Source organism: Carboxylicivirga caseinilyticus (genome assembly GCF_050589785.1).
Lineage (GTDB): Bacteria > Bacteroidota > Bacteroidia > Bacteroidales > Marinilabiliaceae > Carboxylicivirga > Carboxylicivirga caseinilyticus.
On the sequence record NZ_JBNGOX010000048.1, the window covers coordinates 1 to 46767 of the forward strand.

At 35.3% G+C, this 46767-nt stretch carries 45 protein-coding genes and 1 tRNA gene; 18 read left to right on the forward strand and 28 right to left on the reverse strand.

The genetic code is table 11. The features are described 5' to 3' along the window. Together ACRD62_RS19095 and ACRD62_RS19100 are read left to right on the forward strand one after the other, a co-directional pair. The coding region (locus ACRD62_RS19095; protein ID WP_430821716.1) for a hypothetical protein at window positions 1–187 on the forward strand (187 nt) is incomplete at its 5' end. Further along, window positions 180–1055: an Abi family protein gene (locus ACRD62_RS19100; protein ID WP_430821717.1), complete on the forward strand. Its 876-nt coding sequence runs from the start codon at window positions 180–182 to the stop codon at window positions 1053–1055. The genes ACRD62_RS19095 and ACRD62_RS19100, both read left to right, overlap by 8 nt. Before the next feature lie 529 nt (window positions 1056–1584). Here ACRD62_RS19100 and ACRD62_RS19105 read toward each other — a convergent pair. The 5 genes from ACRD62_RS19105 to ACRD62_RS19125 all read right to left on the reverse strand — a co-directional run bounded on the left by ACRD62_RS19105 (window position 1585) and on the right by ACRD62_RS19125 (window position 8866). Further along, entirely contained in the window at window positions 1585–4731 is a 3147-nt protein-coding gene (locus tag ACRD62_RS19105) for a type I restriction endonuclease subunit R (RefSeq protein WP_430821718.1), read from the reverse strand. A gap of 6 nt (window positions 4732–4737) precedes the next feature. Continuing rightward, window positions 4738–5748, reverse strand: a complete 1011-nt coding sequence (locus ACRD62_RS19110; protein WP_430821719.1) for a PIN domain-containing protein — start codon at window positions 5746–5748, stop codon at window positions 4738–4740. 3 nt (window positions 5749–5751) lie between these two features. Further along, window positions 5752–7011 carry a restriction endonuclease subunit S gene (locus ACRD62_RS19115; RefSeq protein WP_430821720.1) on the reverse strand — a complete coding sequence of 420 codons (1260 nt, stop codon included), beginning with the start codon at window positions 7009–7011 and terminating at the stop codon, window positions 5752–5754. After that, entirely contained in the window at window positions 7008–8561 is a 1554-nt protein-coding gene (locus tag ACRD62_RS19120) for a type I restriction-modification system subunit M (protein WP_430821721.1), read from the reverse strand. Before ACRD62_RS19120 ends, ACRD62_RS19115 begins: the two co-directional genes overlap by 4 nt. 231 nt (window positions 8562–8792) lie before the next feature. Continuing rightward, window positions 8793–8866: transfer RNA gene (locus ACRD62_RS19125), tRNA-Ala, on the reverse strand. Window positions 8867–9318: 452 nt separating this feature from the next. On the opposite strand from ACRD62_RS19125, the gene ACRD62_RS19130 reads away from it, so the two are divergent. The 3 genes from ACRD62_RS19130 to ACRD62_RS19140 all read left to right on the forward strand — a co-directional run bounded on the left by ACRD62_RS19130 (window position 9319) and on the right by ACRD62_RS19140 (window position 12540). After that, a complete protein-coding gene (locus tag ACRD62_RS19130) occupies window positions 9319–10002 on the forward strand; it encodes an energy transducer TonB (protein WP_321406231.1) in 684 nt (227 codons plus the stop codon). 96 nt (window positions 10003–10098) lie between these two features. Then, window positions 10099–11319 (forward strand): GTPase HflX, encoded by a 1221-nt coding sequence (hflX, locus tag ACRD62_RS19135; protein ID WP_430821722.1) that lies wholly within the window; start codon window positions 10099–10101, stop codon window positions 11317–11319. A gap of 111 nt (window positions 11320–11430) precedes the next feature. Next, on the forward strand, window positions 11431–12540 hold the full coding sequence (locus ACRD62_RS19140) for an adenylate/guanylate cyclase domain-containing protein (RefSeq protein ID WP_430821723.1): 1110 nt from the start codon (window positions 11431–11433) through the stop codon (window positions 12538–12540). A 46-nt stretch (window positions 12541–12586) separates the two neighbouring features. On the opposite strand, the gene ACRD62_RS19145 is transcribed toward ACRD62_RS19140, so the two are convergent. Then, window positions 12587–13597, reverse strand: coding sequence for an aspartate-semialdehyde dehydrogenase (locus ACRD62_RS19145; protein ID WP_430821724.1), 1011 nt, complete (start codon window positions 13595–13597; stop codon window positions 12587–12589). 126 nt (window positions 13598–13723) lie between these two features. Here ACRD62_RS19145 and ACRD62_RS19150 point away from each other — a divergent pair, with 126 nt between their 5' ends. Beyond that, window positions 13724–16561, forward strand: a complete 2838-nt coding sequence (locus ACRD62_RS19150; RefSeq protein WP_430821725.1) for a lamin tail domain-containing protein — start codon at window positions 13724–13726, stop codon at window positions 16559–16561. Window positions 16562–16836: 275 nt separating this feature from the next. Beyond that, window positions 16837–18738, forward strand: a complete 1902-nt coding sequence (locus ACRD62_RS19155; RefSeq protein ID WP_430821726.1) for a HAMP domain-containing methyl-accepting chemotaxis protein — start codon at window positions 16837–16839, stop codon at window positions 18736–18738. A gap of 60 nt (window positions 18739–18798) precedes the next feature. Here the strand turns inward: ACRD62_RS19155 and pyrH are convergent, their stop codons facing one another. From pyrH to rplM, 10 genes are all read right to left on the reverse strand, one after another. Continuing rightward, window positions 18799–19506 (reverse strand): UMP kinase, encoded by a 708-nt coding sequence (pyrH, locus tag ACRD62_RS19160; protein ID WP_430821727.1) that lies wholly within the window; start codon window positions 19504–19506, stop codon window positions 18799–18801. Between the two features lie 133 nt (window positions 19507–19639). Continuing rightward, window positions 19640–21820, reverse strand: a complete 2181-nt coding sequence (locus ACRD62_RS19165) for a peptidase domain-containing ABC transporter (protein ID WP_430821728.1) — start codon at window positions 21818–21820, stop codon at window positions 19640–19642. 18 nt (window positions 21821–21838) lie between these two features. Further along, the gene (locus ACRD62_RS19170) at window positions 21839–22354 is read right to left on the reverse strand and encodes a peroxiredoxin family protein (RefSeq protein WP_430821729.1); all 516 of its coding nucleotides are present in this window, start codon (window positions 22352–22354) and stop codon (window positions 21839–21841) included. Window position 22355: 1 nt separating this feature from the next. Next, window positions 22356–22853, reverse strand: a complete 498-nt coding sequence (locus ACRD62_RS19175; protein ID WP_430821730.1) for a hypothetical protein — start codon at window positions 22851–22853, stop codon at window positions 22356–22358. Window positions 22854–23077: 224 nt separating this feature from the next. Further along, window positions 23078–23437: a hypothetical protein gene (locus tag ACRD62_RS19180; protein ID WP_430821731.1), complete on the reverse strand. Its 360-nt coding sequence runs from the start codon at window positions 23435–23437 to the stop codon at window positions 23078–23080. A gap of 162 nt (window positions 23438–23599) precedes the next feature. Next, window positions 23600–23791 (reverse strand): hypothetical protein, encoded by a 192-nt coding sequence (locus tag ACRD62_RS19185; protein WP_430821732.1) that lies wholly within the window; start codon window positions 23789–23791, stop codon window positions 23600–23602. A gap of 249 nt (window positions 23792–24040) precedes the next feature. Beyond that, entirely contained in the window at window positions 24041–24868 is an 828-nt protein-coding gene (gene tsf / locus ACRD62_RS19190) for a translation elongation factor Ts (RefSeq protein ID WP_430821733.1), read from the reverse strand. 32 nt (window positions 24869–24900) lie between these two features. Beyond that, window positions 24901–25725: a 30S ribosomal protein S2 gene (gene rpsB, locus ACRD62_RS19195; protein WP_430821734.1), complete on the reverse strand. Its 825-nt coding sequence runs from the start codon at window positions 25723–25725 to the stop codon at window positions 24901–24903. Window positions 25726–25833: 108 nt separating this feature from the next. Then, entirely contained in the window at window positions 25834–26220 is a 387-nt protein-coding gene (rpsI, locus tag ACRD62_RS19200; protein ID WP_430821735.1) for a 30S ribosomal protein S9, read from the reverse strand. Window positions 26221–26225: 5 nt separating this feature from the next. Beyond that, window positions 26226–26681 (reverse strand): 50S ribosomal protein L13, encoded by a 456-nt coding sequence (rplM, locus tag ACRD62_RS19205; protein ID WP_430821736.1) that lies wholly within the window; start codon window positions 26679–26681, stop codon window positions 26226–26228. Between the two features lie 235 nt (window positions 26682–26916). Between rplM and ACRD62_RS19210 the strand changes: the two genes are divergently transcribed. Both ACRD62_RS19210 and ACRD62_RS19215 read left to right on the forward strand, forming a co-directional pair. Beyond that, complete coding sequence (locus tag ACRD62_RS19210; protein WP_430821737.1) at window positions 26917–27384, forward strand: nucleoside deaminase; 468 nt, start codon at window positions 26917–26919, stop codon at window positions 27382–27384. Window positions 27385–27468: 84 nt separating this feature from the next. Continuing rightward, window positions 27469–27978 (forward strand): DNA-3-methyladenine glycosylase, encoded by a 510-nt coding sequence (locus tag ACRD62_RS19215; protein WP_430821738.1) that lies wholly within the window; start codon window positions 27469–27471, stop codon window positions 27976–27978. 154 nt (window positions 27979–28132) lie between these two features. Here the strand turns inward: ACRD62_RS19215 and ACRD62_RS19220 are convergent, their stop codons facing one another. The 7 genes from ACRD62_RS19220 to ACRD62_RS19250 form a co-directional block, all read right to left on the reverse strand. Beyond that, complete coding sequence (locus ACRD62_RS19220; RefSeq protein WP_321406204.1) at window positions 28133–28501, reverse strand: YccF domain-containing protein; 369 nt, start codon at window positions 28499–28501, stop codon at window positions 28133–28135. A gap of 68 nt (window positions 28502–28569) precedes the next feature. After that, on the reverse strand, window positions 28570–29076 hold the full coding sequence (locus tag ACRD62_RS19225) for a DUF4252 domain-containing protein (RefSeq protein WP_430821739.1): 507 nt from the start codon (window positions 29074–29076) through the stop codon (window positions 28570–28572). A 23-nt stretch (window positions 29077–29099) separates the two neighbouring features. Beyond that, complete coding sequence (locus ACRD62_RS19230) at window positions 29100–30611, reverse strand: PspC domain-containing protein (protein WP_430821740.1); 1512 nt, start codon at window positions 30609–30611, stop codon at window positions 29100–29102. Window positions 30612–30639: 28 nt separating this feature from the next. Further along, complete coding sequence (locus ACRD62_RS19235) at window positions 30640–31146, reverse strand: hypothetical protein (RefSeq protein WP_430821741.1); 507 nt, start codon at window positions 31144–31146, stop codon at window positions 30640–30642. Between the two features lie 20 nt (window positions 31147–31166). Next, window positions 31167–32144 (reverse strand): PspC domain-containing protein, encoded by a 978-nt coding sequence (locus ACRD62_RS19240; protein ID WP_430821742.1) that lies wholly within the window; start codon window positions 32142–32144, stop codon window positions 31167–31169. A gap of 2 nt (window positions 32145–32146) precedes the next feature. Next, on the reverse strand, window positions 32147–32482 hold the full coding sequence (locus tag ACRD62_RS19245; protein ID WP_430821743.1) for a PadR family transcriptional regulator: 336 nt from the start codon (window positions 32480–32482) through the stop codon (window positions 32147–32149). Between the two features lie 24 nt (window positions 32483–32506). Next, window positions 32507–32779 carry a hypothetical protein gene (locus ACRD62_RS19250; protein ID WP_430821744.1) on the reverse strand — a complete coding sequence of 91 codons (273 nt, stop codon included), beginning with the start codon at window positions 32777–32779 and terminating at the stop codon, window positions 32507–32509. A 206-nt stretch (window positions 32780–32985) separates the two neighbouring features. Here ACRD62_RS19250 and ACRD62_RS19255 point away from each other — a divergent pair, with 206 nt between their 5' ends. The 9 genes from ACRD62_RS19255 to ACRD62_RS19295 all read left to right on the forward strand — a co-directional run bounded on the left by ACRD62_RS19255 (window position 32986) and on the right by ACRD62_RS19295 (window position 40815). After that, a complete protein-coding gene (locus tag ACRD62_RS19255) occupies window positions 32986–33426 on the forward strand; it encodes a YqaA family protein (RefSeq protein ID WP_430821745.1) in 441 nt (146 codons plus the stop codon). A 190-nt stretch (window positions 33427–33616) separates the two neighbouring features. Then, on the forward strand, window positions 33617–34702 hold the full coding sequence (gene trpS, locus ACRD62_RS19260; RefSeq protein WP_430821746.1) for a tryptophan--tRNA ligase: 1086 nt from the start codon (window positions 33617–33619) through the stop codon (window positions 34700–34702). A 147-nt stretch (window positions 34703–34849) separates the two neighbouring features. Further along, window positions 34850–35182, forward strand: coding sequence for an ArsR/SmtB family transcription factor (locus tag ACRD62_RS19265; RefSeq protein ID WP_430821747.1), 333 nt, complete (start codon window positions 34850–34852; stop codon window positions 35180–35182). A gap of 24 nt (window positions 35183–35206) precedes the next feature. Further along, window positions 35207–35629: an arsenate reductase ArsC gene (locus ACRD62_RS19270; protein WP_430821748.1), complete on the forward strand. Its 423-nt coding sequence runs from the start codon at window positions 35207–35209 to the stop codon at window positions 35627–35629. Window positions 35630–35643: 14 nt separating this feature from the next. After that, a complete protein-coding gene (locus ACRD62_RS19275; RefSeq protein ID WP_430821749.1) occupies window positions 35644–36447 on the forward strand; it encodes an arsenite methyltransferase in 804 nt (267 codons plus the stop codon). Between the two features lie 2 nt (window positions 36448–36449). Then, complete coding sequence (gene arsB, locus ACRD62_RS19280) at window positions 36450–37478, forward strand: ACR3 family arsenite efflux transporter (protein WP_430821750.1); 1029 nt, start codon at window positions 36450–36452, stop codon at window positions 37476–37478. Between the two features lie 198 nt (window positions 37479–37676). Further along, entirely contained in the window at window positions 37677–38063 is a 387-nt protein-coding gene (locus ACRD62_RS19285; RefSeq protein WP_430821751.1) for a hypothetical protein, read from the forward strand. A gap of 166 nt (window positions 38064–38229) precedes the next feature. Continuing rightward, window positions 38230–39624 carry an aminopeptidase P family protein gene (locus ACRD62_RS19290; protein ID WP_430821752.1) on the forward strand — a complete coding sequence of 465 codons (1395 nt, stop codon included), beginning with the start codon at window positions 38230–38232 and terminating at the stop codon, window positions 39622–39624. Between the two features lie 90 nt (window positions 39625–39714). Next, window positions 39715–40815, forward strand: coding sequence for a C1 family peptidase (locus tag ACRD62_RS19295; protein WP_430821753.1), 1101 nt, complete (start codon window positions 39715–39717; stop codon window positions 40813–40815). 64 nt (window positions 40816–40879) lie between these two features. Here ACRD62_RS19295 and ACRD62_RS19300 read toward each other — a convergent pair whose 3' ends face one another. Genes ACRD62_RS19300 through ACRD62_RS19320 form a run of 5 tightly spaced genes read right to left on the reverse strand, consistent with a single transcriptional unit; the run spans window position 40880 to window position 46580 of the window. Next, window positions 40880–42169, reverse strand: a complete 1290-nt coding sequence (locus ACRD62_RS19300) for a nucleotide sugar dehydrogenase (protein WP_430821754.1) — start codon at window positions 42167–42169, stop codon at window positions 40880–40882. A 3-nt stretch (window positions 42170–42172) separates the two neighbouring features. Continuing rightward, window positions 42173–43198, reverse strand: coding sequence for a Gfo/Idh/MocA family protein (locus ACRD62_RS19305; protein ID WP_430821755.1), 1026 nt, complete (start codon window positions 43196–43198; stop codon window positions 42173–42175). After that, a complete protein-coding gene (locus ACRD62_RS19310; RefSeq protein ID WP_430821756.1) occupies window positions 43199–43783 on the reverse strand; it encodes an acyltransferase in 585 nt (194 codons plus the stop codon). Next, on the reverse strand, window positions 43773–44906 hold the full coding sequence (locus tag ACRD62_RS19315; protein WP_430821757.1) for a DegT/DnrJ/EryC1/StrS family aminotransferase: 1134 nt from the start codon (window positions 44904–44906) through the stop codon (window positions 43773–43775). Before ACRD62_RS19315 ends, ACRD62_RS19310 begins: the two co-directional genes overlap by 11 nt. Window positions 44907–44939: 33 nt before the next feature. Then, window positions 44940–46580 carry a hypothetical protein gene (locus ACRD62_RS19320; RefSeq protein WP_430821758.1) on the reverse strand — a complete coding sequence of 547 codons (1641 nt, stop codon included), beginning with the start codon at window positions 46578–46580 and terminating at the stop codon, window positions 44940–44942. Window positions 46581–46767 lie beyond the last annotated feature (187 nt).

Genomic DNA, 46767 nt, shown 5'->3' on the forward strand with positions numbered 1-46767 from the left:
CAAAGGACTTTCAAATTACTCCGAATGTTTTCAAATTAATTTGAAAGTTTTGCTGGTTTTCATCAAACCAACATGGACTTTACCGGATGCTTACGATAAAATGCAATATGATTGCCACATTAAAATATTAACATATATCTTATCTTTGATGATTGGTATAATCAAGAACGCTTATTCTTATGGGTAAAATAGCAACGAACACAGATATTCAAATCAAAATCTTGACAAAAAGAGGAATGATTTTAGATTATGATGAATCGAAAATAAAAGAATTCCTATTAGATATTGGCTATTACAGGCTTGGTTTTTACTGGAATCCTTTTGAAAAAGATGGAAACCATAACTTTGTTGAAAACACTAAATTCTCGGATGTTATTAAGTTGTATTATTTAGATGTCGATTTGAGGAATATCCTAAGCAAGTACCTAAATAGAATCGAAGTTAACTTCAGGACTAAGGTTGTATATTATGCATCTAATAAACACAAGGACTCCCCGACTTGGTTTGCTGACCCAAGTATAGTAAATCGTGAGGTCATTGATAAAATTGGAGATTACTATCATGAGAATTTTATACGTAGTAATAAGCCAATAAAAAATCACCATAAGAAATATATAAACGATAAATATGCTCCTGCTTGGAAAACAATTGAGTTTTTTACTTTTGGAACAGTACTAAGTATTTTTCGCAATTTGAAAAACAATGAGATACAAGAGCGCATATCAAAAGAGTTTGGCATTTTAAACCTATCTAAATTTATTAACTTACTTGAGAAAGTAATTTTAGTTAGAAATATATGTGCTCATGGTGGAATTCTTTTTGATATGCGAACACCTAAAGGTCTTTCGGTTCTTCCTGATATAACCTATAACAATAAAGATAGAAGCTCTTTAGATTCTTGCATTAAAGTCATTTCATTTTTAATAAAGCAAATATCGGTTAATAGACATGAAGAATTAACAATGGAGATACGGGAACTATTTGAAAGTCACAAAGAAAACGACCTATTAAAATCTATAATCGAGAATAAAATCAATTACGTATATGAAAAATAAATTTGACAAATTAATTTAGGTTACATATATTTGTGGTCTCAGTGCACTGCTATTCGAAAGAATCAAAGACGTCGCTTTAGTTTCTGCACTTAAAAATATTAAAATAAAACCTGGACTTGCTCCAGGTTTTTTTGTTGCTATCAACATCCTTATGAAATACAATAGTGTAAGTTAAAATCAATGTTTATCCGTATAGCCTTATTCGGTTAATTTCAACGCCTAGTATACGTTTAAAAAAGAAAGCAAAAGCGCATTTTTGGCTATTTTATTTGCCAATTATTATCATTTTCGCAACAAAAGAACACTTTTAAGTAAGCATTTATGTGCTTTTTTACTGTAAAAACCTGCTTTTATGCGCTTTTTCACTATTAAAAGTAGGTTTTGCGCAAATTTAGATTTTTAAATCTATATAGGCACTGCATACTTTATAGTCCAATAGTTTAAAGGCAGGTTTTCAACTTAAGTATAGAACAGAATATACGTTTAACTTTTTGGTATCAATTATCACTTTGGATACAAAACAATATTCTTAAATATCGGTTGAGAACATTTCTGCTAATGATTCTCCCTGTGCCAAAACTCTATCTGCTTCTAACTTTGCTAAATCTGGTGGATAGCCGTATCGCATCAATATTTTCTTTACAGTCAGTCGTAATTTTGCTTTTACGTCATCTCGCTTACTCCAATCAACCGTTGCATTTTTTCTAATGACATCTACAATTGTATGAATCAATTCTTTCATTTTAGCATCGTCTAAAAAGCTTGTTGATTCATTTTCATTCAAAACGCTATAAAAAGCATATTCCTCTGGAGTTAATCCAAGTTCATCAGATTTATGGTCTTCTAAACGCATTTCTTTTGCTATCTCAGATAGTTCCTGCAGGACTTGTGCTGAATCAATTTGATTGTTATGGTAACGTTTCACAACTGATTCTAACATTTCGGAAAAGCGTTTCCCTTGTACTAAGTTTTTTGTTTTTCTAACTCTAACTTCATCACTTAATAGCTTTTTAAGAAGTTCAAAAGCAACATTTTTTTGTTGCATATTTTTTACTTCTAACAAAAACTCATCAGATAGAATACTTACCGATGGACTTTCAATGCCTGCTGCTTCAAATATATCTATAACGCCATCACTTGACAGAGCGTTATCTACAATTTGCTTAATTGCTGTTTCTACTTCGTAATCTGATTTCACGCCACTGCCCGAAAACTTATTGATTCGCGCCTTTACGGCTTGGAAAAATGCCACTTCATCTTTTATAGCTTCTGCGTCAGGACTTGGAATAGACATTGCAAAAAGCTTTGACAGCAATGTCACTTCTTTCAAATATCGTTCTTTCAGCTTAACGTCCGATAAAATAAAGTTTTGCGCACCTAATAAAACTTGCAGTTTTTCTGCTGTGCCAACTTTGAAATATGCTTTAAAATCAAAACCATTAAACATCTGTTCAATGATTTCAAACTTTTCATTCATGCCAGCAATAGCTTCTTTTATATCTACAATTGGTTCACCTTCGCCACCAGATTGTAAATATGTTGCCATTGCATTCCTTAAGTCTTGACCAATACCAAAGTAATCAACAACTAAACCTCCTGGCTTATCTTTGTAAACTCTGTTTACACGAGCAATTGCTTGCATTAGATTATGCCCTTGCATTTTTTTATCGACATACATTGTATGGGTGCTCGGAGCATCAAAACCCGTTAGCCACATATCACGAACAATAACTAATTTTAGTTCATCATTCGTATCTTTCATTCGAGTGGCTAAATCTTTTCTTTGCTGTTTGGTTGTTTTATGGGGTTGAAATAATTCAGGGTCATCGGATGAGCTTGTCATAACAACCTTAATCATTCCTTTATTTAAGTCATCATTGTGCCATTCTGGTCTTAAGTCTATAATTTCGTTATATAGTTTAACACAAATATTACGTGTCATTCCAACAACCATAGCCTTACCCTCAAAGACTTTTTGCCTTTCTTCAAAGTGCATCACAATATCTTTGGCTACGTCTTTTAATCTGTCTGGATGCCCAACCACAGCATCAATAGTTGCTGTTTTCTTCTTGGCTTTTTCTATTTGTTCTTCAGTTGCATCAGCAATGTCGTTTATTTCATCGTCTAATGCTTTTGCTGTTTGTTCGTCAAGTTTGATCTTTACAAGACGAGACTCATAACTAATTGGCACAGTTGCACCATCGTCAACGGCTTGTTTTATGTCGTACACATCAATATAATCACCAAAAACAGCAGGGGTTGATTTGTCTTCTTTTTCAATAGGTGTTCCCGTAAAACCTATGTAAGAGGCATTAGGTAAAGCATCACGTAAATATTTTGCATTACCATATTTTATTTCTGACCCTATTACATTATTATTCTCATCTTTGACTTCGGATTCACGAGCTTTAAAACCATACTGACTGCGATGTGCTTCATCAGCAACAACAACAATGTTGGTTCGTTCTGATAGCATTTGATAAACATTACCTTCGGCTGGAGCAAATTTTTGAATGGTTGAGAATATTACACCACCACCTGATACTTTCAAAAGTTCTTTGATATGTTCCCTATTATTTGCCTGAACAGGTTTTTGACGTAAAAGCCCAACACAGTTTCCAAAAGTCCCGAAAAGTTGGTCGTCCAAATCATTTCTATCTGTTAACATCACAATAGTTGGATTTTCCATTTTCGGGTGAGTAATAATCTGCCCACTATAAAAAACCATTGAAAGAGATTTACCTGAACCTTGCGTATGCCAAATCACGCCAATTTTACGATCTCCATCTTGTGTATGCGTTGCTCTTAAAGTCTGCTCAACTGCTTTTTGAATAGCGTAATATTGATGATAAGCTGCTACCTTTTTAATCTTAACCTGAGAAATAAGACCTGTTTTTTCATCTTTCTTTTCCTCTTGCTCAAATACGGTACAGTAGCGAATTAACTCAACCAATGTTTTTTTATTGAGCATATATTCTGTTAGAATTTGCAATTCGGTTCTAACATCATGTTTAATTTCTTTTGGTGCCTTCCATGAAAGGTAACGTGAAAAAGGAGCTGAAACACTCGATGTCGTTGCATCAATACCGTCTGAAATAATACAAATGGAATTGTAAAAGAAAATACTCGGAACAGCTTTTTTATAATTCTGAATTTGCGTGTATGCTTTGCGTAATGTAGCTTTCTCGTCTGTGGCTGATTTAAGTTCAATAAAAACTAGGGGCAAGCCATTAATGAAAATAACAACATCAAACCTCTTTTCGTTATTATTCTCTTTAACAACTAGTTGATTGACCACCCAAAAACTATTGTTTTCTGGATTTTCAACATCCAATAAGTTTACATTTATCCCTTTAGTTTTTCCGTCTTTTGTATATTCTACTGTTACTCCACTTGTAAGTAATATATGGAAACGCTCATTGTTTTCCATTATATCTTCTGTCCCAAGATTAATTACTTTTTGATAAGCTTCAACTCTTGCAGATTCAGGGAGAGAAGGATTAAGCTTCTTAAGCGATTGTTTAAAATGTGACTCTAATATTACAGAAGCAAAATTCTCTCGTTGCGGATTATCACTATTTGGAGAAATATCCGTGCCATTAAAATACGTATACCCTTGACTAACTAACTGGTCAATTAAGGATTGTTCAATGGTATTTTCGTTTATTGTATTCATAGGCATTTATTCAAAATTCTCCTTTAAAAATTCAGCAACGGCATTTTCAACTATTTCACTTTTGGCTTTATATAGTGTTCCAATAAATTCCTTTACATCAGCATCTTTAATAATCCATTTAATTTGCTCGTTTGAATAAGACGCGTTTAATATTTGATTAATTTCTTCGTTTGAAAGGTAGTTTATAAAAGGAGCTAGTTTTTCAATTGCATTATGAGTAATATAAAAGTTCTCTGAATTTATTAATTGTGTAATATAATCTATAAACTGCTCTCTTTCTGATGTACTAACAATCTCACCTGAATCGACTTCAATTATGTATTGCGTATTCTCAATTTCGATAAGAACATTTTGGTTGTCTTCAACATTATGCCAATACTCAATAATATTTTCTTTTGAAATAATCACATCAAGTTCTTCATTTACTCTTTCAATAAAGTAATCATCAAAAAACTGAGAAACACTTTTTTGTTTAAACTCTTTGTAGTTTTCTATAACTACAATATTATGATGTTTATTAAGAGCTTCTTTTAATCTCAAATCTTTCGCACAAACAAATACATTTTTATTAGGTATTTCTTGAAGATACTCTAACACTGAAAAGTAAATAAGGGCATCTTTAAATCCCTTGTCTGTATTTTCACCGCTTTCAAAAGGAGCTTGTTTATGGATTGCTAATTCTTTTATTTGAGGTAAGACATTATTATCCTTTAAGTCAATAATCTCAAAAGGTATGGATTCTTCATCCTGTAATTTTTGAATATAATTTTCAATTTCAAAGGATTTAGTATCTTCTTCGTTAACGCCTATGAGTTTATGAAAAGGATTATTCAAAAATTTATCTTTATTACTTTTTAAAGCACTTCTTTTTTGTCTTTTAATCTCCTGAACAACAACCTCTGGGATAACAACCTCTGCATCTTGTGTAAATTGTTCTAGCATTTCTCTGCTTCCGAGGAAGGTATTCACCCCTGTATTTCTAGCAATATTGGTATCAAAGATTACTTTTTCTTTCATACATTATTCTTTAAAATCATTAACTCTAATCTCTCCGTTCAATAACTTGGGTAATAAAGTGTCTCTTGTTTTAGAAAGATTAATGATAGCTTCATTATTTGCCGAGATTTTACTTGTTGTCGAATCTGCTAAATCAGAAAATTTTTTTATCAATTTAAAATCAGAGGGCAAAAATATCTGATATTCAGGGATTGCCTTTTTTGATAAGTGAAGAACTGTAGTTCCATTTGCATAACCTATACAATGTCCTTTAAAAGCTCTATTCTTCATTAGATAATAAAGGAATGAAGAAGTCATGTCTTTATGCTCAGATACAACTTTTACCAAATCCATTGTTATATACATTTTGTCAAAACCTGCATTATCAAAAATGAATGCTGGGTTTCCTAACACCTCTGCATCCTGTGTTAAATCAGTATGAGCAACAACTAAATCCCCTTTTTGTACTTCTTGTTCTGGTTTAGGGGTTCCTTTAAATGGCTTAAAACCTCTGGATTGAAAGTCTCCGTTTCTTCCAAAATTCTTAAGAGTTACTAATGCTTCATTGCTTTCATCAACTAGTTCCTTCCCTTTGTAAGAGTAGCCATTTACAGTCTTAACTAATTCATGCATTTTATAAACTCTCCAACCATCAGGCATTTTATCTCCAACTTGGAATTTTCCAAACCATTCTTTAAAAATAGTTTGAGCAGTCTGCTCTAAAGTGTTGTTTTGAGCCTGTAGATTTTCAATTTTATCATCTAAGGAGTTTATTATCTGCATTATAGATTCTTGCTCAGCTAAGGAAGGTAGGTTAATCATTAGTTTACGCACAGCCTCTTTGGTTATAGTTTTTGTAACTGAACCTAATGCAAAACTCTTTACATACTTTTCATTAGTCTTTAGGTAATAATAAACATATTTAGGGACTGCTTTTTCTTTATTAATTCTAAGTAAGAACAAATTCATAGCTAATGAAATAGGCTTTTCAATTTTTGGCGTATAATACACAGAACCTGCATTTGCTATTTTATTCATTATCAAATCATCTCTTTGAACTTTAGATTTTGAAAGAAAATTATAAGCCTCTTCTGTTATGTATTTATTATTATTTACAAAATCATTTTGCTCAAAATTTGTGGTTCTAATCATTAAAGCATATTCCTCAGAATCAAAAAGCTGAACATTCTCTTTTAGTTTCTTGTATGCTCCATTAGCATGATAGTCAGTAAGTAAAACCAATAATTCAGATAGGGCAACAGATTTCCAATTTAAATTATTCATAGTGTAATACCGATTTTATCTAATTGAGAAGTGATTTCCTTATTTAACTCTTCCTCTTTCTCCATTTGTTTTTTCAATGTAGATGTTAAGCTTTTAATTTTATCATTGAATGATATACCATCATCTTCTTCATCTGGCATTCCCACATATCTAACTGGTGTCAATATGTATGCATGTTTCTGCAATTCTTCTTGGGTTGTAGATTTGCAAAAACCTTTTATATCAGCATAGTTTTCATTTTTTCGCCAATTGTGGTAGGTTTCAGCAATTTTTTGAATATCTCCCCATCCATTTTCGTAAAAGTCTCCTTGCTTTTCTTCATCATCGGCATCTGACAACTTTCTGTGAACACGGTCTTCCATGTAACCCATTTCCGAAGCGTCAATAAATAAAACTTGTTTACTATGACTGTTCTTTTCTCTACGAAGTAACCATATACAAGCAGGAATGCCTGTATTATAGAATAACTGCTTAGGCAAAGCAACAATACATTCAACTAAATCATTTTCAACTAAGTTTCTTCTAATATCACTTTCTCCTGAAGCATTCGAGCTTAAAGAACCATTCGCTAAAACTGTTGCCATTACACCTCTTGGAGATAAATGATATAACATATGCTGAATCCATCCAAAATTAGCATTTCCATTTGGAGGAGTTCCATATTTCCATCGACCGTCATCCTGCAAAATATCAACACCCCATTCTTTTTGGTTAAAAGGTGGATTGGCCAAAATATAGTCGGCTTTTAGGTCAGGATGAGCATCTTTTAAGAAAGAACCTTCAGTGTTCCATGCGACAAATTTTGAGTTGATATTTCGAATAGCAAGGTTCATTTTAGAAAGTTTCCAAGTGGTTTGGTTACTTTCTTGTCCATACACAGTAATATCTTTAATGCTTCGTCCATGAGCAGTTACAAACTTTTCACTCATAACAAACATTCCTCCGCTACCACTTGCAGGGTCATAAACTCTACCTTTGTATGGCTCTATCATTTCCACCATTAGCTTTACTATAGCTTTTGGCGTATAGAACTGTCCTCCCTTTTTACCTTCCGCATTGGCAAATTCCCCTAAGAAATACTCGTAAACTCTCCCAAAGAGGTCTTTTGAGTTTTTATTCTCGACTTGCAACTCAGTATTTGAAATCAAATCAATGAGTTCACCCAAAGATGTTTTATCCAAGTTGGCTTTGCCATAAACCTGTGGAAGTACATTTTTAAGCTCTTTATTTTCCTTTTCTATGGCTTCCATTGCTTCATCAATGGATTGTCCAATCGTTGGCAGTTTTGCTTGAGAATGAATATGACTCCACCGGGCGCCTTTGGGTACAAAAAATACGTTTTCCGCTATGTATTCGTCTCTATCTTCTGGGTCACTCCATTCATCAGCTTCTAGTTTGTGGTATAACTCCGAGAAGGATTCTGAAATGTATTTAAGAAATACTAACCCTAAAACAACGTGTTTGTATTCCGCAGCGTCAATGTTCTTTCTGAGTTTATCGGCTGCTTTAAAAAGTTTCTGTTCGAAACTCCCATTATCTTTCTTTGCCATTTATATACTATATTTTTATAACTATTACACTTCAATAAAAGTGTCACAAGATAAGAAAATATAGTTTTTGAATATTATGTTGTCTGATATGAAAACACCTTAACTGATACCATATCTAGTATATGAGTGAATTGAAAAAGATATTTGAGGAGTTGTGATTTTGTATGCAAATAGTATGCAAATAAAAAAAGCGCCCGATGTGGAAGCCACCGAACGCCTTTATTTTCAACGTGGAGAATATCGGAATCGAACCGATGACCTTTTGACTGCCAGTCAAACGCTCTAGCCAACTGAGCTAATCCCCCAAAATGTATAAAGGGTATGAGTCAAAACTCTCTAGCCTCCCGATAGCTATCGGGATGAGCTAATCCCCCAAAAACATAAAAAAACAGTCTTTTCTGCTTTAGCGTTGCAAATATATATGTTTTTTCAATATCTCATGATTCATCATTAAAAAAGATCAATCAAAATTACATTTTGGTGTGTTTATTGTTGTCTTTTATATTAGGTTCTTATTTTGGTCGAGCATTAAAATTGTATGGTTCAATCTCGGTCAGCAAATGTTTACCTTAATCTAATCATGAAACAATAAAGTTGTTGGGTAAACAAATAAAAACTGATAGAAATAGGATGGAAATTGATTTTAAAATTCTATTTTTATGCACTCAAAATTTAGGGAATAGGGTAATGTGCCCTATATAACATGAATAAAACTATTATTTATAGCTATCTTTAGGCACCAAAACTTTGATCTATTATGGAAGTAAAAAAGTCGCCGAAGGCAGATCTTGAGAACAAGAAAAGTGTCTTTATGCAGATCGGTTTGGTGGTTGTTCTGGCAGTTGTTTTAATTGCTTTCGAATGGACAACAACCGATGTGGACGTCTCTCAATTTGAGATGGTTGAAGACCTTGAAGCCGAGGAGGAAATTATGCCTATTACAAGGCAAGAGGAAGTGAAACCACCACCACCACCACCACCACCAAAGGTTGCAGATGTATTGAACATCGTAGAGGATGATGTGGAGTTGGATGAGGAGTTGGACATCGAGGATACAGAAATGGAGGAAGATACAGAAGTTGATTTCTCTGATCTGGCAATGGACGAAGAGGAGGCTGAAGATGCACCCGTATTCTTTATTGTAGAAGAGATGCCTGAATTCCCGGGAGGTGAGGAAGCATTACGTAAGTTTATTGCTCAATCAGTTAAGTATCCTGTAATTGCTCAGGAGAATGGTATTCAGGGACGTGTTTATGTTTCTTTCGTTGTGAACACAAAAGGTGCTGTAACAGATGTTAAGATTGCACGTGGAGTGGATCCAAACTTGGATAAAGAAGCGATTCGCGTGGTTAACTCAATGCCAGCTTGGAAACCTGGTAAGCAAAGGGGTAAAGCAGTAAAAGTATCTTATACTGTACCTATTAACTTTGTATTGCAGTAGATTATTTTTAAGTCTATATAAAAAACCCTCGCTTTTGGCGAGGGTTTTTTGTTGCTTATAATTGAGTATATTTGTGGCCTTAAAACATTAGTGTTAATGATTGAAAATCTGTCGACTCAGCAGGAGTTAGAGAAGGTAGTGCTGGTTAGTGTAAAAACACCGGAGTTAACTGAGCAACAAGTTGAGGAATATCTGGATGAATTGGCGTTTTTGGCTGAAACAGCAGGTGCAGAACCTGTGAAACGTTTTACACAGAATCTTCCAATGCCTGATCCTAAAACATTTGTGGGAAGTGGAAAGCTTCAGGAGATAGTGGATTATATGAAAGTTCATGAGGTGAAGACAATTATCTTTGATGATGAATTAAGTCCTTCGCAGCTTCGTAACCTGGAGAATAATCTTAAAGTTTTGGTGCTTGATCGTACCAACCTGATATTGGATATTTTTGCACGGAGAGCCCGTACTGCCCACGCAAAAACGCAAGTTGAATTAGCTCAATATCAATATCTTTTACCCCGCTTAACACGTATGTGGACTCACCTTGAACGTCAGCGTGGAGGTATTGGTATGCGTGGTCCCGGAGAAAAGGAAATTGAAACAGACCGCCGTATTATTAGGGATAAGATTGCTAAACTAAAAGTTGATCTTAAAAAGATTGATCAGCAAATGTTCACTCAACGTCAGAACAGAGGTAAATTGGTTCGTGTTGCTTTAGTTGGTTATACAAATGTGGGTAAGAGTACCTTGATGAATGTGTTGAGTAAATCGGAAGTATTTGCTGAAAATAAATTATTTGCCACACTTGACACAACAGTTCGTAAGGTTGTGGTGGATAATATACCTTTTCTTTTGGCTGATACTGTAGGTTTTATCCGTAAGTTACCACATCATCTGGTCGAGTCGTTTAAGTCTACGTTGGATGAGGTGCGTGAGGCAGACGTATTAATGCACATTGTGGATGTTTCTCATCCGGGTTTTGAACAACAGATAGAAGTTGTAACTAAAACGCTGCATGAAATCGATGATAGAGAAAAACCAACTATTTTGGTTTTTAATAAGGTAGATGCTTATTCATATATTCCGAAAGACGAAGATGATCTTACGCCAAAAACAAGAGCTAATTTTACTCTTGATGAAATGAAGGAAACATGGATGGGACAACAGGATAACTGTATTTTTATTTCAGCTTTAAACAAGGTTAATTTTATTGAATTTAAAAAGGTACTTTACAATGCCGTTAAGGAAATTCATACGAAAAGATTTCCATTTAATGACTATCTGTATCAAACCTATGATGACGATAATAATGATGAATAACCAGTTATAAAGAAAGGACGTTTTTATCGTCCTTTTTTTGTTGTTATGCGTAACAATTCTGCCTCTAAACTGTAGAACATATCAATAAAATAACACCCGTATACGTCAAGTATGTTATCAATAGATAAGTTCAAGATTAAAATTCATCTGATATACAGAGGCTTCTTTTATCATTTCTTTTTTTGGTTGGTCTCTTTATCATTATTTGTTTTTATCTCAGGAGTTCAATCTATCTACATCAATTATTTTAACTTGCTGTTGAAAGATGATGTGTATGGGAATACAATACTTCTTAGTTTTCTATTAGCTCTATTATTTGCTACACTTGATGCCTTGTTCTCTGATAAAATAATGAGGCACTCTCCTATTCGTTTTTTGGTGTCATTACGGTTTTTATTGTATTTCTTACTTGGTTATATAATCATTTTCTTTTCTGAAAATAAAAATCTGAAATGGGCAGAATTTGTCAATTATAAGGACTTGATAAATAAAATACCTGAATTGTCAATGACTCATGTCCGGTTCCTGATTTGGTTTTATATTTCGTGTTTATTAAATAGTTTGTTGCGCGGAGTATTGCATAAAATTGGTATGGATAATTTTATGTATTGGATGCTGGGTATGTTAAATAAACCAAGGGCCGAAAAGCGGATTTTCATGTTTATCGATATGAAATCATCGGTGACCATTGCCGAGCAGTTGGGGCATAAAAACTTTAGTTTTCTGGTTCAGGATGTGTTTGGAGACCTGGCTATTGTTGAGAACTATCACGGAGAAATTTATCAGTATCTGGGAGATGGTGCAATTATTTCATGGGACTTAAAAAAGGGACTGAGAAAAAATAATTGCTTGAAGGCTTTTTATGCTTTTCAAAAGGTGATAAATAGAAAAAGTTTCTTCTATGATTTTAGATATGGCTTGGTGCCTGAGTTTAAAGCAGGAATTCATATTGGAGAAATAATGGTTCTTCAGGTTGGACGGTATAAGCGAGATATATCTTATAATGGTGATACTTTGAATACGACAGCACGTATTGAATCAATGTGTAACGTTTGTCGCGAAAATCTTCTGATATCAGGCGTTTTATATGAGTCATTAAAAGATAAAGAAGGCTTCAGCTTTAAAGAGATTGACGGCAAGAAGGTGAGTTTAAAAGGCAAACGTCAATCAGTTCAGATATATGGAGTAAAGCATAAGCAAAAGACAAAAAGGAAGAAATAAAAAGGCCTGACCTAAATCAGACCTTCAATATGCTTATTGTTTGAAATTACTTTATCAAACCTTCTTTAATCATATATTCTGCTATTTGAACAGCATTTAAAGCAGCTCCTTTTTTAATCTGGTCAGAAACACACCAGAATGCCAAACCGTTAGGATTAGCTAAATCAGCACGTACACGACCCACAAAGACTTCATCTTTACCAGCCAAAAATAATGGCATTGGGTATTCTTTGTTTGCAGGATCATCCATTAAAATTACTCCATCTGCTTTTCTAAAAGCCTCCTGAGCCTGTTCCGGAGCAATTGCATTTTCTGTTTCAAGCCAGATAGACTCTGAGTGTGCACGAAGAATTGGAACACGAACACAAGTTGCACTCACCCGAACATCGCTGTGCATAATCTTACGTGTTTCGTTAAACATCTTCATTTCCTCCTTGGTGTAGTTGTTATCAGTAAAAACATCAACCTGAGGAATCAGGTTCATTGCCAATTGGTATTGAAAAGCTGAAACTTCAATGTCTTTACCTTCAACAATTGCTTTAGTCTGATTCTCCAGCTCTGCCATACCACTTGCTCCGGCACCACTTGATGCCTGATAAGTTGAAACATGCACTTGTTTGATATGCGATATTTCATTGATCGGCTTAAGAGCAACTACCATTTGAATAGTTGTACAATTGGGATTGGCAATAATATTGCGAGGAGCATTCTTGCAATCCTCAGCATTTACTTCCGGAACCACCAAAGGTACATCATCATCCATACGGAAAGCACTTGAGTTATCAATCATGATAGCTCCATGCTTCGTAATCGTTTCAGCAAATTCCTTTGACGTTCCTCCACCAGCAGACGTCAGGGCAATATCAATATCTTTAAAGTCATCGTTGTGTTTCAGCTCTTTGACAGTAAGGGTCTTTCCCTTGAAAGTGTAGGTTTTACCTGCACTTCGTGAAGATCCAAAGAGAACCAACTCATCTAATGGAAAATTTCTTTCTTCCAATACTTTTAAAAATTCTTGTCCTACTGCGCCACTGGCACCAACGATTGCAACTTTCATTGTTGTAAAATTTTAATTATATTTAATTGGGTGAGCATCAGCTTTATTTTAAGTGTGTTGTTGGTGGTTGCTTCTTGCTTACCTAATAATGCAAAAATAGGAATATTTGTTTTAAACCGTCACCCTATGAAACCCTTTTTCTTGCTTTTTATCGTTTGGCCATCAGTTCTATGCGCACAATTAAACGAAACGTTTTCCGATGGTGAAATCTTTAACAATCCACAATGGTTTGGTCAAGTTGATAGCTTTATTGTCAATTCTGATTATCAGCTGCAGTTGAATGCAACAGCCGCTGGGTCCTCTTTTCTTTTTACAAGTTCTGATGTTATAGAACAGGCAAACTGGAGTTTTAAAGTTAAATACGAGTTTAGTCCTTCTGGTTCAAATTATGCAAGAGTTTTTCTGGCAATGGATAATTCCGATCCATCAAATATCACCAATGCCATATTTTGTGATATTGGAAAAAATAGCGATCGTCTTGAATTAGGAGTCATTACAAATGGAGAAGAAAGAATAATAATTCAAGGTGAGGATGGAATACTAAGCCCGAGTTCTAATGAATTGATTATTCGTGTTACAAGGGAGGGAAATACCTGGACTTTAGAATATGATTCAGGATTAGGTTTTATGAAGGTTGGTGAAATGGATAGAATCATTGAAATGCAATCTTCATGGTTTGGAATACTTTGCAATTATACTGTTACAAGGGCACAGAAATTCTTTTTTGATGATATTAATGTCGACGGTGAACCTTATACAGATGTGCATCCGCCAAAAGTAATCGATTATGAGGTGGTTAATGGAGGATTGATTCGTATTGTTTTTAATGAGGATCTTAATATTAATTCTTTTAATGCAGGTAGTTTTTATTTGACAAAGTTAGAAAGAAGTGCATCAGTATTATTATACAATGAAGCATCCAAAATGGTAGAGTTGTATTTTAATCCGGGTTTGGAAGATGTCGAAGATGACATTTTGGTCTTGTCTCATTTGGAAGATCTAGCGGGTAATGTTATGGCCACAGAACTTATTGTCAGTTATCATAGGGTGAGGATAAATGATGTTCAATTGTTAACCACAGATTTAATGCAGTTTGAATTTTCAAAAGCAATTAATGCTGATAGCTGGATACAGGCCAATCTTTTGTTGGATAACCAAAAGCTGGAAGATTTTGAAGTGTCTGTTTCAGTAGAAGGTGTGATTCATCAATTAAAACTAGTTGCTGCATTGGAAGAAGGTAGAAAATATCAGTTGAAATTAAATGGTTTAAAAGATATTACAGGGGATACTCTAAAAAGCTTTCAACAAGATATTTGGTATTATCATCCTGCCCGGTTTGATATAGTGATTAATGAAGTAATGGTTGATCCTTCACCAACAGTTGCTCTTCCCGAGAATGAATATATTGAGTTGTATAACCGTTCTGAATTTGATTTGTCATTAAAAGATTGGAAAGTAATGGTTAATGATAAATCTTTTGACTTACCCGATAGTCTTATTAAAGCAGGTACATATGTATTACTCGTACCTTCCGGTTCATTGGATTTTTGGCAAGGCTCATTAGTTGGGGTAGATAAGTGGCAAACATTAAACAATTCAGGATTTGATTTAGTGGTAAAAAATGAGCAATCAGAAGTTATTGATGCTTTTAAATACAATCCGACTCAAATATATGGTGAGGGATTTAAAGAAGAAGGAGGTTGGTCGGTTGAACGCTTGGATGTAAATAATATGTCGGGTAAGCCTGATAATTGGAAATGGAGTGTTGATTATACTGGCGGGACTCCATTAAATGAAAATTCTGTAATGGTTGATAATCCTGATTTTGAACCGCCATGGTTTGTTTATAGTGAATTTTTTAACGATTCAACTCTTAGAATTCATTTTAGTGAAGTAATGAATTTACTTAATAATGAATGGAGTTTTGAAATCTTCCCTGTATTGGAAGATTTTAATTCATCTATTGATTCCGTCTTTTTATCATATGTTGATATTACAATAAATCCCCAATTGGAAATCAATAAAGTATATTCAATTGGATTTAATAAGACTAACGATTGGGCAGGGAATGATTTTTCAATTGAATTTCCAATACGTTTTGCTAAACCTGATTCTTTGGTTTCTGGTGATATCATAATTAATGAAGTATTATTTAATCCCAGTCCTGATGGCGTGGATTTTATTGAGTTGGTGAATCGTTCAAACAAAGTTATTAATCTTAACGATGTATATCTTGGTGATTGGGATGAAGATAAAACGATTAATAAATTATATCCGATAACTGACAGAAACAGAATGATTTTTCCTGATGATTATCTTTTATTAAGTCAAGATAGCTTGATTGTGCTAAATCTATATCGTTCTGAAAATCATTCAACCTTTCTAAATACGAAACTTCCTTCATTACCGGATGACGAAGGTGTTGTGATAATATGTAATCAGTCTGGTAATATCATAGATTATCTGGAATATAAAGATGATATGCATTTTGATTTGATTCGGGATCCGGAAGGTGTTTCTTTAGAGAGATTGGCTATTGATCAACCAACCAATGATCATCAAAATTGGCATTCTGCAGCATCAGATGTATTAGCAACACCAGGTTATTCGAATTCTCAAACCATAAAAATGCATTTTGACGACAAATCAATTTATCTGGATTACGATGTTTTTACACCCAATAATGATGGACGGAATGATCAGTTAATCATCCGGTATAATAATACTGAGACAGATGTAACTATTAATATCAGGATTTTTGATAGTACGGGACGTGAAGTTAGATACCTTGCAAACAATGTGCTGCTACACGCAAAGGGTTATTTTTTATGGGATGGACTTGATGATGCAAATGAGTGTTTAAAGCCAGGTATTTACATTGTTTATTGCCAGTGTTTATACCCCAATGGTATGGTTAAAAACGATAAATTAGTTTGTGTAATTGGAGTCGAAAGTTCTAATTAATAAGTACATGATTACCGAATATTTAATCAAAAAATTCAATTGTTTGATGTAAGAATTTAAGTAGTTTAAAAGCTTAAATACTGTTAAGTGTCATGTATTCAGCTGTATGTAGCTTTATTAATAAATGTGTGATTAAAACACAAAGAACTATATTTGCTTCTGTTAATCTTAATCAAGAATAACACTCCGGCGCAATAATCTGTGAATATTTTATGGAATGAAAAAAGTCATATTACAAAATATGATTGTAGAAAGCACACACACATTTTTTTGTTATGAAATTAAGAAATTTATCTATTAGAACTCGTTTGGCATTAGCAGGTTCGGTGTTACTGTTTTTTGTTGCTTTAGTTGGTTTAATTAATCATTTTTCATTAAAGCAAACCAATGAAATAGTAAGTGAGGTTGGTGAGTTAAAATTAGTCGAGAAAAATCTACAGAGCATTCGATTAAAAGTAATGTATTATATAAAGTTTAATGATTCTCAAATTGCAGAAGAGTGTTCATTATTACTTCAAGGGGCAATGGATGAAGTTACCAATTTGCTAACTAATAATGAGGATGAGAAAGATGAATTAGGTGATTTAAGACTTAATGTTGAAGATTACAAAGAAGGTTTTAGTAATTTTTCTCAACTCGAAAATCAAAAAGAAAATACACGGTTAAAATGGTCAGAGGAAGGAGTGAAACTCGGAGAATTATTAACCAGTAATGGTAGCTTAAATAATTTAGGAAGTCTATCTATACAATTATTAAATGCTCATAGTCAGTTACGAATATATGCATGGCAGTTTCTTGCAAATGAATCAGATAGTACGGGTGAATTAAATATCGATGCTGTCAATCAGATTGAGAACGGCATTCAAAAATGTAATCAGGTTGTTGAAAGGGCCATTAAACAATATAGTGGAAATTCGAATACTGCATTATCACTTAATAAGTTAAAAGAGGGCTACCGTAAATACCAGTTATCATTTATAGAATATAAAGAAGCATTGTTAGAGCAGAAAAAAGAGATGAAAACAATGCAGGCGCGCGGTGCCAAAGTTGCAGAATTAATTGATAATCTTGTTAACAGCCATATTGAGGAGCAGGAATTGGTAATGGAAACATCTGAAGCAAGATCGTTAATCGTGCTAATTTTGGCAATTATCCTTGGTGCCTTTGTATCACGATACTCATCTATTAGTATTACACGACCTCTAAATGAAAGCCTAAATCTTGCCAATTATCTGTCAGAAGGAGAATTGTATCACGATGTAAATACAAAGGGTAAGGATGAGCTTGCTAAGCTTAATGGAGCCATGTTAACAATGAATAATAAACTACGTGAGGTGGTGGGCGAGATAAAAGGCGGTTCTGAGCAACTGTCTGTTGCAAGCGAACAGGTTAATACTGCATCACAGGAATTATCTCAGGGCTCTAGTGAGCAAGCTGCATCGTTGGAAGAAGTTTCAACTACCATGGAAGAAATGTTGGCTAATATTCAGCAAAGTAATAACAATGCAAAAGTAAGTGCTGAAAAATCTGAATTAGCTTATAGCAGTCTTGTTGATGCAGAAGAGAAATCAAAAACAGCAATGGAAGCCAATAAAATAATTGCCAATAAAGTTGCCGTTATTAATGAGATAGCAATGCAAACAAATATATTGGCGCTTAATGCTGCGGTTGTAGCTGCCAGAGCAGGAGACCAAGGACGTGGATTTAATGTAGTTGCCAGTGAAGTTCGTAAGCTAGCCGAAAGAAGTCAGCAGGCTGCTGTTGAAATTATTAAGTTGGTTGAAAGTAGTAGAGAATCTTCAGTTTTGGCAAGTGAGAAATTAAGCAGTGTATTACCCGTAATTGAAGAGTCGAATTCTTTGATGAAAGAAGTTGCTGCAGCTGCTATGGAGCAGCGTGAAGGTGCCAGCCAGATTAATAATGCTTTGCATCAATTGAATATTGTTACCCAACAAAATGCTGCGGGAAGTGAAGAATTAGCGGGAAGTGCTGAAGAGTTGAGTTCTCAGTCGTTACAATTAAAGAACTTAATTGATTTCTTTAAAGTTGAGAAATCTGAATCTGAAAGACCTGTTGCTTTTAATGTTGAAAATAAAAACACCAATCAAAAGAATAATAGGGTACAAAGGGTTACAGAAACAGTTGTAGAAGAAGAATACGAACCATACACGGTTTAAATAACCAAACAACAATATATCAAGAGGCTGTCCTTTCTTTATTTGGACAGCCTTTTGTTTTTAGTTTTTAACCAAAGTTCCAATATTTTCTCCCTTCAGAACCTTAATCAGGTTACCTTTGGTATCCATATCAAAAACAACAATGGCAAGGTTGTTTTCTTTGCACATTGTGGTGGCTGTTAAATCCATTATTTTCAGTCCACGATTATAGATTTCATCGAAAGTAATTTCATCAAATTTAGTGGCATTGGGATCTTTTTCCGGGTCAGCAGTGTAAATTCCATCAACTCGGGTGCCTTTTAACATTACATCGGCTTCAATTTCGATACCTCGAAGAGAGGATCCTGTGTCGGTAGTAAAATATGGATTACCGGTACCACCAACCAAAATAACCACCTCACCGTTCTCAAGTGCTGCAACGGCCTTTGGTTTATCGTAATATTCGCCAACCGGTTCCATACGAATGGCAGATAAAAGTCTTGCCTTAACACCCATTGCAATCAATGCTGACTGAAGAGCCAGCCCGTTAATTGCTGTTGCCAGCATACCCATTTGGTCGCCTTTATAACGATCAAAACCTTTGGAAGCCCCAGCTAATCCACGAAAGATATTTCCGCCACCAATTACGATGCCAACTTGCACACCCATATCGGTTGCTTCTTTAATTTGTTTAGCATAGTCGTTTAAACGCTCCGGATCAATTCCGTAACCTTGTTCGCCCATTAGGGATTCGCCACTGAGTTTAAGGAGGATTCTTTTGTATTTCATTTTTTAATAGTATCAAGTATCTAGACAAATGTATCAAGATAAAAATTTGATTACAAATGGAATTATTTTCTCGATCTAGCAGATATGAAACAGTTATTTGGTATAGTCATTGTTGAAGTTGTAGGTCAAGTGTTTATGTGAATTCAACCTTTATTTCTTCAAAAGCTTGCTTGTAGTATGTACTTGTGCCTAATAATTCCTCATGTGATCCTCTATTCGTGATAGTGTTATTTTCGATTATTATAATATTGTCAGAGTGTCTGGCTAATTGTGGACGATGCGTAACAAATAATATTATCATGTCTTGTTTGAGATTATTCAATAAATCGATAACAAATTGTTCAGCTTTCCGACCCATAGCTGCTGTTGCTTCATCCAATAATAGTACCTTTGGTTTGGAATAAAGGGCTCGGGCCAATGCAATTAATTGCCGCTGTCCACCTGATATATTTGTTGCGTTCTCATTAATAATGGTTGCATAGCCCTGTTGTAGATCATTAAAGAATTTATCAAATCCATGGTTATTACAGAAATGCTCCATCTGTTTATAATCTGGAGTTTCAGATAAAGTAATGTTTTCGAATAGCGTATTATTGAATAGCTTCACATGTTGTTCAACAACTGCGACATGTTTCCGCCAATGATTCGTTTTAAAACAGTTCCAATCTTCTCCGTTAACTAAAATATCTCCTGATTCAATTTTATGAAAGCGTTGAAGAATAGAAAGTAAGGTACTTTTACCACAACCAATTTCTCCCAAAAGACTAGTAAACTGTCCCTTTTTTAGCTTTAAGTCAATATTTTTTAGTAATAATGATTTACCAGGAAAACGAAAGTTAAGTTTATCAATACTAATTTTTTGTATGCTTATAGGATTATTTGCGATTTCTAAATCATCTTTTAGGTATTCAGGTTCTGTGTTTGCATACTCATACATACGTTCAAAAGCGATACGTGCTTCCTGTAGTTGTATATTGGCTAACGCAATTCTTATAACGGCGGCAGTCATACTTCCGCATAAACTGATAATGGCCATTAATTGTCCTACTAAAAGCTGTGTGCTTAATACCAAATGTGCCGCCCAAGCTATAACACCAACCATTAGTAAAGTGTTAATTGCTTCAACCCACCAGTTAAGTTTAGCACTTAATACTCCTAATTGATAAACACCTTCCATAAAAATTCGATAGATTGCATTTACCGACCTTCCTAATAGGCTTTCAAGGTTATTGGTTTTGATGGTGTCAATGTTATTAAATGTATCGATATATTTGCTTTCAGTTACAGCATAACTTTTCATAACAGCTTGTTGCCCTCTGATTACGTTTCTGTTAAATCGCCACGCAATTAAACCAAAAAGAGGAATGGTCAATAAACTAATAAAACCGGTAGAGGTTGAATATACAAAGATGTATGAAATCGAAGCAATTGCAACTAATATATCTATCAATAATTCACTACTTAAATAAATTACCACGCGCTGAATTCGGCGAGCATCGTTTAATCGTGCCACCATATCGCCAGTTGAGATGCTGTTAAAAAAGCTTTTAGGCAAGTACAGTAATTTGCCAAAAAAAGATGTTACCAAACGTGTATTCATATCACGCCCTTGTCGTTGTAGAAAAATATTACGGATGTAACCGATTGTTGCATGCGCAATTAGAATTAAGCCAAAAACAATTAAGCCAAAAATAAGACTACGGATATCTTTAGCTGGCAGAATCACATCAATCAGCTTTTGTGAAAAGATTGCGGTTGCCAAACCTAATATTGAGATTCCAATCCCTAAAAATGCAGCAATTGCCAATATGGGATAATCGTCTTTAAGTAGTTGTAAAAACCAGGTTCGTTGATGGATTTTGTTCTTTTTCTTAGTGATAAATCCTTCACCTGGCTTCATTTTTAATAATGCACCACTTTTCCATATTTCTTGTAACTCAATTTGAGAATATTCAAGTATACCCAGGCTAGGATCACCGATTATAAACTTATTATTGACATAGGTATAACAGACAACAAAATGCTGACGATTATTGTCCATAATAACATGTAAGATAACCGGTACTGTTTGCTCTTTTAATGCTGACATATCAGCATTAAAACCTTTGACTTCAAAATTTAGCTTTTGAGCTGACTGGTATAAACCAAGTAGCGAGGTGCCATTCAAAGTGGTTCCACTACTTTCTCGTAGTTTTTCTTGTGAGATATCACCACCATAATATTTGACAATGGAGGATAAACAGGCTAGACCACAATAATACTGACTATGCTGTTTTGTAAATGTACGTTTTATATGTTTGAAGTTGGGCTGCATTCGGGTTGGTTTAATTTATTAATGTAATGAAGATAAAATTGCTTCAGGTTTGGTTTCGCCCAGATATTTATTCTGCAGTTGCCGATTTCGATCGTAGATAAAAACTGATGGGAATATTGAGGTTCCGAAAAATTTATAAAACGCATCATTTTTATCCATCAATATGTCTATTGCTTCTAAATCCCATAACTGATATTGTTTTACAAATTGATTAAGCCTGGAGAGGGAGTCATCATTTGTAATCATAATTATTTGAGTATTGACAAATGCTTCTTTATTTAAACGTAATGCCTGTGCCTCGTACTGACAATGCTCACATTCAGGATGAAAGTATATGACTACCATCGGCAAACCGTTATAATCGTGTAAACATACATCCTCATTATTAAGATTAGTAAACTGTCCGTTAGGTAAGATCTGTATATGGGTTTCAATTTCTTTCTTAGCCATATAGCTAGCTGTTATCTGAAAAACTCCATAACTTATTACTAATATTAGGAAGAGGAATATAATTCGTTTAATAATGTACTTCATACTATGCCATATTTAAACTAACAAACATGACTAATAGTACCCAAATTATAAGTCCACTACCGTATGATGATACTACCAATTGTAGCGATTTACCATATTTTATTGGCTGCAGATGTTTTGATTCTTTAATCGCAATTACTAACAATGAAGCCAAAACTAAAAAGTAAACTAATTCAAATACATTGAGCAGGCTTAAGGGATAAATAAATACAGGATCTACAGTATTGTATTCAAATAAGGACATGATTGAAAGTGGGGTGTATTGTAAATCCTGGAGATTGGAAACATTTTTAAAAAGTACCAGTTTAGCAAGTTTCACTACTCCCGATATGATATAAATAAAATCGGCAATAAGGGCTACTTTAAAATGTTTGCTAAAGTCAATTTTTATTTCAGAAAAATAGGTGCCAATGTAAAGGAATATTGAAGTGAAGAATATCCTAAATAGAAGCAAGAGTGGAATTAATAAAAAACTAATCCAACCATACTTTTTATTCATTAAAAAAATTGATTCAATTCTTCCTGAAGATAACTGTTCTGAAAATGTATTGAAGTAAATCTGTTCATTAATTAATAAATAGTCAGTAGCCAGCTTTAGAGTAAATGTGAATAGGACAATAATAGAATAAATTATCCAAGAATTTAAGCTCCAAAATTCTTGAATGATCCTGTTATTACTCATTTTTGTAAAATCATTGATTCATAAATAATCTCTATTGGAATCTATAACTCTTTAGGCTGTATGTTTTTTCTATTCTTATATAGAAGTACAGTGCCTAAAATAATATTTAAAGAAATAACAGATATGATGACGGTTATTTGTGAATTAACAAAGAAAGCTATAAAAGATGAACCAATTAATGTGCAAGAAAATAATATAATAAGATCTGATTTAAATTTTTTTATATTAATAATCGTCATTTTTTCTCTAATGGCAGCACCTATTATCCATCCTATTGTACAACCAATCCATGCCATTGTTATTGATATATATGTTTTATTCCCATGAAGATAAGCCCCTATGAATAATGTTAAAAATATCAATAATAAGAAAATGGATTTTTGAATAAATTTAGTTTTCATGTCTTCAATTTTTTATTATTCACTTTCTCTTAATTTTATAAAATTCAAGAGAAATAATAAGTAATATTGCTAATTGTTGATACCATAATAATTAACGCGTAAGAAATGTTGATAACTTAATCGAGATATTGATTAATAATACCTCGATTAAGTTATTAGTTTTCATGCATCTTTGCATACATAGGCTGTTAAACCACTCCATGCAAAACCAACAACAGCAGCACCTATACCTCCTGTAGCTACTCCAGCCATAGCTGACCAGAAAATACCAACTGCTGCCATACCTAAATTACATGAATAATAACTTTCTCCACCATTCAGGTTTTCCATCTGTTCAAAATTTAGTTCTTTCATGATTAAAAGTATTTAGTTAATATTGTAATGACAGGATAAATTAACTACATACTTACTATAGTTTCAATTATTAGGAATGAAAAAAACGTGAGCGTTAAGGAATTGATATTGAGTGTAATGTATTGTACTCTGAGTGTATTGTAAAGTGTAGTTGAGGGGAATTTATATCATAGATAATACTTATTTACTCATTTAAGGGCACAAAAAAAGGGGCTCGAAAGCCCCCTTTTATATATGCGAATTTATTTCTTAAGCGTCTAATGAAAAACGTTTGAAATCAACTGCAGTCAAGCCTTTACTTGCTCCATCAAGATATTGCTTGATAGAAAGCTTGTTGTCTTTTACAAAAGCCTGGTTTAACAAAGTGCTTTCTTTGAAGAACTTTTGTAAACGACCCATTGCAATTTTTTCCAACATAGCTTCTGGCTTACCTTCATTACGAGCCATTTCCTTACCGATTTCCAATTCTTTTTCTTTTACCTCAGCAGGAACGCTGTTTTCATCCAATGCAACTGGAGCCATAGCAGCAGCTTGCATTGCAACGTCTTTACCTACCTGTATATCGAAACCAGCCTGATTAAAACCAACCAATGTAGCTAATTTATTACCAGGGTGGATGTAAGCAACTACAGATTCAGCAGAAACAGTGTCAAAAGCTGAAAGATCAATTTTTTCACCAATTACACCAGTTTGCTCAGTAATTAGCTCCTGAACAGGACGACCGTCTAAGTCTATAGCTTTAACAGCTTCGATGTCGTTAGCACCAGCAGCAATAGCAGCATCAAGGATTGAAGTAGCAAATGCAACAAAACTCTCGTTTTTAGCAACGAAGTCAGTTTCACAGTTCAATACAATGATTGCACCATTTTTACCATCTTCAGTTACTTTAGATAATACAACTCCTTCAGTTGCGTCTCTGTCGGCACGTTTGCTAGCAATAGCCTGACCTTTTTTACGGATGATTTCAACAGCTTTATCGAAATCTCCTTCGGCTTCAGTTAAAGCTTTTTTACAATCCATCATACCGGCTCCGGTAGCCTTTCTTAGTTTGCTTACGTCAGCAGCAGTGATAGCCATGATATTTTCTTTTTAAAAAGTTAAAAATCAAATTACTCTTTAGTAGTTCCTTCTTCTTCAGAAGCTTCTTCAACTACTTCATCTTCTTTTTTAGCTTTAGCCTTTGCAGGTTCAGCTTTTTTGCTGCGAGCAGCTCTTTTTTCTTTAGGACCATCGCTATCTTTCTCAGCCTTACGCTCATTCAATCCTTCCTGCATAGCTTTTACCATTACATCGGTAATCAATTCGATAGACTTTGTAGCATCGTCGTTAGCTGGGATAACAAAGTCAATGTTTGATGGATCCGAGTTGGTATCAACAATTCCGAAAACAGGGATGTTCAAGCGAATAGCTTCTTTTACTGCAATGTGTTCTTTCATTACATCGATAACGAACATAGCAGCTGGAAGACGAGTCAAATCAGCGATTGAACCTAAAGTTTTTTCCAACTTGGCACGCTGACGGGTAATTTGAAGTCTTTCACGTTTTGATAAGTTTTTCCATGACTGATCAACCATCAACTTATCAATAGAAGTCATTTTTTTCACTGCTTTACGGATAGTGGGGAAGTTGGTTAACATACCACCTGGCCATCTTTCAACCACATAAGGCATGTTTACACTTCCAACTTTATCAGCAATGATTTCTTTCGCTTGTTTCTTTGTTGCTACGAATAACACTTTCCGACCTGATTTTGCAATCTGTTTAAGTGCATCGGCAGCTTCATCGATTTTAACAGCTGTTTTGTGTAAGTCAAGAATGTGAATTCCATTACGCTCCATGAAAATGTAAGGAGCCATGGCTGGGTTCCACTTTCTCTTAAGGTGACCGAAGTGTACTCCGGCATTCAATAATTCCTCGAAATTAACTCTAGGCATTTTAATTTTTTTAAAGTTGTTTACTTTCTGTTTAAATCAATCCTTAAGTAGTTCCTCCAAAAAATGAGTAGTCTTAAAGATTTAGATACTAAACACACCTGATAAATATTAACGTTTAGAGAACTGGAATCTCTTACGTGCTTTTGGTTGACCTGGTTTCTTACGCTCAACAACACGAGAGTCGCGAGTCATGAAACCTTCAGCTTTCAAAGCAGGTTTATTTTCTGCGTCAATTTTCACAAGTGCGCGGGCAATAGCTAAACGCACTGCTTCCGCCTGACCTTTTACACCACCACCATAAAGGTTAATTTTGATGTCGTAGTTATCAGCAACACCGATAACATTCAAAGGTTGTTTTACAATGTATTGTAATGTAGCAGCTGGGAAGTAGTTAGACAAGTCACGCTTGTTAATGGTGATTTGACCTTTTCCTTCGCTCATGTAAATACGAGCAACTGCCTCTTTTCTTCTACCAATAGCATTAATCACTTCCATATTGCTTATTTAAGAGTGTTAATATCGATTACTTTAGGCTGCTGAGCTTCTTGCTTGTGCTCGTTGCCAGCATATACATACAGATTTCTGAAACACTGACGTCCAAGACGGTTTTTAGGAAGCATACCTTTAACCGCTCTTTCAACCAATCTTTCTGGTTTTTTAGCGAACAATTCCGCTGGAGTAACGTCTGTACGTCCACCTGGGTAACCACTGTGGTAATAGAAAAGGCGCTGGGTCCATTTGTTACCAGTCAATTTTACTTTGTCTGCATTTAAGATAATCACGTTATCTCCGCAGTCCATATGAGGAGTATAATTAGGCTTATACTTACCTCTTAATAATTTAGCCACTTTTGTAGCCAAACGACCAACCACCATATCAGTTGCATCAACAACTACCCACTCTTTGTTGATAGTAGCTTTAGTGGCTGAAAGCGTTTTGAAACTTAACGTATCCATTTCTTAACTTTATTATTTATAACAAATTGCAAAAGCGAAAGATTCCCCTAACCAACTCCGGATCCCACCCCGAAATCAGTAAAAAGAATAAATCAACTTTTCAGATCGGATAATAATCGGCCGCAAAAGTACTCTAATTATTTGTTATTTACTAATGTTATAATAAAAAAAATAGAGAAGATTTTGTTCGTTCATGAAAAAAGCGCCATCTTGTTTGGCCAAATTTTTATTTGATATGGAAAAGACGAAGTGGATGACTGAGGCAATTGAGCTTTCAAAAAATAATGTAAATAATGGGGGAGGCCCTTTTGGAGCTGTGATTGTAAGAAATAATGTCATTGTAGGGAGAGGCGTGAACAGGGTAACAGTAAATTGTGATCCTACTGCTCATGCAGAAGTTACTGCTATCAGAGAAGCTTCAAAAAATTTAGGCACCTTTGATTTGTCAGATTGTGAAATATATACTTCCTGTGAACCTTGTCCAATGTGCCTCGGAGCCATTTACTGGGCTCGCTTGAAGACTATCTATTATGGAAACACCAAGGTTGATGCTGCCAAGATTGGATTTGATGACCAGTTTATTTATGATGAGATTGACAGACCAATTAATGAAAGAAGTATTCCAACCAAGCAGATTTTGCCTGAAAAAGCCATCGAAGCTTTTAAGCTATGGGATGAAAAGGATGATAAAATTGAATATTAAAGTAGTCGGTTTGTTTTTAGTCAGTAGTCAAAAGTTGATAATTTTATTAATCCATTCATATTGAATCTTTTTTTAGTGTTTTATATGAAGTTAGATCAATCTTATTTTAGAAAAGATGTGTTGGAGGTAGCTCCTGATTTAATTGGAAAGGTTTTGGTACGTGTTTTTGATGATGGGACAACTGAAAAATGGCAAATCACCGAAACTGAAGCCTATAGGGGAGAGGAGGATGAAGCTTGTCATGCACGAAAAGGAAGAACTCCAAGAACAGAAGTGATGTATGCTGAAGGAGGTGCAGTTTATGTTTATTTAATTTACGGTATGTATTGGTTGTTAAATATCGTAACAGGTACTAAAGATGATCCGCAAGCTGTGTTAATTCGAGGTTTGAAAAATATTGATGGTCCTGGCAGAGTTGGTAAGGCTCTCCAACTTGATAAATCATTTTATGGTGAGAATATTATTACATCAACCAGAATGTGGATAGAAAACGGTTCAGAGAAGTTACAGCATAGTACTTCACCAAGGATTGGGATTGATTATGCACCGGATGAATGGAGGTTAAAACCATGGAGATACACGATTGCTGATTAGTCGATGTATCAATGTGTCAATTAATTTATTAGACAATGTTTAATTGTCGAGCTGCTGAGTTGTTGAATGGGATATGATACAACTAAACAACTCTACAAATCAACAGTTCAACTTTGTAATTGAAAATCGTCACATTGACACATCGAATAATTGATCAATTAATCGTTCTTCCAAAAGGGGTTAAGGCTACTCCGGCCAATTTAAAATGCTGACGGGCAAATGGTATTCCAATGATGGTAATGGCCAGTATTATTCCCCAAAAAACATGGGTTAGGGCAATGATGAAACCTCCGAATATTAACCAGATCACATTCATTATGGTATTTAAGCAGCCCGAAGCCTGAGGGTTATAACCTACTTTTGTGCCAAAAGGCCAAAGGGCAAGTATTCCCAATTTCATGGTTTGTAATCCAAATGGTATTCCAATAATAGTAAACATCATTACCAAACTACTGATAAAGTATTCGATGGCAATCATAAAACCACCAAAAAGAAGCCAGATAATATTTCCTAAGAATGACATTTTATTTTTTTTAGTAATGGAACGGCTCTTTATTTGCATTTATACAAATAGAGAACCGTTCCCTGTAATTATTTATAGTCATCAAGTTTTTCGGCCATTTCTTTTACATCTTCCACTTTAAAGTCACCGAAGAAAGAAAGTAATACGCCATTGGTTTCGCCTTGAAACAGAAGATGACATTCTTTGATTTTTCTGCCTGATCCGTTTACACGAATGTCAACGGTGCCGTTTTTATTGTCAATTTCGTACTCTTCTGCATCAATAACTCTGAATTTATTGAGTGGTAAATAGCGTAATGCTTCTCCTCTGAAATCTATACTTTCACCTGTTTCAGGTGCTTTGTAGATAACTACTTTTACTTCGTGTAAGTCACCTGTTACCTTGTTTTCTTTATCTCCTTTATCATTGTCAAAGTTCATGTTAACCGCGTCAAGCATCTCCTTCGAAAAAGAAAGCATGGTGATACCTTTTTGCAAAGCCAGTTTTTCAAATAAGCGGTCAGAAGGTCGGCTTTGCGCATTTACCGATAAATTGATAGTCAGTAAGGCAACTATTATAAATGATATTGTTTTCATCTTTTTTGATTTAAGTGTAGGTGTTAATAATTATTTGAATCGTCGTTGTAATTAATTAGTCTGTCGAGGTAGGGGCTGACTTCCAGTTTTTTGTTGTGAGGTATTTCAATATTTACAACTACTTCCTGCTTGCGTGCCAGAGCCTCGTCTCCCAGCATATAAGTGCGATCTAAATAAATGATTGAATCATTCTGAGCCCAATAGTATTCAGTTGAATTTGCATTGAATTCAGCCTCTTCTTCATTTATGCCTCTTGCTTTTTTGGTTATGGTAATCTCAAATTTATCACCTCTGGTAAGATTTATTCTTGGATCGCCTTCGATGATCAGCTTGCCATCCAATGAAGATAATTCAAGATTATTAATTTCAAGCAGATATTCTTTATTACCAAATGGTTTACTGTCGTTACCAACTTTCAGGTAAATTGCTTCAGCAGAAGTATCCATCAATTGATGAGTTTCGGACATGGTGCCTTCATCTTCAAATCCTTTTACCACCCTTAAAGCTGTAAAGAATAATAATACAAGGCCTGCAAGCCATAATCCAAGGGCGGTCATGCCAATAATCTTACCATTTGATTTAAACTGAAAGATCAATTTTAATCCCAGGTAAAGAATGATTAAAAATGGAATCCCGATTAATAAACCGGCAGCAATGTTAAACAGGGTAAGGTCGAGGTGCGATAAAAAATAGTCTGGAACATTGGTGATGTAAAAATTGCCTACTGAACTTGCCAAACCTGGCATTGAATCTTTTAGTACCAAAACTCCGGTTAATACCATTATGCTTAAAACGCTCCATAAAACGATCGCAATGCCCAGTATGGTGCCTAAAACCCGCAGAACAGCATTTAAACCATTTGCCATGGCATCTCCCGTTTTATTCATGCGATTTTGCATGTTTCTGTAATTTTGCGACTTGGTATATGTTTTAAACTTGTCGGATACAGAGTTATACTCATTTTTGATATTATCACTTACATCCTTAAAGGTTACTCCACCCCGCATTCTTAAACGTTGCTCAATGGTGCGTGCTTCTGGCATTGCAATCCACAATACAATATATACAATTGGCACTGCTCCAACCGAAAGTAAGGTAGTAACCACAGCAATGATACGGAACACAACAGGATCGATATCGAAATATGCTCCGAGTCCTCCACAAACACCTCCAAAAACTCTGTCTTCGCGACTTCGGTAAAGTCCTTTGCGCGTATAGTATGGAGGAGGTGCCGAATATTGTTGTTCCGATTCTTTCCGGGGTTCTTCAGCATCTTCTTCATCAACAATGTCGGACGGTTCACCAATGGTTTCGATTATTTCTTCAACCAGTGAAAGACGAATTATATCTTGTCCACTTTTGTAAATAAATAGTTCGGCAATACGGGCTTCAATATCATCTAATATCTCCTGAGCTTCTTCGTTTCTGCTTAATCTGGATTTAATAGTATCCAGGTATTTTTTTAGTTTCTCGTATGCATCTTCTTCAATTTGAAAAACACGTCCGTCGAGATTTATATTGATAGTTTTATTCATGATAGTTAAGTAAAAGAATTAGATAAATTCAACTTTTTATTTTATCAGTCACAACACGTTTAATATGCTTTTGAATGCTTGTATAGAGGTGTTCGTTTGCTTTTTGTCGAGCTTCCTTAACAGAGCATGATCCTAAAATATTTAGCTGCGCACTCATGTCAAAGTTCTCAGTGTGTATTGGTTTTTGACTTGATGGATTTTTCCAGCTGAAAACTCCTTCTGCCTCTATGCTGATTGGTTTATAAAAAGGCATATAAATTAGTTTACCAATGGAGCTTTTCTGTTCCACATAAACATGTATTAAATAGCAGTCAGGGTTTGTTCTCTCATTATCAATGGTGTCAAGTCCATGTAAAACAATTTCGTAAGGTTCATTAAATGAAATAATTGAATCTTCTGCTTCAGAATCAGCACTTGAATAGCTCGAAATTGATTCGTGGTATGAAGTCTTTTGATAGGATATGTTGGTGAACTTACCAATTAAGAGTAATCCGATGACTATTAGTAATCCTATTTTTATAGATTTTTTTCTCATAGTGGTTTGGTTTTTAGGGGTTAAGCCATAAGAAGAAATCCTCCGAACATCCAGAATATAACTTTAAGAACCAATGCTCCGAGTAACAGGAATGCTATTATATATATAATTACCTTGAATATTGTTTTGAAAATCAGTCCAATAATTAATAATACTAGGATTATTGGTAGAGCACCAGGGAAAAAAATATGATTAAACGTAGGAGCAATGCCGTGAGTCATCGACGAAAAAAATGCAAATGGTGCATGAATCACATGGGTACCCAGATCTATAAAATGACTAAAAGCAAAAAGACTTAGAATAACAGCAACTATTATTAACACTGTTTTATCTGATTTTGAAAATCTGCTGAAAAAATTCTCACCTTTTTTATAAGTCTCAGAATGCTTAAAGTTTTTAAAGTTCTTTTTAACCTCATCGTATTCATTCTTAATTGATTCTTCAATGGTGTTGATGGTAATGTGCTTTCCACGCATTTCCAATTTTTGAGCGGTTGTGATTGCCGGAGGAAGAGCCATCCATAAAACCAGATAGATTAAAATTATAGCACCCGATGTAAAAGGTATCAAGATCAATGCAATGATGCGAACAATGATACTGTCGATGTCGAAATAGGCTGCAATACCAGCGCAAACACCACCTAAGATTCGATTGTCGATGTCGCGATAAAACCGTTTGCTTGGTTTAACCAATGCTGTGGAGGTTGGACGGCTACTGGATTGTGATTTTTCTTCTTCGCCAGTCATATCTTCAGGTTGCCCCATAATCGAAATCATTTCCTCAACCATTTGCATGGTTACCACATCAGTCTCACGTTTGATTTTTTCTTCAAAAAGTTCAGCAATGCGCGATTCAATGTCTTTGATAATTTCGTCACCGCTTTCTTGTTTTTTAAAGCTTAGTTCAATTTTTTTCAAATAATCGCTTAATCGGGCATAAGCATCTTCGTCGATAAAAAACTGACTGCCGTTTATATTTATAGTTACTGTTTTGTTCATGGCTATAAATTATTGGGTTGGTGGATCAATTCAACTGCATTAACTAATTCTTTCCAGGACGCGTCCATTTCATTTAAAAAGGTTTTACCCTCTTCGGTCAATGCGTAATACTTTCTTGGCGGCCCCTGAGTTGATTCTTCCCAGCGATAACTTAAAAGTTTGTCATTTTTCAAGCGGGTTAGCAAAGGATACAGGGTTCCTTCAACAACAATCATCTTGGCCTCTTTTAATGTATTAATGATGTCGGAAGCGTAAGCATCGTTATTGGCCAGTATCGAAAGGATGCAATATTCGAGCACTCCTTTTCGCATTTGGGCTTTTATATTTTCTACATTCATATAAGCAGTATTAAAGGTTTGTTTCTAGATGTTCGAAAGTGGTTTTTGTTTAAATAAGAAACCATTTTCAAAACACCGGCTTATATCCAAACTGTCTTTCTTTGTTTTGATTGAGTCAGTTGGTTTATTTGAGTTCTCCTTTTTAGGTGTTGCCGTTTGGCAACCTTTTTTAGTCATCAGTTCAATTTTTTCAAGTGAATCTGTTTTTGAGATTTGGGCGTAATTCAATGGGACAAATGAAAGAATTGCCAGCGCTAACAAAACTCGTTTAAGTTTATTTCGTCTAAATGGTCTCATGACAGAATACTATTTTAAACAATGATATTGGTAATACAAATATATATACAAAAACAGGTACTATGCAATACAAAGTACCATATTTTTTTATCATTTTATTTTCATTTATGCTTGAATCTTAGCTATAGTAAGGGTTTTAGAAAGAAAAATTTTTTCAATCAGGGTGATTATTTTTTTTACTTTTGCTGCAAATTGAGTTCATTTAGATGTTTGAATCAGGATATTTAGCACTTTTTTTAGCTTCTTTTCTGGCTGCAACCGTGGTTCCTTTCAGTTCAGAAGCCATATTATCAGGAATGCTGGCAACGGGTTATGATTTATATTTGAGTCTGGCATTGGCAACATTGGGTAATTGGTTAGGAGGATTGAGTTCGTATTATATTGGATGGTTAGGTAAAACGGAGTGGATCGAAAAATATCTGAGAATTAAACACGAGCAGATTGTTAAAAATCAAAACAAGATTGCCGGTAAGGAATTGTGGATCTCTTTTTTTTGTTGGTTGCCGGGCGTTGGTGACGTGCTGGCTGTTCTTTTGGGCCTATTAAAAGTAAATGTGTGGAATGCTGCTATTGGCATGTTGCTCGGAAAGCTTGTGCGATATATAATATGGGCATTACTGACTCTTAAGGTAATTGAATTGTTTTGATTACTTATAAATCACATCAGTAATATAAATTCTTAGAAAGCTTTTGAGGAAGTCTTCTTAATTTTTATCATTTTTGTGCCTGTTTTAAAAATGATTAATAGTTTTTCGGACTTATTCGAAGCTTTAAAAGATACAGTCAGCCGAAGAAATTGTATGTTGTTTCTAAGTTGATTTTAATTGATTGAATGTTATGACAATAGAAAAAACTGAAGGAATCAGTAATTCATCGTTTGATATTGCTGTACAAAAAAGCCATGCGTTGGAAGCTGATTTGCAATTGAATCCTCAAAAACATCGTGTGCTAACAGGTGATCGCCCAACAGGAAATCTTCATATCGGCCATTATTTTGGATCATTGCAAAATCGTGTTCGTTTGCAAAATATGGGAGTTGAGACTTTTATTGTTATTGCAGATTATCAGGTTTTAACTGACCGGGATGTTTTTAAAGATATTTCGAAGTTTGTGTTGGAATTAACCATCGATTATCTGGCTTGTGGTTTGGATCCTCACAAATTTAAAACACATATTTTTCCGCATAGCCATATCCCTGAATTAAACCAGTTATTGGTACCTTTTCTTTCATTGGTTTCAAATGCAGAGTTGAGTAAGAACCCAACAATTAAGGAAGAAATTCAGGCATCAGGACAAAATGTGATTAATGCTGGTATGTATACTTATCCTGTTCATCAGGCAGCTGATATCCTTTTCTGTAAAAGTGATGTGGTTCCGGTAGGGAAAGATCAGTTACCACATATTGAATTGACTCGTAATATTGCCAAGCGATTCAATAAAAAATTCAAATCTCGCGTATTTCGTGAACCTACAGGTTTATTGAGTGAAACTCCAATGATTCTAGGTTTAGATGGTGGTCAGAAGATGAGTAAAAGTAGAAATAATACCATCATGATTAAGGCCACTGAAGATGAAACTTTGAAAGCGGTTAAATCAGCCAAAACGGATTCAGAAAGATTGATTACATATGATCCTGATAATCGTCCTGAAGTTGCCAATTTGTTGAGAATTGCAGCATTGGCATCAGGTGGTTCTCCTGAGCAACTGGCTGCTGAAATCGGAGATCAGGGAGCTGGTAAATTGAAGCAGGTGGTTACAGAATCTATTAACGAACATTTTCGTGAGATTCGTCAACGTCGCACACAGCTAGAGAGTAATCTTGATTTTGTAAAAGGGATATTAAGAGAAGGTATTTCGGAAGCACGAGGTGTTGCACAAGCTACTCTTGAAGAAGTAAGAGCCGCAATGAATATGGAAATTTAAAAGATTATTCTTGTATAGAATATAGAAAGAAGGGAGGCAGATGCTTCCCTTTTTTTATTGCGCTAAAATGGGATTTAATAAAAATTTAACCTGACGTATTTGTACGTCATAAATAATTGACGTATTTTTACGTCAAAATTAAGAATTATGGCAGAAGCAAAATTTCAGTTATTTGATGACGATTTGCAGGAGCTGGCTCAGCTTTTTAAAGCTTTGGGGCATCCGGCACGATTGCAGATTCTTAAATTTCTGGCATCAAAAAATGCCTGTTTCACTGGTGATATAACAGAGGAGTTGCCATTAGGGCGAACAACTGTCAATCAGCATCTGAATGAACTTAAGAAAGCAAATTTGATTCAGGGTTCTGTTCAGGGAGTAAAAACCAACTATTGTGTAAATGTCTCAGAGATAAGAAAATTGGAAGCCTTGGGAAAGGATTTTTTTGATGGTTTAAATACAATTGAATGTACAGATTGTTAATTGAAATAAAATAATCAGAATATTATGAAAGTATTGATTTTATGCACAGGTAACAGTTGTCGAAGCCAAATGGCTCATGGTTTTTTACAGTCGTTCGACAAGAATCTGCAGGTTTTCTCGGCCGGAACAGAAGCTTCTGGTAAACTTAATGCGAAAGCCGTTCAGGTAATGAGCGAAATAGGTATTGATATCAGTGGACATACCAGTGATTCTGTTTCAAAGTATCTGGATGAAGAATGGGATTTTGTGATAACAGTTTGTGGCGGAGCCAACGAAAGCTGTCCTGCATTTATCGGAAAGGTTAAAAACAGAGTGCACATTGGATTTGACGATCCATCTCATGCCGAAGGAACAGATGAATTTATCATGAGTGAGTTTCATCGTGTTCGAGATGAGATTAAAGAACAGTTTTATCAGTTCTACTTAGAAAATATGAAAGGTAAATAACTTAATTTCAAACGATGAAACCAGAGGATTTAAAGTTAATTGTTCAGGAAAAATACGGTGAAATTGCACATCAAAGCAGAGACTTTAATGCAGGTTCGTGTTGTGGAAGTACGGGATGTTGCGATACTGTTGATTATAGCATCTTTGCCGATAGTTACGACCAGCTTGACGGATATAATCCTGATGCTGACCTTGGTTTGGGTTGTGGTTTGCCAACTCAGTATGCCGGAATCAATCAGGGCGATTCAGTATTGGATTTAGGAAGCGGTGCTGGTAATGATTGTTTTGTTGCCCGTCAGTTGGTTGGCGAAGAAGGTATGGTAACAGGAATTGACTTTACCGATGAGATGCTGAAGAAAGCAAAAGCCAATGCCTCCAAGCTTAATTTTAACAATGTTGAGTTTGTAAAGGGTGATATTGAAGAGATGCCACTTCCGGATAATAACTTCAATGTGGTTATCAGTAATTGTGTTTTAAACCTGGTTCCTGATAAGAAAAAAGCCTTTTCTGAAATATATCGCGTACTGAAACCTGGAGGTCATTTTTCTATTTCGGATGTAGTGCTCGAAGGTGAATTACCTGCTGATTTGCAAAGTGCAGCAGAGATGTATGCAGGATGTGTGTCAGGAGCCATTCAAAAAGAGGATTATCTGCAGGTGATTAAGGATGTTGGTTTTAAATCAGTTCAAATCAAAAAGGAAAAAGTGATTACTGTACCGGATGAAATACTTTTAAAGTATATTTCTCAAAATGAAATTGAGAATTTGAAAGCAAAAGGGACCGGTATTTTTAGTATTACAGTTGTTGGCACCAAATAACTATGGGACAGAAAAAGCAAATTGGTTTCTTTGAGAAGTATCTTACTCTTTGGGTTGCTTTATGCATTGTAGCAGGTATTACTATTGGTCATTTTTTAGGTGATACAGTTAATGTGCTGAGCGGTTTTGAGATTTCCGGAGTAAATGTATTGGTGGCTGTTTTAGTTTGGCTGATGATTTACCCGATGATGCTTCAGGTGGATTTTAGCAGTATTAAAAATGTTGGAAAAAGACCTAAAGGTTTGATGCTAACTCTAGTGGTTAATTGGTTGATAAAGCCTTTTACCATGGCATTTTTTGCCTGGATATTCTTTGATAAGTTATATGCGGCTTATATCGATCCATCACAGGCAGGTGAATATATTGCGGGAGCCATTCTGTTAGGTGCTGCTCCTTGCACAGCAATGGTTTTTGTGTGGTCGTACCTCACCGATGGCGATCCGAACTATACGTTAGTTCAGGTATCTGTTAACGATCTTATTATTCTGGTGGCATTTGTTCCCATTGTCGGCTTATTGCTTGGGATCACCAATGTGAGTATACCATATGATACGCTGGTTGTAAGTGTTGTAGTTTTTGTGGTAGTGCCTTTATTGGCAGGCTCTATTACGAACAGAATGCTTATCAAAAGAAAAGGAAAAGAGTGGTTTACTGATACGTTTCTTCCGAAATTTAAACCGGTAAGTATTGTTGCACTTTTAGCTACGTTGGTTTTGCTCTTTGCTTTTCAGGGACATAACATTGTGAAGGAGCCTTTTATTATTCTTTTGGTTGCGATACCGTTGGTGCTTCAAACCTACTTTATCTTTTTTATAGCATGGTTTGGAGGACGAAAATTAAAATTACCTCATGCAATTTGTTCTCCAGCATCGATGATTGGAGCGAGTAACTTTTTTGAACTTGCAGTGGCAGTTGCAATTGCTTTGTTCGGATTACATTCACCAGCTGCATTGGTAACAGTTGTTGGGGTGTTGGTTGAGGTGCCTGTGATGTTATCTTTGGTAGCCTTGGCCAACCGTTGGAAATATTAAGAAGAAAAGATTGATAGTATTTAGTAAGTAGTTTAAATGTAGAGAACTACTGACTATGACTTCAAACAATTTGAGAGATTATTTTGTAACCATTGAATTATCTTCAACTCTCAAACTTCGGAGTGAAAGCTTAGGACATTGATGAACAATCTTTCGTTTTTTGTCTTTTATCTATTTCTGAATGATTATTTTTGCATCATGATTTATTTAGTATTAGGTATCGTCTTAGCCTTGGTTGTGGCGGTGGTTTTTTCACGTAAATCCAAACCGGGGGAGGAAGAGAAGAAAGTGGAGGTGCCCGATGATTGTTGTGGTGCCCATGAAGTTTGTGAAGCCGATAGTTTACTAAGTGCTGATGGTAAAGCCGAATACTTCGAAGATGAAGAATTAGACAACTACAAGAGTAAAGCAGCAGATAGTTATACCGACGAACAGATAGAGGAATTCAGAGATGTTCTTTTTACTTTGAAAGAACGGGAAGTAGCTGGCTGGTTAAAGAGTTTGCAGGCACGAAATATCAATCCTCCTGAGATAATCAGAGAAGAAGCCTTGATGATTGTAGCGGAAAGAAGATTTGTCAATTGATAAATTAACCAATTGTTTATTTGTGTAATTGCCTAATTGTTGAGTTGTTATTTTCAACTTAACAACTCAACAAATGCTCATCTTAACAATCATAAATCACAATATATATCATTTTCATGAAGAGAGAAAAGCTGTATCTTGAAATCCAATTCAAAATACAGTTCTCATGTTTTCAAAAGATGTATATATAAATCGTAGGAAAAAGCTGCAATCTAAAGTTGAATCAGGTATCATCCTGATGTTGGGTAACAACGACTCACCTATGAACTATGCTGATAATGTATATCATTTCCGTCAGGATAGTACTTTCTTATATTTTTTCGGAATTGATTTGCAGAATCATGCTGCCATTATCGATATTGATAATAACAAGGAATATTTGTTTGGAGACGATATTTCATTAGGTCACATAATCTGGATGGGACCTCAACCTACCATGGAAGAAAAAGCATTTCAGGTTGGCGTTGAGAATGTAAGATCTATGTCAGATTTGTCAAAGATGGTGAATGATGCGATAAAGCAAGGACGAAAGGTTCATTTTACGCCTCCATATCGTGGTGAAAACATTATGTGGATGAGCGATTTGTTGGATGTACATCATTCCAAAGTCAAAGAGATGGCCTCACTGGAACTGACCAAAGCCTGTATTAATATAAGATCAGTGAAAGAGGTGTGCGAGATTGAAGAGATGGAGCGTCATATGGCTACAGCATACAAAATGCATACAACGGCCATGAAAATGGCTCACGATGGAGTTAGTGAGCAAGAGATAAGTGGCGCTTTGGAAGGAGTTTCGATGTCAGGTGGTGGAATTGTTTCATTCCCTATCATTTGTAGTAAGCGTGGAGAGACGCTTCATAATCATTATCACGGAAATATATTACAAAAGGGTGATTTACTCTTGGTGGATGCAGGAAGTGAATCGCCTCTTCATTATGCAACTGATCATACCCGAACAACCGCAGTAGGAGGTAAATATTCGCAACGACAGAAGGAGGTATATGAAATAGTATTAGCCGCCAATAACATAGCCCGCGAAGCAACAAAACCAGGTGTTACCTATAAAGAGTGTCATTTGATTGCCGCACGGGTTATTGCTTCAGGATTGAAAGACCTGGGATTAATGAAAGGTGATGTGGATGACGCTGTTGCTCAGGGAGCGCATGCTATGTTTTTTCCTCATGGATTGGGGCATATGCTGGGACTTGATGTACATGACATGGAAGACTACAATGATACACTTGTGGGGTATATGGATGAAATGGAACGGAGCACTCAGTTTGGTTTATCTGCATTACGTTTAGGACGTACTTTGGAGAAAAACTGGGTTGTAACCAACGAACCCGGTATTTATTTTATTCCAGCTTTAATTGATACCTGGAGGACCGAAGGTAAGTTTAAGGATTTTATCAATTACGACAAGGTAGAGAGTTACAAAGATTTTGGTGGAATACGTCTTGAAGATGATATTCTATTAACTGACGATGGCTGCAGAATTTTGGGAGAACGCATTCCTATCACAATTGATGATGTTGAAGCTGTGGTGCAGGGCAAAGTTTAAGATTAAAATGTTCAGTTTAAAAAAATAACTATATTTGAATGAGCTCTGTACAGAGCTCATTTTTTATCTGATTAACCTAAATTATTACGAATGACACGAATTTTGTATTTGTTTATTGGGCTGATATTGATTGGAAATATCAGTGCCCAGGAAAAAGCTAAATTTGAATTTACCAATATTTACGATATCAAAGCTACTCCTGTAAAAAGTCAGGGTAATACGGGTACATGTTGGGCATTTAGTACCACTTCATTTATCGAATCTGAAATAATTAGATTAGGTGGACCCGAACAGGATTTGTCAGAAATGTACTTTGTTCGTTATGTTTACCCTAAAAAAGCTCAGAAATATGTGATGCTTCATGGTATGGGGAATTTTAGTCAGGGTGGATTGGCTCATGATGTAATGAATTGCATCCGAAATTATGGTATGGCCACTGAAGATGCTTACCCTGGACGAAAAGATATAAACCAGCCACATAATCATACTGAGTTGGAATCATCACAAAAAGTATTACTTGATAATTTTATTGAACAGCGTAAGGCTGAGCCTAGTCCAGTATGGTATGAGGTACTTGCAGGTGTTTTAGATCCATATCTGGGAAAAGTTCCTGAAAAAGTAGAAGGAGTTACTCCACAAGAATTTGCCACAAAGATGAAGATCAATCCGGATGATTACGTAGAATTAACATCTTACACGCATTATCCATTATATCAGCAATCTGATCTAGAAATACCTGATAATTGGGCACATGAAAGATATTATAACGTGACATTGGATGAATTGATTGAAGTTATGAATAATGCCTTGTCTAATGGCTATTCTATTGCCTGGGATGGAGATGTAAGTGAGAAATTTTTCTCGCATAAAAATGGAGTTGCCTTGGTTCCTGTAGATCAAAGTAAAGGTTTTCAACCTCAGGAAGAAAAAGAGATTACTCCGGAAATCCGTCAAGAGGCATTTATGTCATGGCAATCAACCGATGATCATCTGATGCATTTAACTGGAATGGCTAAAGATCAGAATGGGAAAGTTTATTATACTACAAAAAACAGCTGGGGTGAAAAAAGTAATGCCTTTGGAGGGTATTTGTATATGTCGGAGAGTTATGTGAGATTACATACAGTTTCTGTGATGGTTCATAAAGATGCCTTGCCTAAAGCAATTGCAAAGAAGTTAGCATTGAACTAATAATATGTATATAAAAGAAAGCCGGAGATCAAAAGATTATCCGGCTTTTTTATGTTGACTATAGTTATAAACTCCAGTATGTCATGTCTTTTATCTTTCCGCGATAAATGCCTTTCACGTCAACAAAAACACCTTCTTCAACCATAATGGATTTGAAATAAGCTTCATCAAGGTTTATATAGTCTGTATGGTTAACTGCAACAATAATACCATTGTATTTATCCTTGATTTCATCAATCAGACCATAACCGTATTCGTGCATTAATTCTTCTGAAGAAGCATGAGGATCAATGACATCAACCTTCACACTAAATGATTTAAGTTCGTTAACAACATCAGCAACCTTTGAATTTCTAATATCACTTACATTCTCCTTAAATGTTGCACCCATCAACAGAACTTTAGCTCCATTTATTTTATTACCGTTCGAAATCATTTTCTTAACGAGTGTTTTGGCAACATATGCTCCCATCGAGTCGTTGATCGTTCTACCCCCTGTTATGATCTTTGAATGATAGCCCAACTCATTGGCTTTGTATGTCAGGTAATATGGGTCAACACCAATACAGTGACCTCCAACCAAACCTGGGAAGAATTTAAGGAAGTTCCATTTTGTACCTGCCGCTTCCAGTACTTCAAAGGTATTGATGTTCATTCTGTCAAATATCAACGATAATTCATTCATCAAAGCAATGTTGACATCACGTTGAGTATTCTCAATAATCTTTGCAGCTTCTGCAACTTTAATACAGCTTGCTTTGTGGATACCGGCTTTAATAATGCTGGCATAAACAGCTTCAATAATTTCTGCTGATTCCGCGTCACTCCCTGATACTATTTTTAATATTTTGGTAAGTGTGTGTTCTTTATCTCCCGGATTAATTCTCTCAGGGCTATAACCCACTTTGAAATCAACATTAAATTTCAAACCCGATTCAGCTTCCAGAATAGGTACACAATCTTCTTCGGTACATCCAGGGTAAACCGTCGATTCAAAGACAACGATATCACCTTTTTTAAGTGCTTTACCTACAGTTCTGGTTGCACCTAATAAAGGAGTCAGATCAGGTAAATTGTGTTGATTGATTGGTGTGGGAACCGCAACCACATGAAAGTTGGCTTCTTTAAGATCATCTGGACTTGCGGTAAAATGGATATCGCAACCATCAAAGTCTTCGCTAACTAATTCATTACTTGGATCTATTTTGTTACGCATTAGATCAACTCGATCTTGCTTAATATCAAAACCAATGACTGACATTTTTCTTGCAAATTCCAGAGCAATTGGTAATCCTACATAACCAAGTCCGATTACAGACAGTTTAATCTCTTTATTTAGTAGTTTCTCTAACATGATTTATAAATTGGCTGGTTTGTTTAGATAAATTCTTTCGATGATATCAACCACTTTAAGGCCTTCAAGCGCATTGGTTGTAATGGTTGTATTTCCTTTTATTACCTCAACAACATTATCAATAACGTAATGATGATTGGCTGCAGATCCTTTATAAGGTCCATAATCATTTGGCGGGTTTGATTCTGCCAAAACAGGCATCTGGTAATCTTTTACATGGCATTCAACAACCTCATTCATATACTGACCAGAAACTTTAACAGTTCCCTGACTACCGATTATGGTAATGCTACTTTCAAGATTTTTGTCCCACACAGCAGTACTGTAATTCAAGCTGCCTGATCCGCCATTGATAAAGTCAAATGTAACAAATCCACTGTCCTCGAAATCTGTGGATTTTTGATGTGCAAAATCTTTAAAATTTCCTTGAATATTAGTGATGTCTCCAAAAAGCCAGTACATGATATCAATAAAATGAGAGAACTGAGTGAATAATGTACCCCCATCCAGCTCTCTGTTACCATGCCAGTTTCCTTTGCTGTAATAACGATCATCACGATTCCAGTAGCAATTGAGTTGAACCATAAAAATGTCACCTAATCTTTTCGCTTCTACCATTTCTTTAAGCCAGACACTTGGAGGTGAATAGCGATTTTGCATCACAGCAAATACCTGTTTTGACATTTGTAGCGCCTTGAAGATTACTTTTTCAGCGTCTGCTTTGCTCAAAGCCATTGGTTTTTCAACAACTACATGTTTTTTTGCCTCTAAAGCTTCAATTGCCTGCTCTGCATGCAGACCGTTAGGAGTGCATATGTTTACGACGTCCACATCAGGCTGGTTTTTTAATAGTTCACTAATTGAAGTGTAAAAAGGAACATTTTCTTGCCAGTTTAGATCTTCTTTGGGTCTGATATCGCACACTGCCAGTAGCTCAGCATCCTCATTGCGTTTGATCATTTCTGAATGACGCTTGCCAATATGTCCCAGGCCTATTACGGCAAATTTTATCTTTTGATTTGTACTCATTTATTTTGGTAACTTTCTTACGTTATTTTCCTCCAGAATGTATTTGTCTTGACTTTCAGGGCAGGTGGCAATTCCTTGTTCATTAAATTGTAACTGATGACCAAACTCACTCATCCAGCCAATTTGCTTTGATGGATTACCAACTACTAAAGCATATGGAGGTATGGTTTTAGTTACAACAGCTCCTGCTCCAATAAAAGCATATTCGCCAATATCGTGTCCACAAACAATGGTGGCGTTGGCTCCGATTGTAGCACCTTTTTTTACCGTTGTTTTCTGATATTGTCCTCTTCTGTTAATGGCACTTCGTGGATTAATCACATTGGTAAAAACCATTGACGGACCTAAAAATACATCATCTTCACAAATAACGCCTGTATAAATGGAAACATTATTCTGTACTTTTACATTTTTCCCAAGTTTTACATCCGGTGAAATAACAACGTTCTGGCCAATGTTGCAGTTGTCTCCAATTACACAGTTAGGCATAATGTGAGAAAAGTGCCATATTTTAACGCCTTTGCCAATAATGCACGGAGAATCGATTACAGCTGTTTCATGCGCAAAAAATTGTTTATTGGCCATGATTGAAAAAGCGTTTAATGGTTGATGTAATATCTTTTAGCTGTTCTTCAGATAGCTCTGTATGCATTGGCAATGATAGAACCTGTGTGCTTAGATCTTCTGAGTTAGGCAATGATGAATCAGAATCCTGATATGCAGCAAAGGCTTCCTGCTGATGCAAAGGAACAGGATAATAAACCATGGATGGTATATTATTTTCTTTCAAAAAGTTTTGTAATTTATCCCTCTCTCCATTCTTAACCTTTATGGTGTATTGATGGAATATATGATCTGAATCTGAACTTCGCGTAGGAATTACAAGATTATCAATCTCTTTTAATTCTTCGTCGTACCATTTTGCTGCAGTTTTGCGTCTGTTGTTAAAATCATCCAAATGTTTTAGTTTAACATCTAAAACAGCAGCCTGCAAAGTGTCAAGCCTGGAGTTGACTCCGATAATCTGATGGTAATATTTCTTTTGGGAACCATGATTGACAATCATTCGCATTTTTTCCGCCAAAGAATCATTATTTGTGAAGCAGGCACCTCCATCACCAAAACATCCTAAGTTTTTGGAAGGAAAAAAGGATGTGCAGCCAATATCACCAATTGTACCAAGTTTTGTTGTGCTTCCATTAACATTATAATCACAACCAATGGCTTGAGCTGTATCTTCAACAACTTTTAAGTGATGTTTTTTAGCGATACTCATTATGGCATTCATATCAGCACCTTGACCAAACAGGTGAACCGGTATGATTGCTTTTGTCATAGGTGTAATAGCCTTTTCAACTTCTTCAGGAAGTAATGTGAAGGTATCTGGTTCTACATCTACAAGAACAGGTTTTAATTTTAGTAGGGCAATAACTTCAACTGTTGCAATAAAAGTAAATGTAGAGGTGATTACTTCATCTCCGGGTTGAAGGTTCAAAGCCATAAGAGCTATTTGTAGAGCATCTGTTCCATTTGCACAAGGGATAACATGCTTAACATTTAGGTACTTCTCAAGATTGGATTGAAATACTTTGACAGCAGGACCATTAATGAAAGATGTTTGTTCTAAAACATCGGCCATTGCTTTGTCAATGTCACTTTTTAGACGTAAGTATTGACTGTGCAGGTCTACCATTTTATGCTGTTCCATCAATTTAATTTTGAGTTGTGAATTTAGATAAAATCAAAAACCGAAGTTCATTCCAAGTGAAACTATTTGATTACCTGCAAGAAAGTAGGGATTAGTGTACTTTTCTGAGTCAGTGCCATCGTATAAATTATGCTGATATTCAACAAAAATATATCCGTCGTTCACAATTTGGTAACTTCCTTTGAGCGTAAAATTAGTGTTTTTGTAGCGTACTTCGTTCATAAAAGGCAATCCTCTTCTTATTTCTTCCTGCTCCTGATTAATTTCAGTATGCAAATCCATTTCATTATTATCAAAAATACTCTGATAATCTTTGCCTTTTCGAATGATAGTTAACCTGGCAGACAAATCAAGGCCTTTTAATGGCTTATGCCTTATCATAAAAAATAATTCATCGGAATTATCAAGTGTGTAGCTTCCCAAGGTGTATTGATTACTCATGAAAGAAAGCGAAGGTACAAAGTGCTGATACACCAATGGACGTATAATTGTATATTCTGCAGTGAAAGATGTATTGTGGAGGATATCCGTTAAACGTCCGCCAATTTTCCAAGCGACATCATTTGATTGTTCATTCTTTTTAAGCAGGTTGCTAATGCTTATCTCATCAATGAATAAGCTGGTGTATAGATGAAGGTTTTTAATTTGTCGGCTATCAATATCGATAAACATCTGGGCATTTTGTCCAACCCAGTTATCCCACGAATTATAAGTGTGGTCAGCCGATTTATAAAATAAAAAAGGTACAGCATAGGCTGGATTGAAATTGACATCACTATATATAATGGAGTTGCCGAATGAGATATTTAGTTTTGACCATGGTCGAATCGTAAAGATATTAGAGGCTACAAATTTATTGGTATAAACTTCCCGTTCACCGTTAAATACCGAATATGTTCTGGATGAATCGACCACTTCACTAACCAGCCATCCGTGTAAATAATTAAAGTCAAACCATTTTGCCGGTGATATCTTAAATGACAAATATCCAAATGAAGGCGTGCGACCAGAAAATATTACTGACTGGCTATAACTATTTCCCCATTGAAAGTGATCTTTATGTAATCCGATACTTCCCCATTTCCATGAATAGGTTATCCCTCCTCTTGTTTCTGAATAATCCTTGTTGTCGTTGTCTCCTTTATATACAACCCCAGATCTATTGGTAATGTACTCGGGTCCTCCTAAAAAGAATGATTCATGATTGTCGCGTAAGCTTCCGTAAATGGAAACATGTTTTCCGATGGTACCATAAAATTCAGCACCTCCCCAACGATGGTATTCAGTTTTATCACCATTATTAAAAAACTGTCCACCAAGAATTGGATTTATGGTCAGATTGAATAATGAGTCGCTGAAATAAAATAAGTCCCATCTCTTGTCAAACGATTTGCCAATTAATAGTTCTTTATTAAAATCTTTAAGATAAAAAGTCAGTTCTTTTTGCTGACGGTTACTTAAGAGTGGATTTTGGTCGCATAACCTTAACCATTCTGCTATTTGTTGTCGGCTGTAGGGTTTAATGCTGGAATTAACATCGATAAGTCCTTTGTTGGCAAGTTCATCTATAAAATCATAAACCGATTCATTACTGATATGATAGGGAGTGTTTTGGCTAATGGAATAAAAACACGATGTAGTGAGAAAAGTTATGAAGAGTATTATTTTTTTCATGGCGCTTTACTGGTTGAAACGAAGATACATAAAAGGGTAATGTCTTCAAACTGAAGTTGACAAAGCAGACTATTGCTGTGGTGTATCAAAAGAAAGAGGGTGTCCAAAAAGTGATTCTGCAAATAAGGAATCTTTCAAATTGTAACTTTACTTTCATTATACCCCACCAAACCTCCCCTAAAAGGGA

What these genes read in the sequence shown, in the direction of transcription:
- ACRD62_RS19100 (WP_430821717.1), top strand. Translation starts at nt 180, where the DNA reads ATGGGTAAAATAGCAACGAACACAGATATTCAAATCAAAATCTTGACA.
- ACRD62_RS19105 (WP_430821718.1), bottom strand. Translation starts at nt 4,731, where the DNA reads ATGAATACAATAAACGAAAATACCATTGAACAATCCTTAATTGACCAG.
- ACRD62_RS19110 (WP_430821719.1), bottom strand. Translation starts at nt 5,748, where the DNA reads ATGAAAGAAAAAGTAATCTTTGATACCAATATTGCTAGAAATACAGGG.
- ACRD62_RS19115 (WP_430821720.1), bottom strand. Translation starts at nt 7,011, where the DNA reads ATGAATAATTTAAATTGGAAATCTGTTGCCCTATCTGAATTATTGGTT.
- ACRD62_RS19120 (WP_430821721.1), bottom strand. Translation starts at nt 8,561, where the DNA reads ATGGCAAAGAAAGATAATGGGAGTTTCGAACAGAAACTTTTTAAAGCA.
- ACRD62_RS19130 (WP_321406231.1), top strand. Translation starts at nt 9,319, where the DNA reads ATGGAAGTAAAAAAGTCGCCGAAGGCAGATCTTGAGAACAAGAAAAGT.
- hflX (WP_430821722.1), top strand. Translation starts at nt 10,099, where the DNA reads ATGATTGAAAATCTGTCGACTCAGCAGGAGTTAGAGAAGGTAGTGCTG.
- ACRD62_RS19140 (WP_430821723.1), top strand. Translation starts at nt 11,431, where the DNA reads ATGTTATCAATAGATAAGTTCAAGATTAAAATTCATCTGATATACAGA.
- ACRD62_RS19145 (WP_430821724.1), bottom strand. Translation starts at nt 13,597, where the DNA reads ATGAAAGTTGCAATCGTTGGTGCCAGTGGCGCAGTAGGACAAGAATTT.
- ACRD62_RS19150 (WP_430821725.1), top strand. Translation starts at nt 13,724, where the DNA reads ATGAAACCCTTTTTCTTGCTTTTTATCGTTTGGCCATCAGTTCTATGC.
- ACRD62_RS19155 (WP_430821726.1), top strand. Translation starts at nt 16,837, where the DNA reads ATGAAATTAAGAAATTTATCTATTAGAACTCGTTTGGCATTAGCAGGT.
- pyrH (WP_430821727.1), bottom strand. Translation starts at nt 19,506, where the DNA reads ATGAAATACAAAAGAATCCTCCTTAAACTCAGTGGCGAATCCCTAATG.
- ACRD62_RS19165 (WP_430821728.1), bottom strand. Translation starts at nt 21,820, where the DNA reads ATGCAGCCCAACTTCAAACATATAAAACGTACATTTACAAAACAGCAT.
- ACRD62_RS19170 (WP_430821729.1), bottom strand. Translation starts at nt 22,354, where the DNA reads ATGAAGTACATTATTAAACGAATTATATTCCTCTTCCTAATATTAGTA.
- ACRD62_RS19175 (WP_430821730.1), bottom strand. Translation starts at nt 22,853, where the DNA reads ATGAATAAAAAGTATGGTTGGATTAGTTTTTTATTAATTCCACTCTTG.
- ACRD62_RS19180 (WP_430821731.1), bottom strand. Translation starts at nt 23,437, where the DNA reads ATGAAAACTAAATTTATTCAAAAATCCATTTTCTTATTATTGATATTT.
- ACRD62_RS19185 (WP_430821732.1), bottom strand. Translation starts at nt 23,791, where the DNA reads ATGAAAGAACTAAATTTTGAACAGATGGAAAACCTGAATGGTGGAGAA.
- tsf (WP_430821733.1), bottom strand. Translation starts at nt 24,868, where the DNA reads ATGGCTATCACTGCTGCTGACGTAAGCAAACTAAGAAAGGCTACCGGA.
- rpsB (WP_430821734.1), bottom strand. Translation starts at nt 25,725, where the DNA reads ATGCCTAGAGTTAATTTCGAGGAATTATTGAATGCCGGAGTACACTTC.
- rpsI (WP_430821735.1), bottom strand. Translation starts at nt 26,220, where the DNA reads ATGGAAGTGATTAATGCTATTGGTAGAAGAAAAGAGGCAGTTGCTCGT.
- rplM (WP_430821736.1), bottom strand. Translation starts at nt 26,681, where the DNA reads ATGGATACGTTAAGTTTCAAAACGCTTTCAGCCACTAAAGCTACTATC.
- ACRD62_RS19210 (WP_430821737.1), top strand. Translation starts at nt 26,917, where the DNA reads ATGGAAAAGACGAAGTGGATGACTGAGGCAATTGAGCTTTCAAAAAAT.
- ACRD62_RS19215 (WP_430821738.1), top strand. Translation starts at nt 27,469, where the DNA reads ATGAAGTTAGATCAATCTTATTTTAGAAAAGATGTGTTGGAGGTAGCT.
- ACRD62_RS19220 (WP_321406204.1), bottom strand. Translation starts at nt 28,501, where the DNA reads ATGTCATTCTTAGGAAATATTATCTGGCTTCTTTTTGGTGGTTTTATG.
- ACRD62_RS19225 (WP_430821739.1), bottom strand. Translation starts at nt 29,076, where the DNA reads ATGAAAACAATATCATTTATAATAGTTGCCTTACTGACTATCAATTTA.
- ACRD62_RS19230 (WP_430821740.1), bottom strand. Translation starts at nt 30,611, where the DNA reads ATGAATAAAACTATCAATATAAATCTCGACGGACGTGTTTTTCAAATT.
- ACRD62_RS19235 (WP_430821741.1), bottom strand. Translation starts at nt 31,146, where the DNA reads ATGAGAAAAAAATCTATAAAAATAGGATTACTAATAGTCATCGGATTA.
- ACRD62_RS19240 (WP_430821742.1), bottom strand. Translation starts at nt 32,144, where the DNA reads ATGAACAAAACAGTAACTATAAATATAAACGGCAGTCAGTTTTTTATC.
- ACRD62_RS19245 (WP_430821743.1), bottom strand. Translation starts at nt 32,482, where the DNA reads ATGAATGTAGAAAATATAAAAGCCCAAATGCGAAAAGGAGTGCTCGAA.
- ACRD62_RS19250 (WP_430821744.1), bottom strand. Translation starts at nt 32,779, where the DNA reads ATGAGACCATTTAGACGAAATAAACTTAAACGAGTTTTGTTAGCGCTG.
- ACRD62_RS19255 (WP_430821745.1), top strand. Translation starts at nt 32,986, where the DNA reads ATGTTTGAATCAGGATATTTAGCACTTTTTTTAGCTTCTTTTCTGGCT.
- trpS (WP_430821746.1), top strand. Translation starts at nt 33,617, where the DNA reads ATGACAATAGAAAAAACTGAAGGAATCAGTAATTCATCGTTTGATATT.
- ACRD62_RS19265 (WP_430821747.1), top strand. Translation starts at nt 34,850, where the DNA reads ATGGCAGAAGCAAAATTTCAGTTATTTGATGACGATTTGCAGGAGCTG.
- ACRD62_RS19270 (WP_430821748.1), top strand. Translation starts at nt 35,207, where the DNA reads ATGAAAGTATTGATTTTATGCACAGGTAACAGTTGTCGAAGCCAAATG.
- ACRD62_RS19275 (WP_430821749.1), top strand. Translation starts at nt 35,644, where the DNA reads ATGAAACCAGAGGATTTAAAGTTAATTGTTCAGGAAAAATACGGTGAA.
- arsB (WP_430821750.1), top strand. Translation starts at nt 36,450, where the DNA reads ATGGGACAGAAAAAGCAAATTGGTTTCTTTGAGAAGTATCTTACTCTT.
- ACRD62_RS19285 (WP_430821751.1), top strand. Translation starts at nt 37,677, where the DNA reads ATGATTTATTTAGTATTAGGTATCGTCTTAGCCTTGGTTGTGGCGGTG.
- ACRD62_RS19290 (WP_430821752.1), top strand. Translation starts at nt 38,230, where the DNA reads ATGTTTTCAAAAGATGTATATATAAATCGTAGGAAAAAGCTGCAATCT.
- ACRD62_RS19295 (WP_430821753.1), top strand. Translation starts at nt 39,715, where the DNA reads ATGACACGAATTTTGTATTTGTTTATTGGGCTGATATTGATTGGAAAT.
- ACRD62_RS19300 (WP_430821754.1), bottom strand. Translation starts at nt 42,169, where the DNA reads ATGTTAGAGAAACTACTAAATAAAGAGATTAAACTGTCTGTAATCGGA.
- ACRD62_RS19305 (WP_430821755.1), bottom strand. Translation starts at nt 43,198, where the DNA reads ATGAGTACAAATCAAAAGATAAAATTTGCCGTAATAGGCCTGGGACAT.
- ACRD62_RS19310 (WP_430821756.1), bottom strand. Translation starts at nt 43,783, where the DNA reads ATGGCCAATAAACAATTTTTTGCGCATGAAACAGCTGTAATCGATTCT.
- ACRD62_RS19315 (WP_430821757.1), bottom strand. Translation starts at nt 44,906, where the DNA reads ATGGAACAGCATAAAATGGTAGACCTGCACAGTCAATACTTACGTCTA.
- ACRD62_RS19320 (WP_430821758.1), bottom strand. Translation starts at nt 46,580, where the DNA reads ATGAAAAAAATAATACTCTTCATAACTTTTCTCACTACATCGTGTTTT.